This window comes from Vagococcus changpingensis, assembly GCF_058211775.1.
Genome location: NZ_JBYVZB010000001.1, coordinates 587,809 through 645,479, shown reverse-complemented (window position 1 = coordinate 645,479; position 57,671 = coordinate 587,809). Strand labels below are relative to the sequence as shown.

The following is a 57,671-nucleotide window of genomic DNA, read 5'->3' as shown; positions in this document are numbered from 1 at the left end:
TGTCAATTAATTCTGTTAAAGCAGTTGGCAAAAGATCGTTTAAAACAAGAAATGTTAACATTAGATCAGCCACTAGCTCATGTTGATTTGTTAGTTGAATTGACTAATTCAATGCAAGAAGCAATTGAATTAGCAAACGATGAGTGGTTTAACAGTACAAGGGATTTATTGTCTAAGTGGTTGGATTATTTTGAAAAAAATGATGCAAGAGCCTTTCTTTTTGTTCAACAATATTTGATAAAACAAGCACAAGATAAAATGCAGCAACGACAATTATTAGATATGTTAGTTGCGATGATGAAGATAAAGATGCGTAAACAAATTAATACACAGTTTTCTAATAGTATCGACTATGTTAGAATGATTATGAATGCTACACAAGCAAAACAAAAACTAGCATCAAATGTTAGTTTTCAAAATACATGTGAACAACTAGCTTTGAGAATTATGACATCTCATTAGGAGGAATACACTGTGATAGAAGTAGTTGGTGTAAGATTTAAATCATCTGGACGTATTTATTACTATTTACCTCAAAAAGGTGAACAGTATTCATATAAGCAAAAAGTTGTAGTGGAGTCACAAAAAGTAAAAAATGTGGCAGAAGTTGCTTTACCTAATAAACAAGTCGCCAAAAAAGATTTACCTGACGATTTAAATATGATAATTCAACTAGCTGATGAGACGCAATTGGAACAAGTTAAAGAAAATAAAATAGATGCATTAAATGCTTTTGATGTGGCTAATAAAAAAATACGTGAACATCAGTTAGAGATGAAATTAGTTGATGTTGAGTACACACTAGATAGAAGTAAAATGATGTTTAGTTTTACAGCTGATGGGCGTATTGATTTTCGCGAGCTGGTACGAGATTTAGCCTCGATTTTTAAAACACGAATTGAATTAAAACAAATTGGTGTTCGGGATGAGGCAAAAAAATTAGGCGGTATTGGTCCATGTGGTAGACCTTTGTGTTGTAGCACGTTTTTGGGCGATTTTGTTCCTGTTTCTATTAAAATGGCAAAAGACCAAAATTTATCATTAAATCCAACCAAAATTTCTGGATTGTGTGGTCGATTGATGTGTTGTTTGAACTACGAAAATGATGAATATGAAAGACTTCGTAAAATGATGCCAGATTTTGGTGAGAAAGTTCAAACGCCAGATGGTATAGGAAAAGTAATTGGATTAAATCTTTTAAATGAAGTGATTAAGGTAAAATTAGTTTCAAGGGAAACCCCAGTTGAATATCAGTATGATGAGTTGATAAATGGTGGAAAAGAAAATGGTTAAAGGAAGAATAGCATGGATAAAATGAAATTATATGATGAGTTGGTCAATGTTGAACGTCAATTAGAAACCATGTTATTTCAAGTCAAAGAGATGAAACCGATTGTTGATAATTTAGTAGAAGAAAACTTAAACTTAAAATTAGAAAATCAGCATCTCCATGATAAGTTGGATAAATTAGAAAAACAAGAAATAGTAGACGACGGAAGACAGGAATTATCAAAATCAAGATTAAATTTAGAAAAACTATATGAGCAAGGATTCCATGTTTGTAAAGATTTTTATGGTTCGAGACGTGAAAATCAAGAAGAATGTGTCTTTTGTTCTAGTATGATTTATGGTAAATAAGCTGGATGGGAGTTTCTCCCACCAGCTTTTTTAAGGAGGGAAAAGATGAATTGTCAAAAAAGTTTTGCCATACAAGATGATAAAGGAAAGCTCTATCTAGTTCCGACTCCAATTGGTAATTTAGAGGATATGACGTTTCGTGCTGTAAGGCTGTTGCAGGAAGTATCTTTCATTGCAAGTGAAGATACAAGAAACACTCAAAAATTATTAAATCATTTTGATATAAAAACAAAGCAAATTAGTCTACATGAGCATAACTCACATGATAAAATTCCAACATTAATCAAGTTATTGCAAGAAGGACAAGATATCGCACAAGTAAGTGATGCAGGTATGCCTTCTATTAGTGATCCAGGACATGATTTGGTTGTGGCGTGTATTAAAGAAGGTATATCAGTTGTATCTATACCAGGAGCGACAGCAGGGATGACCGCTCTTATTGCTAGTGGACTATCCCCACAACCGTTTTATTTTCATGGTTTTTTACCACGAAAAAAGAAAGAACAGGTGGCTGAATTAACAAAATTAAAAGGGGTTAATGCGACTATCATTTTTTATGAATCGCCTTATAGAGTAGAAAAAACACTGGCAACAATGGAACAAGTGTTTTCAGAAGAAACACAAGTTGTTCTTTGCCGAGAACTGACTAAATTACATGAAGAATATATCAGAGGAAGTGTTCAAGAAGTTATTAATTATCTATCGAACCATCCTATAAAAGGTGAGTGTTGCTTGCTAATAGAAAATGTCGTTGAAGAAGAAACGATATCTTATGATAGTGATATGTCTATTGCCGAACATGTTAATTTAGTCTCTGAACAAGAAGACATGACAGTAAAGGAAGCAATTAAAGAAGTCGCTAAAATAAGAGGGTTAAAAAAACAAGAAGTGTACAAAGAGTATCATCAATGACATAGATTTATAAAGAATTAACATGAAAAGACATACCCCGAAAAATCTTGCATAATAATGACTGTGTGATATAATTTCATTATATATGTACAATTTCTATAATTACCTTTTTGCTTACTTATAGAACATTGTGACGATTAGATAGGGAAATATAGTGAGGTGAAAGTTGGTTGTTTAGTAAATGGCTAAGAAGACAAAACGATAATCCAGAAAAAGATTATGAAGAAGATTATGAGTCAGAAAATTTGCCGCAAACAACAGAAGAGTTGTTTTATGACAGTGAAGACGATGATGATTATTACTATTATTATTACTATGAAGACGATAATGAGGGTGTTAAGCCTAGTATTCCTGTTTTAGAGGATAGTAATTCAGATAATGTAGATGATTTATATAGTGAATCTAATCAGTTTTACACTAATTCTGCTTTTGAAGAAGAAAACTTTTCAGTACCAACAGAAGTTGTAGAAAGCGAAAATACTAGTATTTCAGATAATAATACTAGTATATCATCTAATCAGGTTGATTTGGTTGCGTTAGAGAATGAAAATGACCAATTAAAAGCTCAAATAGATCAACTATTACTTGAAAAAGACACGTATGAACAAGAATTGGAAGAAGCTGAAAAAGTAAAAGAATACAATGACTTGTTAGGAAGCCAAATTGTTGAATTAGAGACAAAATTAAACGAACAGCAACAATTGGAAAGTGATTTATCTGATTACAGTAAAATAAAAGAAGAAAATAATAATTTAGTCGATGAAAAAACACAATTAACGCTAGAATTAGATAATCTAAAAGAGCAATTCTTATCATTACAGTCTGATAGGCAAACTAAAGATGATCAAATCACTCAGTTTGCAAGTAATATGACGTCATTAGATCAAGAATTGGTGCAAGCATCACAAGAAATTGAGACTAAAAATACTAAAATTGAGGAATTGACGCTAGCCTTATCTAATAAAGAATCAGCATTAGAGGAAATGACAACACTTTTAGAAATAAAAGAAGAAGATGTATTAAGATTAGCAAATGAATCAAATGAAAAAGACGATGAAGTTCAAGAATTGAAAAATAAAATTAATACTATGGACGAAACGATTTCATCATTACAAACTGAATTAACAAAAGCTAAGAGCCAAGAGGGTTCTTTTGTAAATAAAGAAGTTGTGGAAAACTTAGAAAAAGAATTACAAGATAAAGCAAATCAAATAATCGAACATCAAAAACAAATTAATGAATTATCTGAAGAAAATAATCGGTTAATATCAAGTCTAAAAGAGGTTGAAGAAGAGTTAAATAAAACAACGGTTGAATTGCTAGAATTAAAAGATATTCAGCGAGTATTAACTGAATTGCAAGATGAACTCCAACAATCAAAAGAATTAGAAAATATTCTGACTAATCAATATGAAGAAGAAAAAATATTGGCTAAAGAAGCTAATGAAAAACGTGAGAAAATGGAACAGGAGTTAACAACAATGACTGAAAATCTTGAAAATCAATTAAGCAAAACTGAAAAATTAGAAAAAGAGCTAGCTGAATTACGTGAAAATCAACGTATTATTGATGAGCTTGAACAAGAAATTAATGGTATGAAAACACAGCAAGAACGTTTAACAGCTAGTTTAACTGACTTAAGCGGTGAGCGAAGTCGCGCACAAGAACTTGAAGAAGAAGTACAAAAATTACGCTCTGAGTCTTCACCAGAAATTGAAGTGTTACAAGAAGAATTAAGACAAACAAAAGAACAATTAAGACGTGCTAAATCACAACAACAAATTGGTATGAATCAATCTGATATAGCTCAAGTTATGATAGAAGCTCAATCAAAAGCAAGAGAAATCGTTGAAACAGCTAATCAGGAAGCAAAACGTAGAATAGTTGATGCCGAGTCTGAATTAAGTACCATTAGTCAAGAGGCTCGTAATTATTATCGTAAGTTAGAATCTATTAAATATGAATCTGAAAGCGTCTTTTCAGAATTATTAAGAAAATTAGAAAAAATTGGAGATATTGACCGTATTTAATAGGGGGAGGGGAATATAATGAGGAAAGAAAAGAAAAATTTGTCTAAAAAACTTATTGCCAATACCATTATAGGCGTTAGTATGTCTGTTATGTCAGTTTGTTTGCCTATCTTAGAGGTCGTATCTATTGCAGAATCAGATAAAATATCCTCATCCCCTAAACCTTTATATAGTCTAAATGTTAATGAGAATATTCTAAAGAGTAATGTAAAAGAAAGTAGCAATTCTGAAGATACTATAGAAGAGTCATCTGGTTCAACAGCTGACTCTTCTTCGAGTACGTCATCTGAAGAAACTTCTAGTTCAAGTAGTACACAGGAAAGTAGTAGTAATTCATCAACAAGTAGTTCAACAGAACCGACAAAACCATCAACTAATGAAACAAGTTCCTCGAGCTCATCAAGCTCGACAACAGACGCTTCTTCTAGTAGAAACGAGGATAGTAGTATTAGACCAGATAAAAATTCTAATACATCAATGTCTAAACCAAGCTCGTCAAATAGCGCAATTTCTAGTAGCGCCTCACCTTCCAATGCAAGTAATGTAAAAAATGAAAAGTCACTTATTAATTATTCACGAAACCAAACAACTGCGGAGTTTATCGAAGAAATAGGTGAAGATGCAAGAGAAATTGGTCAAAAAAATAATCTTTATGCGTCTATTATGATAGCACAAGCAATACTCGAAAGTGGTTCTGGCAATAGTAGTTTATCTAGGACACCAAATCATAATTTATTTGGTATTAAAGGCTCTTATAAAAATGAGTCTGTTGAGATGGCTACACTAGAAGAAAACAGTGACGGCGGTTTATATACTATTAATGCTAAATTTAGAAAATACCCAAGTTATAAAGAATCATTGGAAGATTACGCTATGCTGATGTCTGGTGGAATATCTGGCCGTTCGACTTTTTATCAAGGAGCTTGGAAATCTAATACATCTAACTATCAAGAAGCAACAAAATATTTAACTGGAAGATATGCAACTGATTCGAGATATCATGAAAAATTAAATGGATTAATTGAGGCATATGATTTAACACAATATGATTCAAAAAAAGCTAAAAAAGAGACTATTGATAAAACAAAAGAAACAGAAAATTTTATTAAAGAGATTGCTCCTAAAATTGAAGATGTAGCAGATAAAAATGATTTATATGCTTCTGTTTTAATTGCTGAAGCAATTATTAAAAGTAATTCAGGAAACAATGAATTGATGGAAAAACATAATATTTATCAAGTGACTGGTCATTCTAATAATCAGACTGTTAAAGTTGAAACATTAAAAACAGATATTGAAACAAAAAAAACAACGCTTGATTTAAAAGAATACAAAGTGTATTCAGATAACAATGAGGCTATTGATGATTATGTTGCAGAGCTGAAGAAAGATAAAACGAGTTATCAAGAAATGACGCGTTCTAAAAAAGATACACCTAGAAAAGTAACAGCTTACCTAACTGCACAAAATAAAGAAGATAGACGTTATCATAAACGTTTAAATGGTTTAATTGATACATATAATTTAAAACAATATGATAAAGTAGCTAAAAATAGTGATAAAAAAGAAAAAAAATCAACTAAGTCTGTCGATGTTGTCAATGAACTAGGTATCAATATGGTTACTCAGTTAGCAGAAAGTTTTGCCCCAACAAAATTATCATCACTAACAACAACAAAATAATCACTTATATATGACTTTAATATGGTAAGTCGTTTCTACCTGATACCGAAAATATCAGTCTATGAGTAAATAAAAGGACAAAAAACCCCTTATTTACTTATGTAAAAGGGGTTTTTTATCTTATATATCATTGGAGGAGAAAAATTGGAATTATTAAAACAAACAATTGTTAAACAAGGTAGAGTTTTGGATGAAAATATTTTGAAAGTTGATAGCTTTTTAACTCATCAAATTGATCCAAATTTAATGAATAAAATTGGTCAACATGTGGCACAAACTTACAAAGATAAAGGTGTAACAAAAATTGTAACCATTGAGTCATCAGGTATTGCTCCGGCAGTATTTATTGGATTACATATGGGACTTCCAGTTGTGTTTGCTAGAAAACAAAAAAGTTTAACAATGAATAGTGAGCTTTTAACATCTGAAGTGTATTCATTTACCAAACAGGTGACAAATACCATTGCCATTTCTAATAAATATCTTGAAGAAGGTGACAATGTATTAGTTGTTGATGACTTTCTAGCTAATGGACAGGCAGCATTAGGATTAATTGAGTTATGTAAACAAGCTGGGGCGACTATTGAAGCTGTATCGATTGTCATTGAAAAATCTTTTCAAGATGGTAGACAATTATTAGAAGAGCAAGGCTACACTGTAGATTCATTAGCTCGTGTGATTTCTCTAAAAAATAACGAAATCGAGTTTATTGATTAATCGAGATACTGTATAATTTGATATAGGTAAAAAAAGTTGTTTTTAAGTCAATAATTAGAGTGTCAATAAAATAGGAAGAGCAAGTGATAGATGACAATCTATCCTTGCTTTTTTTCGTGTTTTAACCTTTACACATACCCGATAGATTGATACTATTAAAGTGTTTTAAAAGAAAAGGCGAAGGTAGTGAAAGATTTGTCGGAAAGAATTTTACCTGGTAGCACAATAGGTATAATTGGCGGAGGCATTGTATCCTATCAATTAGTATTGTCTGCTAAAAAAATGAGGTATAAAGTAGCTGTTTTATCAGAGTCTCAAAATTGTATAGCAGGAAAAACAGCCGACATACATTTCGTTTGTAATATAAACGATGAAGTTAGTTTATTGAAATTAGCTGAAGTATCTGATGTCGTAACGGTTATTACAGAAACATTAGATAAAAATACTTATAAATATTTAGCAGAAAAAACTTTTTTTTCTCAAAATATGTATGCTCATTCTATTGTTAAAAATCGTTATTTACAAAAGCAATTTTTAGATAGTCATTCAATTAATATAACACCATATGAATCGGCTGTTGTCGTCTCTGATGTTTATGATGCAGCAGAAAGGATAGGGTACCCTTGTATTATTAAACAAGAAAATCGTCAATTATATGGTTGGGATAATAATTTGATTATTCATAGTGCTTTTGAAATTAATCAAACCGTACCTTTGATTCAACAGGGTCTCTGTGTTGTGGAATCCTATATTGAAAAGCAAAGTGAATGGGAAATTACGCTATGCCTAAATGACGAGGGATATTACACTATATTTCCTCCTATTAGGATAGAAGCGACAAACATTGGTGAATTACCTTATATTGAATCGTTTGAAGAATGGGAAGATTTAAAGAAGGATACAGTAAACCAAATGGAATTAATTACTAAAGTAATTGCTTCTGAATTAGGCGTATCTGGCACGGTTAAAGTGTCTTATTTTTTAACGAATGAAGACAATTTATATGTTAATAATATCTATACGTTTCCAAGAGAACATGATATTTTGACGATTCATTCATGTAGCTTATCTGTATTTGATTTACATATAAAAAGTATTTGTAATTTTTCTCTGCCTGCTGTGAGGCAATTAGCGCCAACCTATTTATTACCGTTATATAAGGGAGAAAAAGAAGCGCTCTATAATTTAATGGAAAAGAAAAATAAATGGCAATTTTTTCTTAATGATGGTTTTAGACATACTCAACAAGAAGGCTTTGCTCAAGTTTTTCCAATTAATAAGCAAGAAAGTTTACAAGAAATAAAATATGCAGGATTGATAAGTGATTCTGTTGAGATTCAGGATGGTCAGAGTGAAAAAAGGTAAAACGCAAAAATTAGTTTATGATTATGTCAAAAAGCAAATTGAAACTGATACGTGGTTGAATGGATATCATATTATTGAGCAAGATTTAGCCAATGATTTAAAAGTTAGTCGAACGCCGATTCGATCGGCAATTGATCAATTAATTGATGAAAACTATTTAAAAAAAGAAGCCAATCGGGGTGTCATAGTAAAAAAAGAAAGAATAAGCAATAAAGAATTTACGGAACGAACCCAATTGATTGAGTTGCTTTGTTCCCATTATCTGTTTCAGTTACAAATTAAAGAATATTTAATCGATGATCAGTCATTTTTATCTATGGAAGAATTAAATAAACCATCATCAAATAAAGAATATTATTATGATTTATTTTGGCAACAATTTTTATCACCCTTAAATAATGAGTTAATGAAATCGACTATTTTAACACAGATAACTTCTATAAAATTAGTCGAATTTCCCAATGTTTCCATTAATTTTTTGTATGATGAAACACATAAATTAAGTAAAAAATTATCAAGGTTATTATTAGAAAAAAATTATGAAGTAGCTAGAAAAGAAATTCGTGTTTATATCAATCGTTTGAATTTAGAGCTAATCGATCAACAAATATAAGGAGGTTGTATTATGAAAAAAATTCAAATTGGAACGTCATCAATCGAGGCGTCCCAACTTGCACTAGGATGTATGAGAATGGCAGGTTTATCAACCGAAAAAGCAAAAGAAGTGGTAACAGCATCAATGGAAGTTGGAATAAACTTTTTTGATCATGCAGATATTTACGGTGATGGAGAGTCTGAACGTCTTTTTGGTGAAGTCATCAGGGGCTTAAATGTATCAAGAGACCAATTTTATCTTCAATCAAAATGCGGTATTAGAAAAGGGTACTATGATTTTTCAAAAGAGCACATTATCTCATCAGTTGAAGGAAGTTTGCAACGTTTACAGACAGATTACCTTGACGTATTAGCACTACATCGTCCAGATGCGTTGATGGAACCTGATGAGATTTCTGAAGCTTTTTATGAATTAAAAAAATCGGGTAAAGTCCGTTTCTTTGGGGTGAGCAACTTTGCACCAAGCACGGTAGAATTGTTACAACAATCATTATCGGATAAATTGATAGTGAATCAATTACAATTTGGTTTACAACATGCTGGGATGGTGTCAACCAATATGAATGTTAATATGGAAAATGAAACAGGCATTAATCGTGATGGCTCAGTATTAGATTATATGAGACTAAAACAACTAACTGTACAAGCTTGGTCTCCTTATCAGTTTGGTTACTTCGAAGGAGTATTTATTAATCATCCAGACTTTAAAGAGTTAAATAACTGTTTACAAAATATTGCTAATCGCTATCAAGTGACACCAACTGTGATTGCCACTTCATGGATTAATCGACACCCAGCTAATATTCAAACAATCGTTGGTAGTATGAATCCAGAAAGAATTAAGGAAATATCGCAATCAACTGGTGTTGAATTAACACGTCAAGAATGGTATGAATTATATCAAGCATCAGGCTTTAAATTATTATAGATGATAAAGGGGAAAATCAATCAATTAGTAAAAAAAATACGGATCTCTTGGAGTATTATTTGTTGATTAATTGGTATTTGAAAGTGGAAAAACTTATGGTGTAATAGGTCCAAATGGAGCTGGAAAGATCACCTTATTTAAGTGTATGACTAGACTAATATTGTTACAGATTATTAGGGAGACGTTAAAATCAATGAGATATCCGTAAGAGGAGATAATAGTGCCTTAACTAATTTAGGTATTGTATTAGATGGTGTATCTGTCTATAAAGAAAGAATATCTTGGAAATAAGGTAAAAACTTACTCTTATGGAATGGTTAAAAAACTTATCCTATTGATAGCGTGTGTTATACGATCCCAATATTTTAATTTTAGATGAGCCATTTAGAGGATTAGATAGTGAAACAGTGGATTGGTTTAAATTTTATTTAAAAAAGATGACATCACAAGGTATGGGTATGACATTAATTATGTCATCACACGTCAAAAATGACATTGAAATGTTATGTGAGGAAGTCATCATTATTAGAAAAGGACATCCGGTTCGACAAATATCATTACGGGATATAGAAGATGCCAAAATACGAGATATAGATACCTCTAATCAAGAAATATTTTTAATTATATTGGAAATTTAAACTATTATTCAAAGGTACTTCCTAATGGTTGTATCCGAGTAGACATTAAAGATGAACGATAGTCAGAAGTAACACAGCTATTAAATGATCAAAATATTAATATCTATGAAATAAAAAAAGTCACAGTATTAGATGATTATTTGAATGGGGTGAGTAATTAGTATGACAGGTACACAAATTTTTAACATGGAATGATTTAAATATATATGAGATAAAAATTATATTATTTCGACAAGTATTTTAGCTATCATTAATATTTTTGTAACGATTTATTTTACTCATATTATTGATAATTACTTCTTTGGCTTTATGGTAGTATTTTTAGTGTTAACCATTTTTGCCAATATGATTTTTATGTTTCTTTATCCTTTTCATTTGGTGTCAATGGATTATAAGAATCATGTTATGAGTATGTTAGTATCATCTGATATTAATTGCACACAGTAGTTTTTTGCAAAAATTGGAGCCATCTTTTTATGGAATGTATTGTTAACGTTGGTGTTGATATTCATCTCGTTTTCGTTAATTTTATTTAAATTATTACAAGTAGTCGATATTCAATCACTCATAACAGGGATTAATCAAGGAATTAATATGGCTGGTTCTTCTTTTGGAGAGTGTTTATTTCTAGTTTTATTTCTTATATTAATAGTTTGGTCATTATAGCAACAGCAACAATCATGTTAAGAGAGAATAGTTTGACTTTTTTCTGTTCATAGGATTAGGAATGATACAATCTGCTGTTTCTAGTATGCTGTCATTTATCCCATTAGTATTAAAATTTTTCTATAACAGGGGTTTTGATCATGAATAACTTAATTATAGTTATAATGACAGGTATTTTGATTTTGATGTCGCTTCGATTTATGAAGACTCAAAATTTGTAATATTTATAAAAGACGAACAATAATATTATAAAAAGCAAGAACTTTAATGAAAGTTCTTGCTTTTTTTTAAAATATGGTGTAGATTATCAAAGGAATAAGAAACGATATATTATTATTTTTAAATAATTATTCGTCTTTTTATTCCAAATATCACATTTTGACTCTCTAGGAGGATGGAAATGAAGATTTTTGATTATGAAGACGTTCAATTAGTGCCAAACAAGTGTATTGTTAACAGTCGTTCGGAATGTGACACGACAGTCACTCTGGGTGGAAGACAATTTAAGATGCCAGTTGTACCAGCTAATATGCAGACTATTATTGATGAGTCAATTGCTGAATATTTAGCTTCAAATGGATATTTCTATATTATGCATCGTTTCAATGAACAAGCGAGAAAACAATTTATTAAAGATATGCATGATAAAGACTTATTTGCCTCAATTAGTGTAGGGGTTAAAGCAACTGAGTATGATTTTGTTAATGAATTAAAAGAAGAAAATGTAGTCCCTGAATATGTTACCATTGACATTGCGCATGGTCATTCTGATTCAGTAATTAATATGATTAAACACTTAAAGAAACAATTACCAGAAACATTTGTCATTGCGGGAAATGTTGGAACGCCTGAAGCAGTGAGAGAATTAGAAAATGCTGGAGCTGATGCCACAAAAGTTGGGATTGGACCTGGCAAAGTGTGTATTACTAAATTAAAAACAGGATTTGGTACTGGTGGTTGGCAACTTTCAGCATTAAGACGATGCAGTAAAGCTGCTAGAAAACCATTGATCGCAGATGGTGGTATTAGAACACATGGTGATATTGCGAAGTCTATTCGCTTTGGAGCAACTATGGTTATGATAGGTTCATTATTTGCTGGACATGAAGAGTCACCAGGTGAGATGAAAGAAGAAGATGGTGTATTGTATAAAGAATATTTCGGAAGTGCTTCTGAATTTCAAAAAGGTGAACATAAAAATGTTGAAGGCAAAAAAATCTGGACACCATTTAAGGGAAAATTAGAAGATACATTAAACGAAATGCAGCAAGATTTGCAATCGTCTATTTCTTACGCTGGTGGAAAAGATGTTGAAGCCATTCGCAAAGTAGATTATGTGATTGTTAAGAATTCTATTTTTAACGGTGATATATTCTAAACTATTTATTAAATAGAAAAACTACTAAGCATAAATGAATTGGCTTGGTAGTTTTTATTTTATGGCAGTAAATAAAACATAATAGTAGCTGTCATCTTTTTATTGATGTATGATAAGTTCTGAAAGTAAAGAGGAGGGACAATATGGGGATTTTAATAACGAAATTAAAACAAAATAAATCTCTTGTCGGATTGTCTTTATTTATGACTGTAATCATGGTGGCATCGCAATTGTGGCAACCAAAATTATTACAGAAAATAATGAATTCAATTATGACTGAAGATCAAGGGGAGTTAAAAAAAGTTGGAACAATGTTGATTATTGTCGCGCTACTTGGTCTAGTTGCCGGGATACTTAATACGATTTTTTCAGCAAGACTCTCTCAAGAAGTTGCATCTGATATTCGTTCAGATGGGTTTAAAAAAGTACAAGAGTTCTCATTTGAAAATATTGAAACATTTTCTACGAGTAATTTGGTTATTCGTTTAACCAATGACATTACTCAAATTCAAAATGTCGTTATGATGATGTTTCAAAGTATCTTTAGAATTCCTATTATGTTTATAGGAAGTTTTATTTTAGCTATGATGACTCTACCTAAATTATGGTGGGTGATTATTTTACTTGTTGTATTAGTGGTATTGACGGTTATGATTGTGTTTAGCATGATGGGAAAACATTTTGCTAAAATCCAACATTATCTTGAAAAAAGTAACGGGATAGCAAAAGAGAACTTAGCAGGAATGAGAGTGGTTAAGTCTTTTGTACAAGAAAAAAATCAAATTAGCAAGTTTTCAGCCGTATCAGAAAAATTAACCAAACACACCATATCTGTTGGAAATTTATTTTCCATTATGATTCCAAGTTTTATGTTAATTTCAAACTTAGCGATTGTGATGTCGATTTATTTTACAGCGAATATTGCTAAAACAGATATTGAGGCAATTAGTGCCGTGGTATCCTTTATGAATTATTTAATGCAAATCATGATGAGTATCATTATAGGTGGAATGATGTTGATGATGGCAAGTCGTGGGATGGTATCCATTAAACGATTAAACGACATATTGGAAACAAAACCAACTTTGACTTACTTACCTGAAAATGAATCAACGCCCATTCAATCAGGGTCAGTTGTTTTTGATGATGTAAGCTTTACTTATGCAGGAGACGATTCACCTACGTTAAAAAATGTATCGTTTCATGTGGATAATGGCATGTCAGTTGGGGTTGTTGGCGCAACAGGTTCTGGAAAATCAACACTCGCACAACTGATTGCCAGAATGTATGATCCAACAAACGGTGTCATTGATGTTGGTGGGGCAAATCTTAAAGACGTTAGTAAAGAAGAGTTAAGAAAATCCATCGCAATTGTGTTGCAACGTGCTATTTTATTTTCTGGAACAATAGGAGATAATATTCGTCACGGGGCAAAGAATGCTGATGAAAAAGAGTTATACCGTGCTTCGTCAATCGCTCAAGCGTATGAATTTATTGAACGACAAATGGATGGATTTGATAGTCGCGTGGAAGAACGAGGCTCAAATTTTTCAGGTGGTCAGAAACAACGTTTGTCGATTTCTAGAGGAGTAATTGGTGATCCTAAAGTCTTGATTTTAGACGACAGCACCAGTGCACTAGATGCTAAAAGTGAAAAACTCGTAAAAGAAGCGTTAGCTAATGAATTAAACGACACGACTGTTTTTATCATTGCTCAAAAAATTTCATCTGTTGTGCAAGCTGATACTATTTTAGTGCTAGATGAAGGAAAACTAGTTGCCAAAGGAACGCATCAAGAGTTATTAAAAACCAGTGTTGTGTACCAAGAAATTTATGAGACGCAAAAATCAAAGGAGGTCGAGGAATTTGACTAAGGAAAATCCAAGTGTATTGAGTTTCTTTTGGAATTATCTAAAAGTGTATAAAGTGAAATTTTTTATTATTATTGTCGCCATCATTTTCTCGACTTACTTGCAAGTAAAAGCACCACAGTATACTGGTAAAGCAATTGAAGAATTAGCCAAGTATGCTGGAGCGTACCTATCTGTTGGACATGCTGATAAATCACCTTTTACTAGTGTGATCAAGTTATTGGTTGGATTGTATGTATTAAATGCTATTTCCATGTTTATCCAAAACATTTTAATGTCACGAGTAACTGGACAGTCTACAAATAAAATGAGAATTGGCTTATTTAGAAAACTACAAACGATGACTATTCGTTTTTTTGATACACATCAGCATGGGGATATATTGAGTCGTTTTACGAGTGATTTGGATAATATTTCAAACACAATGAACCAAGCGTTGATTCAAGTATTAACCAATGTATCCATGCTAATTGGTGTGACATTTATGATGTTTCGTGAAAATGTGACAATGTCATGGGTTACACTAGCCATGTCTCCTATTGCCATTATTTTTGCGATGGTTATTATTAAACAAGCCGAGAAAAAAGTTGGAATTCAACAAGAAAGTATCGGGCGTTTGAATGGCTACATTGACGAAAAAATTTCTGGTCAAAAAGTGATTATCACAAACGGACTAGAAGAAGAAACCATTGAAGGATTTGAAAAAGTGAATAATGAAGTGAAGGAAGCAACCTTTAAAGGTCAAGTTTATTCAGGGTTACTGTTTCCAACGATGCAAGGTATTTCTTTATTAAACACTGCGATTGTTATTTTTGTCGGTGGATGGTTAGTGAATAGTGGGAGTATTGAAAAAGCAGCAGGTTTGGGTTTGATTGTCACATTCATCCAGTATTCACAACAATTTTATATGCCACTAACACAAATATCATCTCAATTTAGTATGCTACAATTAGCTTTTACAGGAGCGAAACGATTGAATCAAGTCTTTGCTCAACCAGATGAACCAGATGATAAAAATTTAGAAAAATTAACAGGATTAGAGAAGAACGTCACACTGTCTCATGTTGATTTTTCTTATGAAGAGGATCGACCTATATTAAAAGATATTTCGATTGAAGCCAAAAAAGGACAAATGGTCGCTTTAGTTGGCCCAACAGGTTCTGGTAAAACAACTGTCATGAATTTATTAAATCGATTTTATGATGTCAATTCAGGTAATATCACGATTGATGGTAGAGATATTAGAGCTGTGACGTTAGATAGTTTGCGTTCTCATATTGGGATTGTATTACAGGATTCTATTCTTTTTTCTGGAACAATTCGTGAAAATATTGTTTTTGGAAAGCCAGATGCGACAGATGAAGAAGTTGTTTCAGCTGCTAAGCAAGCGAATATTCATGATTTCATTGTATCACTTGAAGATGGATATAATACAATTGTTAGTGATGAAAATAGTATTTTCAGTGTTGGTCAGAAGCAATTAATCAGTATTGCTAGAACAATTATTACCAATCCAGATTTATTAATATTAGATGAGGCAACAAGTAATGTTGATACTGTGACAGAAAGTCGTATTCAACAAGCAATGGAAACAATTATTAGTGGTAGAACAAGTTTTGTCATTGCTCATCGCTTAAAGACAATTCTTGATGCAGATTTTATCGTGGTATTAAATCAAGGAGAAATCATTGAATCGGGTACACATGATTCTTTAATAGCTCAAAAAGGATTTTATGCAGAATTATATCAAAATCAATTTGTTTTCGAGTGAAAAACAAAGAGGTTGTCTATGACAATCCTCTTTTTTATTTGATTTCTAGTTCAATTAACATATTAATTTTGTTAAATTAAATTATAATAAGACCCGTCTATCCTGTAAAGATAAGACTTTAAGTAAATTTTTGAAATAATTATAATAGATTTTTAATTAAAATATCGTTATAATAATTAAGACTGTGAAGAAATCTATTAGTTTAATGAGAAAGGCATGTGTATTTATGTCAAATAAAATATTAATTATTGAAGATGAAAAAAACTTGGCTCGTTTTGTAGAGTTAGAGTTAAAGCATGAAAAATATGAGACAGAGGTCCATTATAATGGTCGTACTGGTTTAGAAGCAGCATTATCACAAGAGTGGGATGCGATTCTACTTGATTTAATGTTACCTGAATTAAATGGTTTAGAGGTGTGTCGTCGTATTCGTCAAGTAAAAAATACGCCTATTATTATGATGACAGCAAGAGATTCAGTGATTGATCGTGTGTCTGGTTTAGACCATGGAGCAGATGATTATATTGTAAAACCGTTTGCTATTGAAGAACTGCTCGCACGATTACGTGCATTACTTCGCCGAATTGATATTGAGGGAGATAAAAATGTCGCGAAACAAACGACTTTATCTTATCGGAATTTAACCATTGAAAAGGAAAATCGCGTAGTTCGCCGTGGTGATGAAATTATTGAGTTAACTAAACGTGAATATGAGTTATTACTTATTTTGATGGAAAATGTTAATGTCGTGCTTTCTAGAGATGTACTATTAAATAAAGTATGGGGCTATGAAATAGAAGTTGAAACAAATGTTGTTGATGTGTATATTCGTTATTTACGTAATAAAATTGATGTTCCAGGAGAAGATAGTTATATCCAAACGGTTCGTGGAACTGGGTATGTAATGAGATCGTGATGAATCAATTTAAAAGTAAGATGAATTGGCCTCAAAAATTTTCTTGGAAATCTATCACATTAAAATGGACGATACTAACATCGTTGGTCATCTCTATTTTGTTTACGCTTTTTGCCATTATCTCTTATCAAATTAGTACACGATTAATGGTCGAACAAGAAGAGGTGACGTTTAATCGAACGTTATCTGAAGTTACCACTCGTTTATCAAGAGGAGTAGAATCGCTAAGTTTTAATAGCTCTGTTTTTTATTTAAAAGAATCAACTGGCGAATATGTGGGAGACAGTTACTATGGTGTTAATACACTAGAATCCAGTATGATGAATTTAAATAGTTTTATGTCAGAACTATCTAGACCTGAAATGGATTTAAAAGTATACAACGTTGAGGGTGATTTGGTTTTTGAAACAAAAAATCGCTTTGTTCCATTTGATAAAGAATCACAATCAGAAACGGTTATAAAAACTTATGAGTATGTGACTGGATTAGTTCTATTAAAACCAGTTCATTCTGATCAAACTGGTAAGCTGATTGGTTACGCACAAGGTTTTTATGACTTAGGATTTTATTATAAGTTTAGAAAAGAACTATTACAGAATTTAATTATGATAGGTATATGTGGATTACTTGTTAGTGTCATTGTGAGTTTTCTCTTATCAACTTACTTTACAAGTCCTTTAAGAAAAATGGTAAAAACATTAAATAATATTGAAACAGCTCATAAAACAGGTCTTAGAATGCCTGTTCCTAAATCAAATGATGAGATTTATGATCTAGCTATGGCATTTAACGACATGATTGAGCGTATGGAGCGTTTTATTACCCAACAGCAACAGTTTGTTGAAGATGTATCGCATGAGCTGAGAACGCCTGTTGCGGTCATTGAAGGGCATATGAATTTATTGAATCGTTGGGGAAAAGATGATCCAGAAGTGTTAGAAGAATCTTTAAGTGCTTCGTTGCAAGAAATCACACGTATGAAAAGCTTGGTTCAAGAGATGCTTGATTTATCTCGTGCAGAACAATCGGACTTTCATTATAAAAATGAAACATGTATGGCAAAAGAAACCATTCAAACAACAGTTAGTAACTTTCAAATGTTATATCCAGATTTTGTATTTAATTTAGATGACGATGATTTAGATCACTCGGTTGAAATTAAAATGTATCGTAATCACTTTGAACAAATTTTAATTATTTTAATGGACAATGCCGTAAAGTATTCTAGAGATAGAAAAGAAGTGATTATTTCAGCATCGAAGTCTTATCAATCGGTTGATGTGATGATTCAGGATTTTGGTGAAGGTATTTCAGAAGAGGAGATTGAAAAAGTATTTAATCGATTTTACCGGGTAGATAAAGCAAGAGCTCGTCATACTGGTGGTAATGGATTAGGGCTGTCTATTGCACAACAATTAATCGAAAATTATCATGGTACGATAAATGTAAAAAGTCATGTAGATTTAGGAACAGCTTTTTATGTGTCTATTCCTTATGTGACAGAAGAAACGACTAATTAATTGAATCAAAAATATAATAGAATAAAAAAACGTATCAAGCGTAGAGTTAGATGACTCGTGCTTGATACGTTTTTTTAATTGAATAACGCTAAAAAATCATCATTTGAAATCTTTTGGTCAAAATCAATATCGCCCATAATTAAAGTAGGAACAAAACGAATAGAGGCTTGTTCTGCTTCTTTTACAATACTATCTAACACTACATCATTTGATTGCTTTACAAGTCCTAAAGTTTCTTCAGCAAAATGAGTTACCTCTTCAGCAGAATATAAACGACCCCACTCATTTTGAGTATCATATATCTTTGTAATAATCTCAAGAGCTCGTTCATCCATTGGGACGTACTGATGCATAACATTACCCAGTATTAGACTAGGCGATGTTTTATTAAAAAGTTTGATGACATAATGAAGATTATGTTTAGATACCTCATCTGTTATTAAGTCTAACTTTTCATTCCACCATTGACGGCAGTATGGACAACGAAGATTAACAAATTCAATTAATGTATATGGTGCTTCCTTTTGCCCAATCTTTATTCCGTTTGTAGTGGTGACTTTTGATGTGTCGATTTGTGTCATAGGTAGGATTCATCTCCTTATTTTAAAGCGGCACTGTTTACCATTACTTCATCAATGAGGCCATATTTTTTAGCATCTTCAGCTGACATGAAATTATCTCGATCAGTATCTTGTTCGATAATTTCAATTGGTTGACCAGTATTTTCAGCTAAAATTTTATTTAATCTTTCTCTTGTATTCAGAATATGGCGAGCTGCAATTTCAATTTCTGTTGCTTGACCTTGTGCTCCTCCAAGCGGCTGATGAATCATAATTTCAGCATTTGGTAAAGCAAATCGTTTTCCTTTTGTTCCAGATGATAATAAGAAACTTCCCATTGATGCAGCCATACCTAATACGATAGTTTGAATATCAGACTTAACGAAATTCATTGTGTCATAAATGGCAAGACCTGCTGAAACACTTCCACCTGGCGAGTTGATGTAAAGATAAATATCTTTTTCAGGATCTTGGGCATCTAAAAATAATAATTGTGCAATGACACTATTTGCAACGTTATCGTCAATAGGGCCACTTAACATAATGATACGATCTTTAAGTAAACGTGAATAAATATCATAGGCACGTTCCCCTCTAGCAGATTGTTCGATAACTGTTGGTATTAAATTCATATAAATTCCTCCTAATAGTAACGCTACTAGCCATATTTTAACATATTCTTTTTATTCTACCTAGAATTTAGCGTCATTTTAGTCAAAAAAGGTCAAAAGAATAAAAAGTAAATAAAAAGGACCTACGTCCTTCAAAATAGTATGATAAAATATGATATACTTCTTTTAAAAAGAAAGTAACACGCCCTAAGGGAATCGAACCCCCGTCTCAAGAACCGGAATCTTGCGTGATATCCACTACACTAAGGGCGCATCTACTTTTATTAGTTTACCAAAAAAAACATAAATAGCAAGATGAAAAGGAGGAAAAGCTGATGAAAATGTCGCAACATGTTAGACAGGGTCAAAGCCAAGTTCAGACTCAAAAATTAGCCATGACCCAACAATTACAACAATCCATTAAGATACTGCAGTATGGTACAGAAGACTTACTTTCTTTTTTAAATGACAAAATGTTAGAGAATCCGCTGATTGATGTATCCGTTTTCGAGATGGATGATCAATACTTAGTGCCTAAAGATTATGATGTGTCAAAAAGTGATAGAAAAACGGATTGGATAAATCAGATTCCAGAAACGACCCAATCATTGTTCCATTATTTGATTGAACAAATCCATTTGAATTATCGAGATACAGCGTTGAGAAGTCTTAGTTTATTTCTTGTTGAGTTTATTGATACAAATGGGTATTTAACAATTTCAATAGAGGAAGCGATGAAGTTAAAGCAAGTGACTTATATAGAAGTGCTAGATGCATTGACACTTATTCAGATGCTTGAACCCGCTGGTGTTGGTGCTAGAAATCTACAAGAATGTCTTATGTTACAAATAGAAAGAGATGACAATGCTCCTAACCAAGCTTACTTAGTATTGGAAGAATATTTTGATGAATTAGCCAATAGAAAATGGCAAAAGATTGAAAAAAAGTTAGGGATTTCATTAGTGGAGATTCAAGAAATTTTTGACTATATTCAAAAATTACATCCAAATCCAGGATCACTGTTTCATTCAGACGAAGATAATATTATTTACCCAGATTTAGAAGTCAAAGTAGATAGAACAGATAATTCCATTTCTATTGTATCTACTAAAGTAGGAAAGCCAAATATTAGCTTTCAAACAACGTATTTTGAAAAAATGTCTCATCAAGGTGGAGACGAAGTCAAAAAATATTTAAATGATAAAAAAAGTGAATTTGAATGGTTAAAAAAATCATTGGAGCAACGTGGAAATACAATTTTACGAGTAGGAGAAGAAATTGTTAAAAAACAATCAGCGTTCTTTATAGAATCTGACCACCCACTTACTCCCATGAAGTTGAAAAGTGTGGCAGAGGAACTATCGCTTCATGAATCAACTATTAGTCGAGCTGTTAATGGAAAATATTTAACAACAGATTTTGGTGTATTTGAACTAAGAAGTTTTTTTTCAACAGGATTAGAACAAAAAAATTCAAACGAAGTGATTGGTACAAATAATGTTAAACAGTTAATTGAAATAATTATTAAAGAAGAAAATAAAGCCAAACCATTATCTGATCAAAAAATTGTTGATTTATTAAAAGAAAAAAATATTCAAATTTCTCGAAGAACAGTCGCTAAATACCGTGAGGAATTAGGAATTCAGTCATCTTCTATGCGAAAAAGATTTGATAATTAAGAGAAAGTTTGAGTATCAGACTTGTATTATTCACCAAGACTTGTTATTATAAGCGTGTAAGGGTTGGACAAAATAAAAGTTATTTTGACTCAACCCTATCAAAATACAATACGTGGGTCAAAAAAAGTCTATGTTGGACTGAAATTGTCCCTTGAGTTGAGGAGTATTATCTATGAGCAATGATTTTGATATTATTGAACAGATTGCTCCTGACATGATTCAAGTGATTGAACAACGATTTCGTATTATGCGAAACATTTATTGGAATCAACCAGTTGGACGTAGAAAATTATCTGAAAAGGTAAATTTAACTGAACGAATACTTCGAAGTGAAACAGAAGTATTAAAACAATTGAATTTGATTGATGTGTCTAAAATTGGAATGTCGCTTAGTGAAAAAGGATTAAGTCTTTATAGTGATTTAGAAATAGTCATGGCAGAGCAAACGGGCAATCGCGTCCTTGAAAAAAAATTAGCAAGTAAGCTTGGTATTGAGAGGTGTTTGATTACGCCTGGCGATAGTGATGCTGAAAGCAAAGTGTTAGAAAAGTTTGGCGAGGTTATCTCTGATATTCTTTCAACACGTTTACCTGATGGTGAAAATATTATTGCCGTTATGGGTGGGACAACAATGGCAACAGTTAGTCGATGCATGTACAAATTAGAGACACCAGAAAGACATAATATTTTTGTTCCAGCAAGAGGAGGAATTGGTGAAACCATTCAAACTCAAGCTAATTCAATAAGTGCCACAATGGCAGAACAAACTGGTGGTGAGTTTAAAGTATTGTATGTTCCAGAGCAAGTTAGTTCGGAAACATATGAGTTATTACTTCACGAGCCTACCGTCCAACGAGTATTAGAGTTGATATCTAGATCAAATGTTGTGATTCACAGTATTGGACGAGCACTGCATATGGCAAAACGTCGTAATATGAGTGCAAGTGATTTAGCAATGCTTTCTAACAATGGAGCTGTTGCTGAGTCATTCGGGTATTTCTTTGATAAAGACGGAGAGGTCGTCTATAAAATACCTCGAATCGGTCTTCAAATGAAAGATCTTCAAAAAATACCGTATGTTATTGCTGTAGCAGGTGGTAAAACAAAAGCTAAGGCAATAGAGGCATACATCAAAAATGCCCCTAAGCAGACGTGGTTACTCACAGATGAGGGAGCAGCAAAACAGATTTTAAAAGAGGAGACTCTTTAAAATAAATAAATTTTTTCGATTTTCTAAAGGAGGAAATCTCACATGACAGTTAAAGTAGGTATTAATGGTTTTGGACGTATCGGACGCTTAGCATTCCGCCGTATTCAAGAAGTTGAAGGATTAGAAGTTGTAGCAATCAATGACTTGACAGATGCACAAATGTTAGCTCATTTATTAAAATATGATACAACTCAAGGACGTTTCAATGGTGACGTTGAAGTTCATGATGGATTTTTCAAAGTAAACGGAAAAGAAGTTAAAGTAACTGCTAACGCTAACCCAGCTGAATTACCATGGGGAGAATTAGGCGTAGACATCGTTTTAGAATGTACTGGATTCTTTACATCTAAAGAAAAAGCAGAATTACATTTACAAGCTGGTGCTAAACGTGTTGTTATCTCTGCTCCTGGTGGAAATGACGTTCCAACAATCGTTTATAACACTAACCATGAAATCTTAACTGGTAAAGAAACAGTTATTTCTGGAGCTTCATGTACAACAAACTGTCTTGCTCCAATGGCAGACGCTTTAAACAAAAACTTTGGTATTGTTGAAGGATTAATGACAACAATTCACGCATACACTGGTGACCAAATGACATTAGATGGACCACATCCAAAAGGTGATTTCCGTCGTGCTCGTGCAGCTGCTGAAAACATCGTACCTAATACAACTGGTGCTGCTAAAGCAATTGGTTTAGTTATTCCAGAATTAAATGGAAAATTAGACGGAGCTGCTCAACGTGTTCCTGTTGCAACTGGTTCTTTAACTGAATTAGTAACAGTTTTAGACAAACAAGTTACTGTTGAAGAAGTTAACGAAGCAATGGAAAAAGCTGCTAACGAATCTTACGGTTACACAATCGACCCAATCGTATCTTCTGATATCGTTGGTATGACTTACGGATCATTATTTGATGCAACTCAAACTAAAGTAATGACAGTTGGCGACAAACAATTAGTTAAAACTGTTTCTTGGTATGATAACGAAATGTCATACACTGCTCAATTAGTTCGTACTTTACAATACTTTGCATCATTAGCTTAATTTAATACACCCTATCAAGATTATCGAAGCGGGGAAGCTATCGCGCTTTCTCGCTTTTTTTGTTAATTCATAAGGAGGCGTCAACAAGCATGGCAAAAAGAACAGTTGAAGATTTAGAATTAAATGGTAAAAAAGTCTTAATACGTGTTGATTTTAATGTCCCTATTAAAGATGGAGAAATTACAAATGATAACCGTATAATTGCTGCTTTACCAACAATTAATTATGTTATTGAACATGGTGGAAAAGCAATTCTTTTCTCTCATTTAGGTCGTGTAAAAACTGAAGAGGATAAAGAAGGTAAATCATTACAACCAGTTGCTGCTCGCCTATCAGAATTACTAGACAAACCAGTTTCTTTCGTTCCCCAAACACGTGGAGCTGAACTTGAAAAAGCTATCAGTGAAATGAAAGATGGAGATGTGTTGGTTGTTGAAAACACTCGCTTTGAAGATATTGATGGTAAAAAAGAAAGCAAAAATGATCCAGAATTAGGTAAATATTGGGCTTCTTTAGGTGATGTTTATGTAAATGATGCATTTGGTACAGCTCATAGAGCTCATGCTTCAAATGTTGGTATTGCATCTAACTTACCTTCAGCTGCAGGTTACTTAATGGAAAAAGAAATCAAATTTATCGGTGGTGCTGTTGATGAACCTAAACGTCCATTTGTGGCTATTTTAGGTGGAGCAAAAGTGTCTGATAAAATTGGTGTTATCGAAAATTTAATTGAGAAAGCTGATAAAATTTTAATTGGTGGTGGGATGACTTATACATTCTACAAAGCTCAAGGCAAAAATATCGGTAAATCAATTTGTGAACCAGATAAAGTTGATTTAGCTAAAGAATTACTTAAAAAAGCAGCTGGAAAAATTATTTTACCAGTGGATACAGTCTGTGCAGCAGACTTCGATAATGATGCGCCAACTGAAATTCATGAAAATAATATTCCAGATAACTTAGAAGGATTAGATATTGGTCCAAAAACAATTAAATTATTCACTAAAGAATTACAAGGTGCTAAAACAGTTGTATGGAATGGTCCAATGGGAGTCTTTGAATTACCTACATTTGCTAAAGGGACAATTGGTGTCTGTGAAGCTATCGCAAACTTAAAAGATGCTACTACTATTATTGGTGGTGGAGATTCAGCTGCTGCTGCAATCCAATTAGGTTTTGCTGATAAATTTACACATATCTCAACAGGTGGTGGAGCATCACTTGAATACCTTGAAGGTAAAAAATTACCAGGTGTAGAATCTATTTCAGATAAATAAGACTAATAAGGAGTCGAGAACATGCGTAAACCAATTATTGCAGGAAACTGGAAAATGAATAAAACTGTTTCAGAAGCACGTGAGTTCGCTGAAGCAGTAAAAAATAAAATTCCAAGTAACGATGTGGTGGATTCAGTTATTGGCGCACCAACTTTATTCTTAACAGATTTAGTTGATATTGCTAAAGGAACTGATTTAAAAATTGCTGCACAAAACTGTTACTTTGAAGACAATGGAGCATTTACTGGTGAAACATCTCCAGCAGCTCTAGAAGATTTAGGTGTTGACTATGTGATTATTGGTCACTCTGAACGTCGTGAGTATTTCCACGAAACAGACGAAGATATCAATAAAAAAGCAAAAGCAATCATCGCACACAACATGACACCAATCGTATGTTGTGGTGAATCTTTAGAAACTTATGAAGCAGGTAAAACTGCTGAATGGATTAAAGGACAAATTACAGCAGCATTAGAAGGGTTAACAGCGGACCAAGTATCTAACTTAGTTATTGCTTATGAACCAATCTGGGCTATTGGAACTGGTAAATCTGCTGACGCAACGATCGCCGATGATATCTGTGGCGTTGTTCGTCAAACAGTGGCAGATCTTTATTCAGATGACGTAGCTGGAAAAGTTCGTATTCAATATGGTGGATCAGTTAAACCTGAAAATATCGCTGAATACATGGCTAAAGAAAACGTTGACGGCGCACTTGTAGGTGGCGCAAGCTTACAACCTGATTCATTCTTGGCATTATTGGAGGCATTAAACTAATATGGAAAAAGCACCAGTAGCAATTATTATATTAGATGGTTATGGTAAACGTGATGAAGTTACAGGTAATGCTGTTGCACAAGCGAACACACCTAACTTTGATCGTTATTGGAATAACTATCCTCACAACACACTAAAAGCATCTGGTTTAGATGTAGGATTACCTGATGGTCAAATGGGAAACTCTGAAGTTGGACACACTAATATTGGTGCGGGCCGTATAGTTTATCAAAGTTTAACTCGTATCGACAAAGCAATCGAAGACAAAGAGTTTCAAACAAATGTTGCCCTAAATAACGGGATTCAACATGCGTTAGACAATGATTCTGCGCTTCATTTATTTGGTCTATTATCTGATGGTGGGGTTCATAGTCATCAAAACCATTTATATGCCCTTTTAAAAATGGCAAAAGATAGCGGCGTAAAAGAAACTTACGTACATGCTTTCTTAGATGGTCGTGACGTAGCACCGACTTCAGCTTATGGCTATATGGAAGAATTGCTTAAAGTGATGAAAGAATTAGATTACGGAAAAGTTGCGACAGTTTCTGGACGTTTCTATGCAATGGATAGAGATAAACGTTGGGAACGTGTAGCAAAAGCTTATGAAGCGATTGTTGATGGTATCGGCGTGAAAGCGACTGATCCATTACAAGCTATCCAAGAATCTTATGATAATAAAGTAAATGATGAGTTCTTAGTGCCAGTTGTGATTGAAGAAAACGGCAAACCAGTCGGACAAGTAAAAGACAATGACTCTGTTATTTTCTTTAACTTTAGACCAGACCGTGCGATTCAATTATCAAATGCTTTCACTGATAAAGAGTGGAAACACTTTGAACGTAAAAATCATCCTGAAAATGTTAAATTTGTGACAATGACTTTATATAATCCAAGCATTGTAGCAGAAGTAGCATTTCCACCAATTGAAATGAAAAATGTGATTGGTGAAGTATTATCAGATGCAGGCTTAAAACAATTAAGAATTGCTGAAACTGAAAAATACCCTCATGTAACATTCTTCATGAATGGTGGACGTAACGAAGAATTTCCAGGTGAAAGTCGTATTTTAATTAACTCACCTAAAGTTGAAACATATGACTTGAAACCTGAAATGAGTGCTTATGAAGTCACAGATGCTTTATTAGCTGATATTAAAGCAGACAAACATGATGCGATTATCTTAAACTTTGCTAACCCTGACATGGTAGGTCATTCAGGTATTTTAGAAGCAGCAATCAAAGCAATTGAAGCTGTGGATGAATGTTTAGGTAAAGTCGTAGATGCGATTATCGCTAAAGGTGGCGCAGCAATCATTTTTGCTGACCATGGTAACTCAGAAACAATGACAACACCAGAAGGAAACCCACATACAGCTCATACAACTGTTCCAGTTCCTGTCATTGTGACAAAAGCTGGCGTAACTCTTAGAGATGGTGGCCGTTTGGCAGATGTGGCTCCTACAATGTTAGACTTATTAGGTATTGAAAAACCTGAAGAGATGACAGGTGAGTCATTAATTAAATAATTCACGTGCTTTTATTTGAAAGTAGTCGTGAAAATGGTACAATGTTTATGGAAGATTCCTTCCGTAGCTATAAAAACGATATTCCTAAAGGAGAGAAATGTTAATGTCAATTATTACAGATATTTATGCTCGCGAAGTCTTAGATTCACGTGGTAACCCAACTATTGAAGTAGAAGTTTACACAGAAAGTGGTGCTTTTGGTCGCGGTATGGTGCCTTCTGGTGCATCAACTGGTGAACACGAAGCTGTTGAATTACGTGATGGAGATAAATCTCGTTATTTAGGTAAAGGTGTTTTAAAAGCTGTTGATAACGTAAATAACATCATCGCAGAAGAATTAATTGGATATGACGTAAGAGACCAAATGGCTATTGACCGTCGTATGATCGAATTAGATGGAACTCCAAACAAAGGTAAATTAGGAGCTAACGCTATTTTAGGTGTATCAATTGCATGTGCTCGCGCTGCAGCTGATTACTTAGAAGTACCTTTATACCATTACTTAGGAGGATTTAATACTAAAGTATTACCTACTCCAATGATGAACATCATTAATGGTGGTTCTCACTCTGATGCACCAATCGCTTTCCAAGAATTTATGATTGTTCCTGTAGGAGCTCCTACATTTAAAGAAGCTTTACGTTGGGGTGCTGAAGTATTCCACGCATTAGCTAAAATCTTAAAATCTCGTGGATTAGAAACTTCTGTTGGTGATGAAGGTGGATTTGCACCTCGTTTTGAAGGAACTGAAGACGGTGTTGAAACAATCTTAGAAGCAATTAAAGCTGCTGGATTTGTACCAGGAAAAGACATCATGATTGGATTTGACTGTGCTTCATCAGAATTCTACGAAAATGGCGTATATGACTATACTAAATTTGAAGGCGAAGGTGCTGCAAAACGTACTGCTGCTGAACAAGTAGATTACTTAGAAGAATTAGTTAACAAATACCCAATCATTACTATTGAAGATGGTATGGATGAAAACGATTGGGATGGTTGGAAACTATTGACTGAACGCTTAGGCGAAAAAGTTCAATTAGTTGGTGACGATTTATTCGTTACAAACACTGAAATCCTTTCTCGTGGTATTGAAATGGGCGTAAGTAACTCAATCTTAATCAAAGTTAACCAAATTGGTACATTAACAGAAACATTTGATGCTATCGAAATGGCTAAAGAAGCTGGATTTACAGCTGTTGTATCTCACCGTTCTGGTGAAACTGAAGATTCAACAATTGCTGACATCGCAGTTGCAACAAACGCTGGACAAATCAAAACTGGTTCTCTTTCTCGTACTGACCGTATTGCTAAATACAACCAATTATTACGTATTGAAGACCAATTAGGCGAAGTTGCTGAATACAAAGGTTTGAAATCTTTCTACAACTTAAAAAACAAATAATTAACGATTAAATATAGCTTATTCTAATGGAATTAAAACTGTTCGGACGTAGAGCACCCTCTAGGAAACTGGAGGGTGCTTTTTTGTGTAACAAGTTATATAATAAAGAAAACGTTTTTTAATATGGTTATCATACAGGAGGTAAAAAATTGGAAAATCATAGTCATATGAAAATAAAGTTACAGTCATTAGTTGAAGACCTCGACTTCATTGAAGATGAATTATCTAAGTGGATTAATCCCACTAATATTTTTAGCATATTGAAACTATCTAGAAATGAAATACGGCATAGTAATTTTTTATCTTTTTTATTTGATCCAAAAGAAAATCACGGATATGCTGACGATTTTATAAAAGATTTTTTGAAAACATCTTTAACTAGTGAAACGATAGAACGCACGGATATTTCCTATTTTGATGTGGCATTATCTAATTATAACGATACGTTAATCTATAGAGAGAAGGGAAATATTGATCTTTTGTTAGTATCAGATAGCAATAAGTTAGTAGTGTGTATTGAAAATAAAATAGATGCTTCAGAATCAACAAACCAATTAAAAAAATATCAAAATTATGTAGAGAAAAACTATCCTGATTATAAGAATATATTTATATTTTTGACTCCAAATGGTATTGAACCATCCAATGCTCAATGGAAGATTGTTTCTTATTTAGATGTATTGAGAATTTTAGAAAGAAGACAGTTTTTAAAACGAAGTGAATCGAAAGTAGATATCATAATCAATGATTATATCGATATGTTAAGGAGAGATATATTAATGGATGAAGAACTACAAAAAATTTGTCAGAGGATTTATTCAGAACATAAAGAGGCGTTAGATTTAATTTTTGAAAATAGACCTGATAATTTAACGATAATGAATGAACTATATGTTGAGGCTTTGACTGAGCTTGCTAAAGAAGGAAAAGTATTATTTGACCCATCTTTCTCTGGAAAAACCCTGATTCGTTTTGAATTAGAAGAACTAACTAACGTTTTTCCTAAATTACCAGAAGATCAACCGGGAGGATGGGGTTGTCATAAACCTTACACATTTGAGATTAATAATAAAAGTGAACAAACATCAGGTAAGATTAAATTAGCTTTTACAGGAGATGTAGATTTAGAGAGAAGAAAAGAGTTAGAAGATTTTTTTAAAAAACAAGGAATCGAAAACTTAAAACCAAATTGGCGATGGAAGAGTATTGGAGGTTGGAAAATAAAATCGGTTAGTAAAAAATTTATTGAGAATTTGACTATTGAGGAAGAAAATAGAGATAACCTAATTAAAGATTTAAAGGCAAGTATTAGTAAGACATTAGATGATATATATAAAGATGTATCTACATATATTGAATTAAAAAATAGTTAGGAATGATGAGGTGGTAAAATCTCATCATTTTTTTAATATACTCTATTGAGGAAATTTTATTATAAGTGAATGAATGATTGATGCAGTGCTCTATTAAGCGAAGTAAGTTAGAATTAAATAAACAGAGAACATCATGTGTTTTTAAAGATGCATGATCTTCTTTTATCCTTTCAAATCCCGTCTATCATTGATAAAATAAACATAAGTATGGCTTATTAAAGCCTATACGTGAAAGAGTATTACTAGGAGGATGTAAATGGCATCAGCAGAGTTAAAAATAGAAGAAAAATTATGGCAAACAGCCGATAAATTAAGAGGAAGTATGGATGCCTCTGAATATAAAAACGTGGTTTTAGGATTGATATTTTTAAAATATGTTTCTGATAGTTTTGAAGAAAAATATGAAGAACTAGTTAAAGACGAATACGCAGATGAAGAAGATAGAGATGAGTATCTAGCTGAAAATGTTTTTTGGATACCCAAAGAAGCGAGATGGAACTATGTTAGTGGTTTGTCTAAATCACCTGAGATTGGACAAGTCATTGATCATGCTATGTTGGAAATTGAAAAGGCTAACCCAACTTTAAAAAATGTATTGCCTAAAAACTATGCTAGACCACAATTAGATAAAATTCGCTTAGGCGAAACGGTGGATTTGATTTCTAATATAAAAGTTGGCGATACAGAGGGACAAAAAAATGATGTGTTAGGTAGAACATATGAATATTTTTTAGGAAAATTTGCCAGTGCAGAAGGTAAAGGGGGAGGAGAGTTTTTTACTCCTCGTTCAGTTGTAAAATTATTAGTTGAAATGTTAGAGCCTTATCAAGGCAGAATTTATGACCCATGTTGTGGTTCTGGTGGGATGTTTGTTCAATCAGAAAAGTTTGTTGAAGAACACCAAGGGAAAATTGGAGATATCTCAGTTTATGGACAAGAATTTAATCCAACCACTTGGCAACTTTGTAAGATGAACTTGGCTATTAGAGGAATTGATGGCAATATTGGCGAACAGAATGCCGATACCTTTCATAAAGATTTACATAAAGGATTACGTGCCGACTATATCCTAGCTAATCCGCCATTTAATATTAGTGATTGGGGACAAGAAAAGATTGTTGATGATGCACGTTGGCAATATGGTACACCTCCAAAAGGAAATGCTAACTATGCTTGGATTCAACACATGGTATCAAAACTTTCACCTGAAGGTACAGCTGGTTTTGTTTTAGCTAATGGGAGTATGTCAACGAGCCAAAGCAATGAATTAGAAATCAGAAAAAATTTGGTTGATTCAGATATTGTGGAGTGCATTGTCACATTACCAGGACAAATGTTTTATTCAACCCAGATTCCAGTATGTATATGGTTTACAACAAAATCAAAACATAAGAAAAATGAACGAAATCATCAAAATGAGATTTTGTTTATTGATGCAAGAAATGAAGGACATATGGTTGACCGTACAACCAAAGAATTTAGTGCCGAAGATATTAAAAAAATTGCTGATACTTATCATGCTTGGAAAGGCACAAATGATATGTCTTATGAAGATATTGCAGGTTTTTGCCATTCAAGTACGATAGAAGAGGTACAAAAACAAGAGTATATTTTAACACCAGGACGTTACGTTGGACTTGCTGAAGCAGAGGAAGATAGTGAACCATTTGAAGAAAAAATGACACGTCTAACAACGACTTTATCAGAACAATTTACAAAATCTCATGAGTTAGAAGAAGAAATACGAAAAGCCCTAGGAGGAATAGGGTATGAATTATAAATTAAGTGAAGTAATTGAAATAATTGGAGGAGGAACACCTAAGAGAACTGAAAAGACATATTGGAATGGTAACATACCTTGGATATCTATTAAAGATTTTAATAATTCAAGATGGATTACAGAAACTGATGAAAAAATTTCAGAATTAGGATTAAAAAAAAGTTCGACGAAATTGTTAAAGCCAGGAGACATTGTGATATCAGCTAGAGGTACAGTAGGCTTGGTAGCTCAAATAAAAAAAGAAATGGCTTTTAATCAATCGTGTTATGGTTTGAGATCAAATGATAAAATCTTGCATAGTGATTATTTATACTATTGGCTAAAACAAAACATAATATACTTAAAATCAAATGTTCATGGATCGGTTTTTGATACTATTACTAAGCGGACATTCGATAATCTAGAAATTGAAATTCCAACATTATCCAAACAATTAAAAATAATTGAAATTTTAGATAGTTTTGATTCCAAGATAGATTTAAACAACCAAATGATTGATACGTTAGAAGAGATATCATCCACTCTATTTAAGAGATGGTTTGTTGATTTTGAATTTCCAGATGAGAATGGTAATCCCTATAAATCAAGTGGTGGAAAGATGATGGATAGTGAGTTAGGAGAGATACCTGAGGGATGGGAAGTTGGTAAACTGTCTGATTATGGAACAATTGTTGGTGGTGGTACACCTTCAAAAAAAATTGAAAAATATTATGAAAATGGTGTAATTCCGTGGATAACTCCTAAAGATTTATCTGAATTAAGAACACACTTTATTTCAAAAGGGAAATTGAATATCACTGATGAAGCACTAAAAAAAAGTAGTGCGAAATTATTGCCAAAAGGGACAGTACTTTTTAGTTCAAGAGCTCCAATTGGATACATGGCGATTGCTAAAAATGAATTATCCACAAATCAAGGTTTTAAATCAGTTGTACCAAATGAAAATATGTCTTCATATTTTATATTTTTATGGTTAAAAGAAAATCTTGAGTTAATTAAAAATTTTGGAACTGGTTCAACATTTAAGGAAGTCTCAGGTGGAACTATGAAAAATATTGATGTAGTAATTCCAAATCAAAGTTTTATTACACAATTTAACTCTTTAATTAAGCCTTTCTTTAAACTAGTTGAAACTGCTGAAACAGAAAATAGTAAGTTGATTAGTATTAGAGATATCTTACTACCAAAACTATTATCAGGAGAAATTGAAGTATAGATAAAAACAAGGAGGTGTAAATATGTCAGAGTTTCGTTTCACAGAAGCAGAACTTGAAGAAACAGCGTTAGAGTGGTTGGAAGAAGTTGGTTACGAAGTTGTATCAGGTAGTCAGTTTGAGCCTAATCAAGAGTTATCATCAAGAGAGAGTTATGCTGATGTGGTGTTGGTTAATCATTTAAGAATGTCTTTAATAAACATTAACCCTGAATTAAAACTTGATATGATAGAGGATGCCATTAGGCAAGTTTTAACATTATCACATCCTGATTTGATGACAATGAATCGCTCGTTTCACCAATTTGTCACAGATGGGATAGATGTTGAAACACGTGAAGGCACTGAAAACGTCACAAAGAAAGTATGGTTGTTTGATTTTAAACATCCTGAAAACAATGAGTTTTTAGCTGTCAATCAATTTGTTATTAGAGAAGGTGACACAGAAAAAAGACCTGATGTGATTTTATTTGTGAATGGCTTGCCATTAGTGGTGATAGAGTTGAAGAACGCGACTAATGAAAATGTCGGTACAAGTGATGCTTTTAATCAACTTCAAACATATAAATCAAGTATTTCTAGTTTATTTAAGTTCAATGAAATGATGATTATTAGTGATGGGTTTAATGCGAAAGCAGGAACCATTTCGAGCAATGAAGAGCGTTTTATGGTTTGGCGAACGATAGATGGGAAAAATGAAACAGATACTTTTAATACACAACTTGAAGTGATGATTAAAGGGATGTTGAATCCTAAAGTATTGCTTGATTTAATGAAACATTTTATTTTGTTTAAAGATGATGGAAAAGATACCATTAAAATTTTAGCGGCTTATCACCAGTATCATGCAGTTAATCGTGCTGTGGAAGAAACGATTAGAGCATCAGCGACAGATGGTGACCAAAAAATTGGGGTTGTATGGCATACCCAAGGGTCAGGGAAAAGTCTATCGATGGTTTTTTATTCAGGTAAGTTGATTCAACGATTAAATAATCCGACAATTGTCGTGTTGACAGACCGAAATGACTTAGATGACCAATTATTTTTAACATTCAGTCAGTCTAATGAGTTACTTAGACAAACGCCAAAACAAGCAGAGAGTCGCGATGATTTAAAAGAGCTATTATCCGTTCAATCTGGTGGGATTGTATTTACGACAATGCAAAAATTCTCAGCTGATGAGGGAACAACGATGACGACTTTAACAGACCGTCGAAATGTGATTGTCATGGCAGATGAAGCACATAGAAGTCAGTATGGTTTTTCTGGAAAGTTAGCACAACAAGGTGATGACGACTATGTGATGAAATACGGCTACGCAAAATATTTAAGAGATGCGTTACCTAATGCGTCATATATTGGGTTTACAGGAACACCAATTGCTAGTACAGATAAATCAACGAAAGCAGTATTTGGGAATTATGTTGATGTGTATGATATGACACAAGCTGTACAAGATGGCTCAACTGTTAAGATTTTTTACGAGAGTCGTATTATTCCACTTGAATTATCTGAAGGGTTAAGTTTAGATGACCAAGTGTCTGAGATTATGGAGAACCAAGAGGAGTATGTGGTCTCAAAATCAAAAAGTAAGTGGACGAGATTAGAAGCAGTATCAGGGTCACAATCACGACTTGAAACATTGGCGAAAGATTTTGTGGAGCACTTTGAAACACGTCAAGAAGCATCATTTGGTAAATCAATGATTGTTTCAATGTCTCGAAGAATTGCGATTGATTTATATAAAGAGATTATCAAAATTCGTCCTGAATGGCATTCAGATAATGATGATAAAGGAAAAATAAAAATCGTCATGACTGGTTCATCAAGTGACCCAGAAAGTTGGCAACCATTTATCGGGAATAAAGCAAGACGTGAAAAATTGGCAAATCGTATGAAAGACAATGATGACCCACTACAAATCGTGATTGTAAGAGATATGTGGTTAACTGGTTTTGATGTGCCATCTATGAATACAATGTACATTGATAAGCCAATGAGAGGGCATAACTTGATGCAAGCCATCGCTCGAGTGAATCGTGTGTTTAAGGATAAAGAAGGTGGCTTAATTGTCGATTACATTGGAATTGCGGATTCATTAAAAGAAGCCTTACAGGAATATACACCAAGTGATCAAGAGCAAGCGGGAGTCGATGTGGCAGAAGCAGTTAATGTGATGATGGAGAAGTACGATCTTATCACAGAATTGTTGTATGGTGTGGATTATGATGATTTCAATAGTGAGAAAGCATCTATCAAAATGAAAACCTTAAACAATACAATGGACTATGTATTAGGTTTAGGTGAAACGGAGACGAAACGATTTAAAGATTTAGTGACTGAAATATCTAAAGCGTATGCGCTCTGTGCAACAGAAGAAGAAGCTCAAAGTATTAATGCTGAGATAGCTTTTTTCAAAGCAGTTAAAGTTGCTTTGATGAAATTAGATATTACAGGAACCAAACCAACACAACAACAAGTAGACGAACAACTAAAACAGTTGATTTCTAAATCGATTGTGGCTGAAAAAGAAGTGGTGGATATCTATGCGTCTCTTGGCATAGAAAAACCTGATTTGTCTATTTTATCTGATGAATTTTTAGCTGAAGTGAGAGCTTTACCACAAAAAAATGTGGCAGTGACATTATTAGACCGATTGTTGCGTGGTAAGGTGAAATCAATTCAACGGACAAATTTAGTTCAGTCCAAAAAATTTAGTGAGATGTTAGATGCATCAATTAATAAATACAATAAACGGACAATTGAAACGTCTAAAGTCATTGAAGAGTTAATTGATATGGCAAAAGAGATGAATGAAGCCATGAAACGTGGTGAGGACTTAGGATTAAGTCGAGATGAAATTGCCTTTTATGATGCCTTAGCAGATCACGAAACAGCGAAAGAAGTGCTAGGTGATGATGAGTTAAAAGCGATTGCTCATGAATTGACTAAGACAATTAAAGAAAATATGAGTGTGGATTGGAATGTCAAAGATAGTACACGTGCACAAATGAGAGTTGCTGTGAGACGATTATTGAAGAAGTATGGCTATCCACCTGATTTACAAAAAATAGCTGTTGAACGAATTGTTGAACAAGCAGAATTAATGGCAAGTGGGTTGAGCTGATAAGAAAAGGAAGTGTGTCATGGAAAAGAATGAAGAAGCCAATAAAGGAGTACAAATTTTAGATAGTTTATACACTAAATGCTTGAATGGTGTCCCAAAAGTTTCAAAACCAGTGGAAGAGTTAGCTAGAGATTACACAAAAAAGTATGGCTATACAGACAAAGCAATCGATAAATTAATACAAAATCAATTGAGCAAAAATACCTTTAATGGATTTGTTACAAGCTTTGGTGGGTTCATTACTATGCCAGTGACACTTCCAGCGAATATTACGTCAGTATTGTATGTTCAAATGCGAATGGTTGCAGCAATTGCGATTATAAGAGGATATGACTTAAATGATGATGAGGTTCAGACATTCGTTTATGGTTGTATGGTAAAAAAAGCTATGACAGATGTATTAAAACAAGGTAGCGTTCAAGTAGCAAATAAAGTTAGTCTTAATGTGATTAACAAAATACCAGGGAAAACATTAACAGCGATTAACCAGAAAATAGGCTATCGGTTTATTACAAAAGCCGGAACAAAAGGAACTATTAACTTAACTAAGGCAGTTCCAGTAGTAGGAGCAGGAGTTGGTGGTACCATCGATTATGTCACAACCAAGGCTATTGCTAATCGAGCAAAGAAAGTATTTATAGGAGATAATATCATTGATTTATCTGGATTTGAAAAGTAACCTTTAGGAATCTATTTTAAATAGGTTATAGTGATGTTTATTGTTAAATCATGTGATTAGGAGTAATCTTTTAATTGCATCATCTTTTTTATGCTTTATAAGAGTATTATTTCCTCTTACTTTTATTAATAATAAATAACTAAATAATAAACACTTTTGCAATTATTTGAATAACATAATTTGTCTTTATGTTATCCTTTTTATAGGATTATTTAGTTTTGGAGGATGACATGGTAAACAATAAAGAAGAATTAAATCATTTGTTGGAAGAATTAAGTCAACAGAATAATAAAAATAAAAAATATATGATTCAATTTGAAATAGCGAATACAACGGATGAAACGGTAAAATCAGTATTACAAGAGATGCTTATTGATTTAGAAAAAGCAGAGATAAGGAAAAAAAGATTATTATCTATTGTTGGATTGCTAGTAATCATGATTGTAGGTATGATAATTGGTATTAAAAAAAATGAATCTAAAAAAACAATACCATCATCTAATGTAGCAGCTATACAAACGTCTCAAAGTACATCAGAAGTAGACTCAACAAAAATAGAAACAACAACGGAATCGAGTATGCTTGATGAAACGAATTTAACAATGGATCAGATGAAACGGTGGGTAGGTGCTGTATGGGAAAAACGTTTCGAAAATTTTCCTGACTTACAAGATTATCGTTTAACCATACGTAGTGATGAAAAGGATCGGCTAGTGTACATTGATGTGTTGCCACCAGAAAATAAGCAAGTGGATAAGTACTGCGTGTTTAGGACTAACGAAAATGGGCAACTAGAAATATCTGGTTATTATTTAGGAAAAGGTGATGTCACTGGTTGGGAAGTGATATCAGATAAATATATGGACACAACTAATGTTGAATTAAAACCCAAAATATCTAAGCAAACTCAACAAATAACAACTAGTGAAGCAGAGACTTGGGTGAAAGATTATCTTTCTTCATTAGCTACTGAGCCAATAAATTTTGAAGATATTGGACTTCAGTCAGAAACGGATAATGAAGGGATAATTCGAGTATCTCTTTATACTTGGAATCCAGCACATACCTATAAAACATTATCTTCAGTTTTTCGTGTAACAAAAGATGGAAAATTAGAACAAGGATCACCATACTCAGAAAATGAATGGCAGGTGGTGAGTGATGAATTTATAAGATAAATGTTTAGCAGACAAAGGCTAAGTTTTAGTTTTTAGGTATGGCAATAATTAATTTAAAACTTTTTAGTATATAAAATGGATAGATCAATAAATATTAAAAGCAACAGTTTTTTATAGTCATTATAAAAAACTGTTGCTTTTTGTCCGTAATAAATTGCTTTATTATAATATTTAGATTAAAAAGAAAGGGTTTTATAAATTAAAAGTACTTTAAAATATAAAATATCTATTTAAGTGTTATAATATATATATATTAAATAATTATTTAATTTTTTATGAATTTTAATTAAGTTTTTTTATAACAAAAGAAACTTAATAGCACACTACGTAGTAGTTATTGTTCTAATTGGTCAAGAATACTAAGCGCACTTTTCTCATTTAGAAACATATGGGTAAAGAAGTTTCCTCTTAATGCGCCAATTAGAGCACCAGTTTTAAATCTATTATTGTTAACACAGACTCTTTTTGGTATTTTGAATATTTGTTCAAGTGACAGACCAAATGTTTTATCATTTTCTAAATTTAGAATATTTCCGTACCCGTCAAAAGGTCTACCATAAGCGAATCCACATGTTTGATTAAAAGAGTCACCAAAAAGTAAATGTTTATTTTGGTTCCATGAATCAACACTCGTGATAGAAGCAGGTGTTGCGACAGCAGTTAAAATGACATCGGATTTTTCTGCCGTAACTAACGTTTTTTGCAGTAAAGGCTCCAGTGCAAGAAGTTCTCTTGCTTGGTTATTAATGATATAAAGTGGGGCTGTGAGTGTTAAGTAATTTGCTTCAAATTTTGAAGCAGCTTTTTGAACTAATCTCATAGAGCCTGCTAAAGAATGGTATTTTCCTATCTCACCAACAAATTGTGTGAAAACTAAATTTTCGGTAATAGCGGGTTTAAATTGTTCAATAATTTGATAGATGGAATCACCCCAGGATAGAGAGACAACATTTGCTTGGACGATGTAATCTTCGATAATTTCAGCTGAAAATTTCCAAAAATAGTAATTGGAGTTTGTCAGATCTTCACTTTCTTTGAGGATAAAAAAAGAAGTATCAAACATAGAACCTAATAATCTCTCTAGTTCATAATTTCGCTCATAAGGAGCTTGTATGTTGATGGTAATGATTCCTTGCTCTTTGGCATCATTTAGATATTTTAATATTTTGTATCGACTTAATTCATATTTATTGGTCAGAGTTGTGATGGGAATATCTTCAATATAGTAGTCTTTTGCTAAATTAATCATGAGTTGATTGATATCATTTTTTTCCATAGTAAAGCTCCTTGACTTATTATTTCTTTTATTATACCAAATTTTTCAAGTGTATTCTTTCTGAAAAATGAAAGTATATGACTATTTTTTTTGAAAATATTAAAAAAACAAACAAAACTATTTACATTTTTTTAAAACGATAATAATTATTTACAATTTTTAAAATAAAATGTATAATGTGTTTATAAAAATATAAAAAGGAGCTGAGAATTTTGAATAATGAAATTCTAGAATTGCATCATGAACATATTGGTGTTTTAAGTGTACAATCAGAATTACCTGTAAAAAACGGCATAGATTTAGCTAAGGCTTATACGCCAGGTGTGGCTGAACTGAGTAAACTCATTGAAAAACACAATGAATTGGCTAGAGAATACACAATCAGTGGAAAGTTGGTTGCAGTCATTTCTGATGGTTCTGCTGTATTAGGTCTTGGAAATGTTGGGCCACAAGCTGGATTGCCCATTGTTGAAGGTAAATCTCTTTTATATAAAACGTTTGCTAATGTTGATGCTATTCCAATGGCAATTGATCAGGTAGAAATTGATGTATTTGTTGAAACAATTAAAAATATGTCTCATAGTTTTGCGGGAATACATTTAGAAGATATTCAAGCTCCAAGATGTTTTGAAATAGAAGACAAGTTAAAGGAGCTATTAGATATACCTGTCTATCATGATGATCAAGAAGGAACAGCCATTGTTGTATTAGCTGGACTGATTAACGCGGCAAAAGCCAGTCACCGAAAATTATCTGATTTAAAGATTGTGTTAAATGGTGTTGGGGCATCAGGTGTTGCAACAGCTAAGTTACTTGCAGCAGCTGGCGTGACTCATGTGACATTAGTGGATAAAGAAGGCATCTTAACAAAATCATCAGCTCAATTGAACCCTTATCAGAAGCATTTATTATCATTATTTAACAAAAGAGAATCTGGTGATTTATCAGAGGCAATTGTGGATCAAGATGTGTTTATTGGGTTATCAACGGGGAACCTCTTAACAAAAGAGATGATTCGTACGATGAATGATAATCCGATTATTTTTGCATTAGCTAACCCTGTTCCAGAGGTGACTCCTGAAGAAGCCAAGGAAGGAGGAGCGAAACTAGTTGCGACTGGAAGTTCAGACTACCCTAATCAAGTGAATAATGTATTAGCCTTTCCTGGGTTATTTGCAGGACTTTTAGAAGCGAAAGCTAAATCTGTTGACGAACAGTTACAATTACACGTTGCTAAGACATTAGCTGATTTAGTAGAAAATCCAACTGAGGATTATTTTATTCCAAATGTATTTGAAACAAGAGTTGTTCCAGCCATTAAACGAGCTGTCGTTAATTTTTTTAATTAAAAAGAGAAGAGGAATAAAAAATGGAAGAAAAACAACAACAACCTTTTTTTGAAAAAGTGACAAAATTAAAAATTGGATTTATCCCATTACCAATCTACCTTATTTTAGTTGTCGTTTATTTATTACTAACAGTGAATAAAATTATGCCAAATGACATGATGGGTGCCATTGGTGTGATGACATTATTTTCTTTTATCTTAGAAGAAGTTGGAAAGCATATCCCTATTTTAAACTCATTAGGGGGGAAAGTATTAGTTGTAACGTTCTTGCCATCCTTTTTAGTATATAAATCTTGGCTTCCTGAATCTTCTGTCGAAACAGTAACAGCATTTATGAAAAATAATAACTTTTTATCTTTCTTTATCGCTTTATTAATCGTCGGTAGTATTTGTTCAATGAATCGTAAGACATTATTAAAGGCTAGTTCTAGAATTATTTTAATCTTGATTATTTGTGATATTGTTGGTGCATTGGTTGGAACAGGAGTTGGTATGTTACTAGGTTTATCAGCGTTTGAAGCATTTTTCTTTGTAGTAGCACCAATCATGGCTGGTGGAGTTGGTGAGGGAGCATTACCTTTATCAATTGGATACGCAGGACTTATTGCAACACAACAAGCAGATATTTTTGCTTCAATTTTACCATGTGTCATGTTAGGTAGTTTAGTGGCGGTTATTTTTGCTGGATTATTAAAAAAACTTGGTGAAAAACGTCCAGAATTAACTGGTAATGGACAATTGATTGATGGTGATGATGAACACTTAGATAACTTAAAAGGTGGAAAAGTCGACGTTGATATTGAAAAAATGTTAGTCACAGGTGTTCTTGCTATTACATTATATCTATTAGGTGTTTGGGTTAATCATGTGATTCATTTACCTGCTCCAATTGTATTATTAGTCGCTGTTATGGTTGCTAAAATGTTAGGATGGATTCCAAAGGATATTGAAAATGGTGGGCATTCACTTTACTCTCTTACTGTTAAAGGCATTACTCCTCCACTACTATTTGGTGTTGGGGTTGCAATGACTCCTTGGGGTTCTTTAGTTAAAGTCTTTACACATGTTCCTATGTTAATTACCATTTTTGCCACAGTTCTTTCAATCGTATTAACTGCTTACTTTGTTGGAAAAGCGTTAGGTATGTATCCTGTTGATACAGCCATTGCTGTTTCTTGTTGTAGTGGACAAGGTGGTACAGGAGCTTTAGCTATTTTAGCAGCAGGTGATCGTATGGAATTGATGCCATTTGCTCAAGTTTCAGTACGTTTAGGTGGGGCTATGATGGTAACAGCCGCCATATTTTTAATGAGTTTATTCGTTTAGATAGTTAGTATAAGGAGAGATTATCATGAGTGATGCATTAAAAATTACGACTCTATTTTTAAAAGATAAAAAGACACGTCAACAGTGGGAAAGTCTGTTATATCACCATGATATCTTTTCTATTACAGATAAAGATGTTTTACTTCTTGATCAGACTTTTGGAATTTATGATAATCAAGGATTAATTGCGACAATTTCTATTGCATCAAATGTATTGAAATATTTAGTCATTGATGAAAGGTATCGTGAAAATGGAAAGTTGTTTAATATGTTGGTTTCTCATGCTATTAACGTATTAGCTAGTCAAGGGGTGTTTCATGTATTGGTTTTTACAAAATTAGATTATGCTAAATCTTTTCAATATTTAGGTTTTTCTAACATCATGACGACTGAATATGGAGTTTTCTTAGAAAAAGGAGATCAATCGATTAATATCTTTTTATCACAACTACCTTTGGTAAAGGGCGATTATACGATTTCAGCAATAGTGATGAATGCCAATCCATTTACTAAGGGACATCTTTATCTGGTAGAAGAAGCACTGAAGAAGAGTGACTATGTTTATGTTTTTGTCGTAAGTGCAAATCAGTCGCTGTTTACATCAGAAGAAAGATATCAGTTGGTGTGTCAGGGGGTTGAACACTTGAAACGCGTTATTGTATGTCAAGGCGGAGAATATATGGTTAGTTTAGCTACTTTTCCTTCTTATTTTTTAAAAAATCAAGAAGAGGTAATTTCTTATCAAACACAGTTAGATGCCTTATTGTTTAAGGAATATATCGCGAAAACTTTACATATTACCAAACGATTTTTAGGAGAAGAGCCATTATCTGATATAACTAAGCGCTATAATAACGCGTTACTAACTTATTTGCCACCAGAAATAGAAGTAGAGATTATTCCAAGAAAAGCGATTGATCATCATCAAGTTATCTCGGCAACAAAAGTTAGAGAGTGTATTCGATTTGGAGACTTAGAGTTAATTAGACAACTGGTCCCCATAACAACATATCGTTTTATTAGCGAACATTTAACCGAATTACAGAAACGGTTGGATAATAATTAAAGAAAAGGAAGAGAATTATGGATATTAAAAAAACAGCAATTGCTGGAACACTTGAATCTAGTGATATTCAAATTATGGTATCAACTGGTGAAAATGGCATTGAACTTGATTTAGAAAGTCAAGTTATTGAACAATTTGGTAAACAAATTAAAACTGTTATTTTAGAAACATTTGACAAATATGGTATAAAAAATGCGACAGTTAAAGCAGTTGATAAAGGAGCGTTGGATTGTACCATTAAAGCACGCACAGAAGCAGCCATTCAACGTGCTATTGAAAAAGATCATGAGCTAAATTGGGAGGCGCTAATCTAATGGAAAGATTAAGAAGAACAATGATGTTTGTGCCAGGAAATAATCCTAGCATGATTAAAGATGCCGGGATTTATGGAGCCGATTCGATTATGTTTGACTTAGAAGATGCTGTATCTATGACAGAAAAGGATGTTGCAAGATTACTTGTGTTTGAAGCGTTACAAACAGTCGATTATGGTGATACTGAATTAGTAGTTCGTATCAATGATTTACATTCAGAATTTGGTCGAGCAGATATTTTTGCTGTAGTGAAAGCCGGAGTAGATGTTATTAGACTTCCTAAAACAGAAACCGTAGAAGATATTGTTGAAGTAGAAAACGTCATTGAAGAAGCAGAAAACTTTTTTGGCATTCCAGTGGGAACAACTAAAATGATGGCAGCAATTGAAGGAGCTAAAGGGGTATTGAATGCACCGGCTATTGCTGTTGCAAGCAATCGTCTAATTGGTATCGCAATTGGGGCAGAAGATTATGTGACAAATATGAAAACCAGACGTTATCCAGATGGAAAAGAGTTATTTTTTGCTCGTAGTATGATTTTACATGCAGCAAGAGCGGCTGGCATTGCCGCGTTTGATACTGTGTACTCTGATGTTAATAATGAAGAAGGGTTATTAAATGAAGTGAGATTGATTCATCAATTAGGCTTTGATGGCAAATCAGTTATTAACCCAAGACAAATTCCTATTGTAAACAGTGTGTATCAACCGACTGAAAAAGAAATTAAACATGCTAAAGACGTGGTTTATGCGATTGAAGAAGCGAAGAAAAAAGGGTCTGGTGTTATCTCGTTAAACGGTAAAATGATTGATAAACCAATTGTTGAACGTGCTGAACGTGTCATTATGCTAGCAAAAGCATCAGGACTTTTGGATGAAGGAGAGTTTTAAATGAAAAACAAAGTGAACCGTGACATACCAGATGAATTTTTAACAGATTATTCTGTTTTTGAAACAACCGTAATTGATCATCAAAACATTGATTATAAAGCCCCAACTGTCAAAGTGGTTTCTCAAAAAGATACAAAATTAGTTCATAGTATTAAAGACGTCATTGAAAAAGTTGGATTAGAAAATGGCATGACTATTTCATTTCATCATCATTTTAGAGAAGGTGATTACGTCTTCAATCAAGTGATGTCCGTTATTAAAGAAATGGGATTTAAAGACTTAACTCTAGCGCCTAGTTCTTTAACTAATGTAATGAATGACATGGTTGTTGAGTGTATAAAATCAGGTGTTATTACACATATCACTTCTAGTGGTATGCGTGGATCGTTAGGAGAGTTTATTTCTCATGGTGGATTGGATAATCCAGTTATCTTACGTTCACATGGTGGTCGTGCAAGAGCAGTCGAACAAGGTGAAATAAAAATAGATGTCGCCTTTTTAGGTGTACCAAATGCAGATGAATACGGAAATGCAAACGCGATTCATGGAAAAGCAGTCTTTGGTTCTCTAGGTTATGCGATGGTCGATGCAAAATATGCGGATAACGTGGTCTTGATTACGGATACATTAGTGCCATATCCATGTACACCAATCAGTATTCCACAAACACAAGTTGACTATGTGGTGGAGGTTGATGAAATTGGTAATCCTGAAAAAATTGGGGCTGGTGCGACACGTTTCACTAAAGATCCTAAGGAATTAAAAATTGCTCAACTCACTAATGATGTGATTACACAATCACCTTATTTTAAAAATGGCTTTTCTTTCCAAACAGGTACTGGTGGTGCGGCTTTAGCTGTTAGTCGTTACTTAAAAGAAAGTATGGAAAAAGAAAATATAAAAGCTTCTTTTGCTTTAGGTGGTATCACTAAACCAACAGTTGACTTATTAAGTGAAGGATTTATTGAAAAAGTGTTGGATGTGCAAGATTTTGATAAAGGTGCTGCTTTAGGGATGGCAGAGTATGAAAATCAACAAGAAATTGATGCATCATTTTATGCTGATCCCTTTAATAAAGGTGCGGTAGTCAATCAATTAGATATTGTGATTTTATCTGCACTAGAAATTGATACAAAATTTAACGTAAATGTTATGACAGGCTCTGATGGTGTGTTAAGAGGAGCAATTGGTGGTCATCAAGATGCGGCTAACGCTAAATTAACAATTATTACAGCACCACTTGTTCGTGGCAGAATACCAACAGTTGTAAACGATGTAACAACGGTGATTACCCCAGGAGATAGCATTGATATTTTAGTTACTGAGGTAGGGATTGCTATTAATCCTAAACGTGAAGATTTAAAAGAAATTTTTGCCAATTCTAAAGTTCCAGTCTTTACAATTGAAGAACTACAACAACGTGCTGAAAAAATTGTCGGTATTCCTGAAAATTTAGAATTTACTGATCGTGTTGTAGCACTAGTTGAATATCGTGATGGAACACTAATTGATGTTGTAAAACAAATAAAAGAATAGGTGTGACTCTTAATGAAAAATGTATTTGAAAAAGGACAAGAAATATCTTTAATAGATGCGTTAGATAATCGAGAAAAACGTGTAGCTTTACAACAAAAATTATTAGCGCGTCACCCTAAAAGTACATTAATTTCTTTAAAGATGAACATACCCGGACCAATTAAAGCCAATGATGCTATTAATAAGGTATTTCACTCCGCGAGTAATATGCTTCAACACTATTTATTAGCAAGTAGTGTAACGTTACTTGCGGAAACCTATCGTGATCTACCAACCGGGCCAGAAGGGTACTTTGTTATCGAAATGAGTGGCATTGATGCAAAAAAATTATGTATTAAGTTAGAAAATAATTTTTCGTTAAGCTCTATGATTGATTTGGATGTTTATGTTACAGTTGGTAGCAACATTCAGGATATTTCTAGACAATCCTTAAGCCTCTCCCCCAGAAAGTGTTTTGTTTGTCAAAATGAAGCTAAGGTTTGTGCTAGAAGTAAACAACATACTCTAAAAGAAATTCAACGTGAGTTAGTGACGCTATACACTGATTATTATCTTTCTGATACTAAAAAAGCAGTATCTCAATGTGCCCAAAAAGCATTATTATATGAAGTGACGTGTACCCCGAAGCCTGGCTTGGTAGATGCGATTGATTCTGGGGCTCATGAAGACATGACTATTTATACTTTTATAAATAGTAGTTGTGTATTAACTCCATTTTTTGATTCTTTTTTTGAAGAAGGATTTTATTATTCTAAAGATCAACCATTAAGTGGTTTATTTAATAAAATACGTCCAATCGGGATAGAAGCAGAAAAGTCTATGAATGAAGCGACTCAACAAGTAAATACGCATAAAGGTGCCATTTTTTCTTTAGGTGTATTAATAACTGCTTTAGGATATTCCTTTGCTCAATCTGGTAATTTAGATTTAATTGATATTCAAGAAATCATAAAAGAGATGTTAAGGTATTTGATGGCTGATTTTGATGGATTGGAAAATAAAGACCCGAAAGATTTGACAATTGGAGAAAAATTATTTTTAGATTACGGTATTTCAGGCATTCGTGGAGAAGCAAGCAGCGGTTATTCAATCGTATTTAATCACTCACTACCATATTTGGTTAATCAAACAACGGGCGATATTAATGATCGAATGATTGATACGTTATTGTTTTTATTAAAACATTCTAAAGATACTAATCTTATAAAACGGGCAGGTACTGTAGAAATATTGGATGAAGCAAGACAAAGCGCAACGGATATTCTAGCTGCTGGTGGAGTAAAGTCAAATCTAGGGAGACAATTATATCTTGATATGATTTGTGAGTATAAAGAAAGAAATTTAAGCATTGGTGGAACGGCTGATTTATTAATTATGACGTTATGTCTTTATTTTATCGAACAATTACCTTAAAAGACTACCTATAAAATAGGTAGTCTTTTTTATTTTCAGATGACATTAATTATGATGATAAGGCTTAACGTGGTTAAGACACTTAATTACAGCAACACATCATCATCAAGTTGAAATAGCAAAACTGTTAGTTGATGTAGAAGCGGATGTTAATAAACAAGATAACATTCAAGGTAAAACAGAGATTTTAGCGTATATTTTAGAAAATAGTACTCTAAATCAAGAGAGTTATAATCCGATTTGGCGGAAATGCTGTTATCCAGCTGCTGAAAAAGGGCATTTAGAAACTGTTAAATTATTAATTGAAGATGGAAAGGTAGAGATTAATCATCAAAATAATTCTGGCTATACTGCCTTAATAGAAGCTGTTGCTTTAAGAGATGGTTCAAAAGTTTATCAAGATATTGCGGCTGAATTACTAAAAGTTGGAGTGACTAAATCTCTAAGGGATTATTCAGGTCGTACAGCTGAAGATTATGCTAAGCAATCAGCGTAGTAACTACCAATTATATGGGGGATTAACATAAGAGGCGTGACAGTTAGGTAAAACTTAACTTTTCACATCCTTTTTGTACTAGAGTTAGAATCTCTAATAGGAAATATCCCTTAATCGTCCCTTTTTTTTCTTAAAGAGTTTTATTTTTCATAAACAAATGATAGAATGTATAAGATGACCTTATGATGTAAGATATCAATACTTCTAGGATAATAAGGATGAGAGGGTAGGAAAAATTTCATGGCTAATTTTTTAAAACAATTAATCGAAAATGATAAAAAAGATTTAAAACGCTTAGGGCATATGGCTGATAAAATTGATAAACTAGCACCACAAATGTCAGAGTTATCAGATGAAGAATTAAAACAAAAAACTGAGGAATTTAAAGCACGTTATGCTAAAGGTGAAACATTAGATGATTTACTTTTTGAAGCATTTGCAGTTGTGAGAGAAGCAGCTAAACGCGTTCTGGGATTATTTCCATATAAAGTGCAAATGATGGGTGGAATCGTACTACATGAAGGTGGCATTCCAGAGATGAAAACTGGTGAAGGTAAAACCTTGACTGCTACTATGCCGGTTTATCTAAATGCGTTATCAGGTGAAGGGGTACACGTTGTAACCGTCAATGAGTACTTATCAACGCGTGATGCAAGTGAGATGGGTGAGTTATATAACTTTTTGGGTCTAACAGTTGGATTAAATATTAATTCAAAATCTTCGGATGAAAAACGTTTAGCTTACTCATGTGATATTACTTATTCAACAAATAATGAATTAGGATTTGATTATTTAAGAGATAACATGGTTGTCTATAAAGAACAAATGGTTCAACGTCCATTAAATTTTGCTGTAGTGGATGAGGTCGATTCAATTTTAATCGATGAAGCTAGAACACCATTGATTATTTCTGGTCAAGCTGAAAAATCAACTGCTTACTATACAAGAGTTGATAATTTTATCAAAACATTAACGGAAGAAGAAGATTATAAAATTGATGTTCAGTCAAAGACAATTAGCTTGACTGAACAAGGTATTACGAAAGCTGAAAAATATTTTGATGTTGACAACCTTTATGATATTGAAAATACGTCTTTAACACATTATGTGGATCAATCATTACGTGCTAACTATATTATGTTACGTGATATTGACTATGTCGTTCAAGAAGGTAAAGTATTAATCGTTGATCAATTTACTGGTCGTATCATGGATGGTCGACGTTATTCAGATGGTCTTCATCAAGCGATTGAAGCCAAAGAAGGCGTAGACATTGAAGATGAAACAAAAACAATGGCAAATATTACATTCCAGAACTATTTCCGTATGTATAAAAAATTATCTGGTATGACTGGTACAGCGAAAACAGAAGAAGAAGAGTTTAGAGAAATTTATAACATGCAAGTTATTCAAATTCCGACAAACAAACCAATCATTCGTGATGATCGTGCGGATTTATTATACCCAACACTATCAAGTAAGTTCCATGCAGTAGTGAAAGATATTAAAGAGCGTCATGAAAAGGGCCAACCAGTATTAGTGGGGACAGTTGCCGTTGAAACCTCAGAGTTATTATCTGATTTACTGAATAAGGCAAAAGTACCGCATCAAATTTTAAATGCGAAAAATCACTTTAAAGAAGCAGAAATTATCATGAATGCTGGACAAAAAGGTGCTGTGACGATTGCAACAAATATGGCTGGTCGTGGTACAGATATTCGTTTAGGCGCTGGTGTACGTGAAGTCGGTGGATTAGCTGTTATCGGGACTGAACGTCATGAGTCTCGCCGTATTGATAATCAGTTACGTGGACGTGCGGGTCGTCAAGGAGATCCAGGTATGTCACAATTCTATCTATCTCTTGAGGATGATTTAATGAAACGTTTTGGTTCTGAAAGAATCAAAATGTTCTTAGATCGAATGAAGTTAGAAGAAGAAGATGCTGTCATTCAAAGTAAAATGTTATCTAGACAAGTTGAATCGGCCCAAAAACGTGTCGAAGGAAATAACTATGATACACGTAAAAATGTCTTACAATATGATGATGTGATGCGTGAACAACGTGAAGTTATCTATAAACAACGTCGTGAAGTAATCATGTCAGATATTGATTTAGAGCCTGTTTTATTAGGAATGGTTGAGAGAACTGTGGATCGCTATGTTGATGGACATACTCAAGGTGAGAAAAAAGATTGGAACCTTGAAGGATTAGTAGACTTTGTTGGTTCAGCTATTACGCATGAAGATGCCATTAGTTTATCTGATTTTGAAGGTAAAACACCTGAGGAAATGAAAACATTCATTTATGACAAAGCAAAAGCTATCTATAATGAAAAAGCAGAAATTTTAAGTAGTGAAGAACAGTTATTAGAATTCCAAAAAGTGGTTATCTTAAGAGTAGTCGATACAAAATGGACAGACCATATTGATGCGATGGATCAATTAAGAGAATCTATTGGATTACGTGCTTATGGACAAAATAATCCATTGGTTGATTATCAAACTGAAGGATATGATATGTTTAATAATATGGTTGGTGCGATCGAATATGAAGTCACTCGCTTATTCATGAAATCTGAAATCAGACAAAACGTTCAACGTGAGCAAGTGGCTCAAGGTGATGCTGTTAAGCCAACTTTAGAGCAAGGACAAGTATCTAATGATGAGAAAAAACAACCGATTCGTGTTGACGAAAAAATCGGACGCAATGATTTATGTCCATGTGGCAGTGGCAAGAAATATAAAAATTGTCATGGTAAACCATCATAATAAATCAAGAAGCGACTTAGTTTAACTGAGTCGCTTCCCTTATTTAAAGAAAGGGAGATAATTAATGGAAATTAGCGATATAAAAAATGAATTAGGTAAAATCGAAACAAAAATAACAAATTTTAGGGGGTCTCTTTGACTTAGAGTCGCTAGAAGAACAAATTGCTGAAGGTGAATACGAAATGGCTACGCCTGGCTTTTGGGATGATAATGAAGCTGCTCAGATAGTGATTGATAAAGTGAATCAATTAAAATCGCAATATGATACTTTTAAAAAAACTGAGGAAGCTTATGAGGAATTAGAAATCTTACTGGAAATGGCTGAAGAAGGTGATGAAGAGTCACAAAAAGAATTAGAAGAAAAGTTAGTAAAAACGATTCAAATTGTAGAAGAGTATGAATTAGCTCAACTACTTAATGGTGAGTATGATCAAAATAATGCAGTTTTAGAACTTCATCCTGGAGCAGGTGGAACAGAGTCACAAGATTGGGGAAGTATGCTTCTTAGAATGTATACTAGATGGGCCGAATCAAAGGGATTTCAAGTTGAAACAGTTGATTATCAAGCTGGAGATGAAGCAGGGATTAAAAGTGTCACACTTTTAATCAAAGGATACAATGCCTATGGTTATTTGAAGTCTGAAAAAGGCGTTCACCGATTGGTTCGTATTTCGCCATTTGATTCCAACTCGAGACGTCATACATCCTTTTGTTCAGTTGATGTGATGCCAGAGTTAACAAATGATATTAATATTGAAGTCAAACCAGATGATATTAAAGTTGACACATTCCGTGCTAGTGGAGCTGGTGGTCAGCATATTAATAAAACAGACTCAGCTGTCAGAATCACCCATATCCCAACAGGATTTGTGGTATCTAGTCAGGCTCAGCGTTCTCAATTAAAAAATAGAGAGCAAGCGATGAGCATGTTAAAAGCAAAGTTATATCAATTAGAAATTGAAAAACAAGAACAAGAAGCAGCTGCGATTAAAGGTGAGCAGTTAGAAATAGGCTGGGGTTCACAAATACGATCTTATGTGTTTCATCCGTACTCGATGGTTAAAGACCATCGAACAAATTACGAAGTGGGAAATACTCAACCAGTAATGGATGGAGACTTAGATGGTTTTATTGACGCTTATTTAAGATGGAAGTTGTAATACTTTATTTGACAGTTAATAAGTAATTGATATATATTTGTAATCAAATCCTAAAGAAGACATGTTATACTGTATTCGGATTGATTATTATATATTAGTCAAAATAACAATAACAAGTTGGAGAGATAAACTTATGATAGAGATGAAGAAAGTAACAAAGAAATACTCCAATGGGACAACAGCGATTCGTAATTTATCCATTACAATTAATCAAGGTGAGTTTGTTTATGTCGTTGGCCCAAGTGGGGCAGGTAAATCAACTTTCATCAAATTAATGTACCGTGAAGAAGCCGCAACTAAAGGAACATTAAATGTTTGTGGATATGATTTATTAACGATAAAAAATCGTAATGTTCCTTATTTACGTCGTGAAATAGGTATTGTATTTCAAGACTACAAGCTTTTGGCACATAAAACAGTGTATGAAAATGTTGCCTATGCCATGCAAGTAATCGGAAAAAAACCACGTGAAATCAAACGTCGTGTACTAGAAGTACTTGATTTAGTTGGGTTAAAACATAAAGTTCGTGTTTTTCCTGATGAATTATCAGGTGGGGAACAACAACGTGTGGCAATTGCAAGAGCCATCGTGAACACACCAAAAGTACTTATCGCAGATGAACCAACAGGAAATTTAGACCCAGAAAATTCATGGGAAATTATGGAGCTATTAGAGCGAATTAATAATCAAGGAACAACGGTTGTTATGGCCACACATAATAGCACAATTGTAAATAAAATTCGTCATCGCGTATTAGCTATTGAAAATGGCCGTATCACAAGAGACCAAGACGAGGGGGATTATGGCTACGATGATTAGTAATTTTTTTAGACACATAGGTAGTGCATTGAAGAATTTAAAAAGAAATGGATGGATGACTTTAGCATCTATTAGTGCTGTAACCGTGACATTAACGCTTGTTGGAATTTTTCTAGGTGTTATTTTAAATGTTGCAAAAATTGCAGATGATATAAAAGATAATGTGGATGTTTCCGTTTTCATTGATATTGGAACACCTGAAAAGGAAGTAAAAGAATTAGGTGAAAAGTTAAAAGATATTGATGGGGTCAAAGACGTTACTTTTTCTAGTAAACAAAACGAATACAAAAAGTTAGTAGATAAGTTGGGGGATACATGGAAACTTTTCGGTGAAGATGAGAATCCATTGTATGATGTTTATGTTTTAACAGCTTCTAACGCAGAGGATATACCAGATATACAAAAGGCAGCATCTAACTTACCAAGTGTGCAAAAGGCTGATTACGGTGGACGAAATTCCGATAAGTTATTCAAGATTTCTAAAGATGTAAGATTATGGGGGACCATTGCAGCCGTCTTCTTACTAGGAGTAGCAGTATTTTTAATTTCTAACACAATTCGTATCACGATTATTTCAAGAAAACGTGAGATTCAAATTATGCGTCTTGTAGGAGCTAAAAATGGTTTTATTAAAGGACCATTCTTCTTAGAAGGAGCATTTATTGGTCTACTGGGATCTGTGATACCTGTTTTGCTTGTAACGTTTGCTTATCCGAGAGTATATGTTATTTTTACAAAGAGTATGATTGCTAATGCATCTTATGATTTGATTGCTCCAGGTAATTTAATGTGGCAATTAAATACATTACTCATCGTCGTAGGTGTTGTGATTGGTTCAATAGGTTCTGTGATGTCTATGAGGCGATTCTTAAAAATATAATGTATAAAAAAGAAATAAGACAGTTGTCTTATTTTTTTTTATCTATTTTTTCACAGATGATACACCAGGTATGTTATAATTGAGAGCAGAGAGTATGGAGAAGGAGTGATGTAAATGACTGAAAATCAGATTGATAGTTTACAATTAGTCGTCATTACTGGAATGAGTGGTGCTGGTAAGACAGTTGCAGTACAAAGTTTTGAAGATATGGGATATTTTTGTATTGATAATTTACCACCAACATTAATCCCAAAGTTTTGGGAACTAATTAAAGAGTCAGGTAAAATCACTAAAATTGCATTAGTTATTGACTTAAGATCACGTGCATTTTTTGAAGAAATTCAAAGTATGCTAATTGAAATAGAAAATACTAAATTAGTGGATACCACTGTCATGTTTTTAGATGCCTCGGATCAAGAATTGGTTTCACGTTATAAAGAGACAAGGCGAGCTCATCCACTTGCCATGGATGGACTAGTTACAGAGGGAATTAAGAAAGAAAGAGCTTTGCTTGAAGAATTAAAAGGAGAGGCACAGTTAGTGATTGATACAACTGAACTAGCTCCTAGGGAATTAAGAGAACAAATCATGGAAAATTTTAAAAATCATGATACAGATACTTTCCGTGTCGAAATGGTTTCTTTTGGTTTTAAATATGGATTACCAATTGATGCAGATATTGTGATGGATGTAAGGTTTTTACCTAATCCACATTATATTGATGAATTGCGTCCATTAAATGGAAAAGACAAGCCAGTATATGATTATGTTGTGAACTCTGAAATGACGGAATCGTTCTATCAGAAATATGAAGAGTTGATTTTAGATATTTTACCAGGCTATATAAAAGAAGGAAAAATGAGTTTGACTATCGCGATTGGTTGTACTGGAGGACAACATCGTTCAGTAGCATTGACTGAGAGATTAGGAAAAAAAATCTCTGAAGACTATAAAACAAATATTACCCACAGAGATATGATGAAACGTAAGGAATCAGTTAATCGTTCATGAAAACATATCGTATAAGGAAGCCTAAAATTGTTGTGATTGGTGGCGGAACAGGCTTACCAGTCATATTACATGGTTTGAGAGATCAAAGTGCTGATATTACAGCGATTGTAACAGTAGCAGATGATGGTGGGAGTAGTGGGCTTCTTCGTCAGAGTATTAATATGAGTCCTCCAGGAGATTTAAGAAATGTTTTAGTGGCGTTATCTGATATGCCACAAATGTATGAAGATATTTTTCAATATCGTTTTAAAAAAGAAGATAACTTCTTAGCTAATCATACGATTGGTAATTTGATTATTGCAGCAATGTCTGAAATGAAAAATAGTACTTATGAAGCAATCCAGTTATTAAGTAAGTTTATGCATGTGGATGGACATATTTATCCAGCAAGCGAGCAATCCATGACATTACATGCTAAATTTGTTGATGGAACAGAGGCAACAGGTGAAAGTACTATTGCCAAAGAACGAAAGAAAATTGATTACGTTTATGTCACTAACTCAATAGATGGCACACCAGTCAAGCCTGCTAGAAAGGTTATTTCAAGTATTCGCGATGCAGATATGATTGTGTTAGGACCTGGTAGTTTATTTACTAGTATTTTACCTAATTTGATGATTAAAGAGCTAGGTGAAGCGGTTTGTAAATCAGAGGCTGAAGTAGTATATATTTGTAACATTATGACACAAAAAGGCGAGACTGAGTATTTTTCTGATGCCGATCATGTACGGGTATTGCATCATCATTTAGGTAAACAATTTATTGATACCGTATTGGTCAATACAGAGTCAGTACCTGAAAATTACATTGATCCAGCTGTTTATGATGAGTATTTATTACAAGTTAAACACGATTTTCAAGGCTTACGTGATGAAGGATGTCGTGTGATATCGACCGACTTTTTAGAGTTAAAAAATGGTGGAGTTTTCCATGATCGAACCAAAGTAGTTGAAGAGCTGTTTCGTTTGGTTTTTGGAGTAAAATATTAAAAGAATGGGGTGCTTAGAGTGTCTTTTGCATCGGATGTTAAAAAAGAACTGACTACTTTGGAAGTTCATAAAGAACATGCAAAGGCTGAATTGGCAGCTTTAATTCGAATGAACGGGTCTGTAACATTAGCTAATAGACAATTTGTATTAAATGTTCAAACTGAGAATGCTGCAATAGCTAGACGTATCTATACACTATTAAAAGATCATTATGAAGTAAATAGTGAGTTGTTAGTGCGACGAAAAATGAAATTAAAAAAAAATAATGTTTATATCGTTCGTTTGAAACAAGGAACAAAAGAAATATTAAATGATTTAGAAATCATGGATGGTGCGATGTTTAATCCCCATGTTTCAGATAGTATCATGGGGAACGAACAAAAAATGCGTTCTTATTTACGAGGGGCATTTCTAGCAGGTGGTTCAGTTAATAATCCTGAGACAAGTCGTTATCACTTAGAAATTTATTCAATGTATGAAGATCAGTGCGTTGATCTATGTGACATGTTAAAATTTTATGGATTAAACGGACGAGTGGTTGAAAGGCGTACAGGATTTATCACTTATCTCAAAGGTGCAGAAGAAATTGCCGATTTTTTAGTGTTAGTTGGGGCGACAAATGCTATGTTAAAATTTGAAGATGTTCGAATTGTACGAGATTTACGTAATTCAGTTAACCGACTAATGAATTGTGAAAATGCCAATATGAATAAAACGGCAGATGCTGCAAAACGTCAAATTGAGAATATCCGTTTAATCAAAGCAACCGTTGGATTGGAGCAATTACCTGAAAAATTGAGGGAAGTCGCAGAAATACGTCTGGAAAATCCAGAAATTAGTTTAAAAGAGCTAGGGGAAATGATCCCTTCTGGTCCAATAACAAAATCAGGTATTAATCATCGCATCCGAAAAATTAATGAATTTGCTAATAATTTAGCTCAAATAAAGTAAAAAATGTTAACTATTTACCTTATCTGTTAAAAAGAGTTGTTTGTTTAGCTGGTAAGGTTTTTATGTATTTTTCCTCTAAATATCTTGATACAAGTATGATATAATGTGAAAGTAATTATAACCAAGATAGTTAAGTTAAAGGAGGGAAAAAATGGAAATTGAAAAAACAAATCGAATGAATGCTTTATTTGAATTTTATTCAACTCTTTTAACAGAAAAACAAATGAATTATATTGAACTTTATTATGCAGATGACTTTTCTTTAGGTGAAATAGCTGAGGAATATGATGTGAGTCGTCAAGCTGTGTATGATAATATAAAACGTACTGAAAAATTACTAGAAACTTATGAAAAAAAACTACATTTGTATTCAAATTATGTGGTACGACAAGAGATGATTGATGAAATCAAATCATTGCTAAAAGAATCTTATCCAGAAACAGAAATGATTTATGATTTATTAGATAAAATTCAAGAAATAGAAGAAGAGTAGGGGTTTAAAAATATGGCTTTTGAAAGTTTAACAGATCGCTTACAAGTAGCGATGAGTAAATTAAAGAAAAAAGGGACGGTAAAAGAAGAAGACGTAAAGGACATGATGCGTGAGATTCGTCTAGCCTTACTTGAAGCCGACGTTAACTTACAAGTCGTTCGTGGCTTTGTCAAAAGTGTTGGAGAACGCGCAGTCGGTGTTGAAATTCTGGAATCGTTAAATCCAACCCAACAAATTGTTAAAGTAGTGGATGAGGAACTAACTAAAGTATTAGGTTCTGAGGCAGTTGGGTTAAATAAATCACCTAAGATACCGACAATTGTCATGATGGTCGGTTTACAAGGGGCTGGTAAAACAACCTTTACAGGTAAGATATCTAACTTTTTAAAACAAAATGAGAAAGCTAGACCCTTATTGATTGCAGCCGACGTGTATCGTCCTGCTGCGGTGGATCAATTGAAAGTCATTGGTCAACAACTAGATATTCCAGTTTTTGATATGGGAACAGATGTTGATCCAGTTGAAATTGTTCGCCAGGGGTTAGAACAAGCTAAAGCAAATAAAAATGATTATGTGTTTATTGATACGGCAGGTCGTTTGCATATCGACGAAACCTTAATGGATGAGTTAAAACGTATTAAAGATTTTGCTCAACCTAATGATATTCTACTAACAGTTGATGCGATGACAGGTCAAGATGCGGTGACAGTAGCTCAAAGTTTTGATGAACAACTAGATGTGACGGGAGTTGTGTTAACAAAACTTGATGGTGATACTCGTGGTGGGGCAGCCCTTTCTATTCGTGCGATTACTGGAAAACCAATCAAATTCATTGGTACTG

At 33.3% G+C, this 57,671-nt stretch carries 50 protein-coding genes, 1 tRNA gene and 1 riboswitch (2 of these 52 only partly in view); of the genes, 47 read left to right on the top strand and 4 right to left on the bottom strand.

The genetic code is table 11. The annotated features are described in order from the left end of the window. The 17 genes from AC37UB_RS03175 to AC37UB_RS03095 all read left to right on the top strand — a co-directional run. Nucleotides 1-462: the 3' portion of a DNA polymerase III delta subunit-related protein gene (locus AC37UB_RS03175; protein ID WP_490685321.1), read on the top strand. Its footprint begins 459 nt before the window's first position; the window shows 462 of its 921 coding nt (coding positions 460-921); its start codon lies off the left edge, out of view; its stop codon occupies nucleotides 460-462. 12 nt (nucleotides 463-474) lie between these two features. Continuing rightward, nucleotides 475-1,293 (top strand): PSP1 domain-containing protein, encoded by an 819-nt coding sequence (locus tag AC37UB_RS03170; protein ID WP_117972972.1) that lies wholly within the window; start codon nucleotides 475-477, stop codon nucleotides 1,291-1,293. 12 nt (nucleotides 1,294-1,305) lie between these two features. After that, nucleotides 1,306-1,638 (top strand): initiation-control protein YabA, encoded by a 333-nt coding sequence (locus tag AC37UB_RS03165; protein WP_117972971.1) that lies wholly within the window; start codon nucleotides 1,306-1,308, stop codon nucleotides 1,636-1,638. Between the two features lie 45 nt (nucleotides 1,639-1,683). Next, entirely contained in the window at nucleotides 1,684-2,550 is an 867-nt protein-coding gene (gene rsmI / locus AC37UB_RS03160; protein ID WP_117972970.1) for a 16S rRNA (cytidine(1402)-2'-O)-methyltransferase, read from the top strand. Between the two features lie 170 nt (nucleotides 2,551-2,720). Next, a complete protein-coding gene (locus tag AC37UB_RS03155; RefSeq protein WP_241699141.1) occupies nucleotides 2,721-4,580 on the top strand; it encodes a hypothetical protein in 1,860 nt (619 codons plus the stop codon). 18 nt (nucleotides 4,581-4,598) lie between these two features. After that, nucleotides 4,599-6,263, top strand: a complete 1,665-nt coding sequence (locus tag AC37UB_RS03150) for a glucosaminidase domain-containing protein (protein ID WP_241699140.1) — start codon at nucleotides 4,599-4,601, stop codon at nucleotides 6,261-6,263. Continuing rightward, a riboswitch (purine riboswitch) is annotated at nucleotides 6,248-6,345 on the top strand. (Overlaps the previous gene by 16 nt.) A gap of 62 nt (nucleotides 6,346-6,407) precedes the next feature. Further along, a complete protein-coding gene (locus AC37UB_RS03145; RefSeq protein ID WP_117972968.1) occupies nucleotides 6,408-6,980 on the top strand; it encodes a xanthine phosphoribosyltransferase in 573 nt (190 codons plus the stop codon). Nucleotides 6,981-7,175: 195 nt separating this feature from the next. After that, nucleotides 7,176-8,345 carry an ATP-grasp domain-containing protein gene (locus AC37UB_RS03140; RefSeq protein WP_147340777.1) on the top strand — a complete coding sequence of 390 codons (1,170 nt, stop codon included), beginning with the start codon at nucleotides 7,176-7,178 and terminating at the stop codon, nucleotides 8,343-8,345. After that, on the top strand, nucleotides 8,332-8,958 hold the full coding sequence (locus AC37UB_RS03135) for a GntR family transcriptional regulator (protein ID WP_158559434.1): 627 nt from the start codon (nucleotides 8,332-8,334) through the stop codon (nucleotides 8,956-8,958). Before AC37UB_RS03140 ends, AC37UB_RS03135 begins: the two co-directional genes overlap by 14 nt. A gap of 12 nt (nucleotides 8,959-8,970) precedes the next feature. Further along, nucleotides 8,971-9,888 carry an aldo/keto reductase gene (locus AC37UB_RS03130; RefSeq protein ID WP_117972965.1) on the top strand — a complete coding sequence of 306 codons (918 nt, stop codon included), beginning with the start codon at nucleotides 8,971-8,973 and terminating at the stop codon, nucleotides 9,886-9,888. A 70-nt stretch (nucleotides 9,889-9,958) separates the two neighbouring features. Then, nucleotides 9,959-10,096, top strand: a complete 138-nt coding sequence (locus tag AC37UB_RS03125) for an ATP-binding cassette domain-containing protein (protein WP_347247399.1) — start codon at nucleotides 9,959-9,961, stop codon at nucleotides 10,094-10,096. A gap of 136 nt (nucleotides 10,097-10,232) precedes the next feature. Then, nucleotides 10,233-10,526, top strand: a complete 294-nt coding sequence (locus AC37UB_RS03120; RefSeq protein WP_490685320.1) for a P-loop NTPase family protein — start codon at nucleotides 10,233-10,235, stop codon at nucleotides 10,524-10,526. Between the two features lie 1,066 nt (nucleotides 10,527-11,592). Then, the gene (gene guaC, locus AC37UB_RS03115) at nucleotides 11,593-12,570 is read left to right on the top strand and encodes a GMP reductase (protein ID WP_117972963.1); all 978 of its coding nucleotides are present in this window, start codon (nucleotides 11,593-11,595) and stop codon (nucleotides 12,568-12,570) included. 143 nt (nucleotides 12,571-12,713) lie between these two features. After that, entirely contained in the window at nucleotides 12,714-14,444 is a 1,731-nt protein-coding gene (locus AC37UB_RS03110) for an ABC transporter ATP-binding protein (RefSeq protein WP_490685319.1), read from the top strand. After that, a complete protein-coding gene (locus tag AC37UB_RS03105) occupies nucleotides 14,437-16,212 on the top strand; it encodes an ABC transporter ATP-binding protein (protein WP_490685318.1) in 1,776 nt (591 codons plus the stop codon). Before AC37UB_RS03110 ends, AC37UB_RS03105 begins: the two co-directional genes overlap by 8 nt. Before the next feature lie 226 nt (nucleotides 16,213-16,438). After that, nucleotides 16,439-17,128: a response regulator transcription factor gene (locus AC37UB_RS03100; protein WP_117972960.1), complete on the top strand. Its 690-nt coding sequence runs from the start codon at nucleotides 16,439-16,441 to the stop codon at nucleotides 17,126-17,128. Continuing rightward, on the top strand, nucleotides 17,128-18,648 hold the full coding sequence (locus tag AC37UB_RS03095) for a HAMP domain-containing sensor histidine kinase (protein WP_117972959.1): 1,521 nt from the start codon (nucleotides 17,128-17,130) through the stop codon (nucleotides 18,646-18,648). The genes AC37UB_RS03100 and AC37UB_RS03095 overlap by 1 nt, the downstream gene beginning before the upstream one ends. 74 nt (nucleotides 18,649-18,722) lie before the next feature. Here AC37UB_RS03095 and AC37UB_RS03090 read toward each other — a convergent pair whose 3' ends face one another. The 3 genes from AC37UB_RS03090 to AC37UB_RS03080 form a co-directional block, all read right to left on the bottom strand. Next, nucleotides 18,723-19,229, bottom strand: coding sequence for a thioredoxin domain-containing protein (locus AC37UB_RS03090; RefSeq protein WP_117972958.1), 507 nt, complete (start codon nucleotides 19,227-19,229; stop codon nucleotides 18,723-18,725). Between the two features lie 17 nt (nucleotides 19,230-19,246). Continuing rightward, a complete protein-coding gene (gene clpP, locus AC37UB_RS03085) occupies nucleotides 19,247-19,840 on the bottom strand; it encodes an ATP-dependent Clp endopeptidase proteolytic subunit ClpP (protein WP_117972957.1) in 594 nt (197 codons plus the stop codon). Nucleotides 19,841-20,020: 180 nt separating this feature from the next. Then, nucleotides 20,021-20,092, bottom strand: a tRNA-Arg gene (locus AC37UB_RS03080). 62 nt (nucleotides 20,093-20,154) lie between these two features. On the opposite strand from AC37UB_RS03080, the gene rpoN reads away from it, so the two are divergent. The 13 genes from rpoN (at nucleotide 20,155) to AC37UB_RS03015 (ending at nucleotide 38,092) form a co-directional block, all read left to right on the top strand. After that, complete coding sequence (gene rpoN / locus AC37UB_RS03075; protein ID WP_117972956.1) at nucleotides 20,155-21,498, top strand: RNA polymerase factor sigma-54; 1,344 nt, start codon at nucleotides 20,155-20,157, stop codon at nucleotides 21,496-21,498. Nucleotides 21,499-21,670: 172 nt separating this feature from the next. Beyond that, a complete protein-coding gene (locus AC37UB_RS03070; RefSeq protein WP_117972955.1) occupies nucleotides 21,671-22,708 on the top strand; it encodes a sugar-binding transcriptional regulator in 1,038 nt (345 codons plus the stop codon). A gap of 42 nt (nucleotides 22,709-22,750) precedes the next feature. Next, nucleotides 22,751-23,755: a type I glyceraldehyde-3-phosphate dehydrogenase gene (gap, locus tag AC37UB_RS03065; RefSeq protein WP_079348009.1), complete on the top strand. Its 1,005-nt coding sequence runs from the start codon at nucleotides 22,751-22,753 to the stop codon at nucleotides 23,753-23,755. A gap of 89 nt (nucleotides 23,756-23,844) precedes the next feature. Further along, entirely contained in the window at nucleotides 23,845-25,032 is a 1,188-nt protein-coding gene (locus tag AC37UB_RS03060; RefSeq protein WP_117972954.1) for a phosphoglycerate kinase, read from the top strand. A 21-nt stretch (nucleotides 25,033-25,053) separates the two neighbouring features. After that, nucleotides 25,054-25,809 carry a triose-phosphate isomerase gene (gene tpiA / locus AC37UB_RS03055; RefSeq protein ID WP_117972953.1) on the top strand — a complete coding sequence of 252 codons (756 nt, stop codon included), beginning with the start codon at nucleotides 25,054-25,056 and terminating at the stop codon, nucleotides 25,807-25,809. A 1-nt stretch (nucleotide 25,810) separates the two neighbouring features. After that, nucleotides 25,811-27,337, top strand: a complete 1,527-nt coding sequence (gpmI, locus tag AC37UB_RS03050; RefSeq protein ID WP_241699137.1) for a 2,3-bisphosphoglycerate-independent phosphoglycerate mutase — start codon at nucleotides 25,811-25,813, stop codon at nucleotides 27,335-27,337. A 103-nt stretch (nucleotides 27,338-27,440) separates the two neighbouring features. After that, entirely contained in the window at nucleotides 27,441-28,742 is a 1,302-nt protein-coding gene (eno, locus tag AC37UB_RS03045) for a surface-displayed alpha-enolase (RefSeq protein WP_125956685.1), read from the top strand. Between the two features lie 149 nt (nucleotides 28,743-28,891). Beyond that, complete coding sequence (locus AC37UB_RS03040; RefSeq protein ID WP_490685317.1) at nucleotides 28,892-30,115, top strand: PDDEXK-like family protein; 1,224 nt, start codon at nucleotides 28,892-28,894, stop codon at nucleotides 30,113-30,115. Nucleotides 30,116-30,371: 256 nt separating this feature from the next. Continuing rightward, nucleotides 30,372-31,895: a class I SAM-dependent DNA methyltransferase gene (locus AC37UB_RS03035; protein WP_490685316.1), complete on the top strand. Its 1,524-nt coding sequence runs from the start codon at nucleotides 30,372-30,374 to the stop codon at nucleotides 31,893-31,895. Further along, a complete protein-coding gene (locus tag AC37UB_RS03030) occupies nucleotides 31,885-33,111 on the top strand; it encodes a restriction endonuclease subunit S (protein ID WP_490685315.1) in 1,227 nt (408 codons plus the stop codon). The genes AC37UB_RS03035 and AC37UB_RS03030 overlap by 11 nt, the downstream gene beginning before the upstream one ends. Nucleotides 33,112-33,133: 22 nt before the next feature. Next, entirely contained in the window at nucleotides 33,134-36,235 is a 3,102-nt protein-coding gene (locus AC37UB_RS03025; RefSeq protein WP_490685314.1) for a type I restriction endonuclease subunit R, read from the top strand. A 19-nt stretch (nucleotides 36,236-36,254) separates the two neighbouring features. Next, complete coding sequence (locus AC37UB_RS03020) at nucleotides 36,255-36,914, top strand: EcsC family protein (RefSeq protein ID WP_117972946.1); 660 nt, start codon at nucleotides 36,255-36,257, stop codon at nucleotides 36,912-36,914. 230 nt (nucleotides 36,915-37,144) lie between these two features. Then, nucleotides 37,145-38,092, top strand: a complete 948-nt coding sequence (locus AC37UB_RS03015; protein WP_490685313.1) for a hypothetical protein — start codon at nucleotides 37,145-37,147, stop codon at nucleotides 38,090-38,092. Between the two features lie 334 nt (nucleotides 38,093-38,426). Here the strand turns inward: AC37UB_RS03015 and AC37UB_RS03010 are convergent, their stop codons facing one another. Then, nucleotides 38,427-39,368, bottom strand: coding sequence for a sugar-binding domain-containing protein (locus tag AC37UB_RS03010; RefSeq protein WP_117972944.1), 942 nt, complete (start codon nucleotides 39,366-39,368; stop codon nucleotides 38,427-38,429). A 212-nt stretch (nucleotides 39,369-39,580) separates the two neighbouring features. Here AC37UB_RS03010 and AC37UB_RS03005 point away from each other — a divergent pair, with 212 nt between their 5' ends. The 17 genes from AC37UB_RS03005 to ffh all read left to right on the top strand — a co-directional run. Next, complete coding sequence (locus AC37UB_RS03005) at nucleotides 39,581-40,717, top strand: NAD(P)-dependent malic enzyme (protein ID WP_117972943.1); 1,137 nt, start codon at nucleotides 39,581-39,583, stop codon at nucleotides 40,715-40,717. A gap of 20 nt (nucleotides 40,718-40,737) precedes the next feature. Beyond that, nucleotides 40,738-42,042, top strand: coding sequence for a 2-hydroxycarboxylate transporter family protein (locus AC37UB_RS03000; RefSeq protein ID WP_117972942.1), 1,305 nt, complete (start codon nucleotides 40,738-40,740; stop codon nucleotides 42,040-42,042). Nucleotides 42,043-42,067: 25 nt separating this feature from the next. Continuing rightward, the gene (gene citC, locus AC37UB_RS02995; protein ID WP_117972941.1) at nucleotides 42,068-43,108 is read left to right on the top strand and encodes a [citrate (pro-3S)-lyase] ligase; all 1,041 of its coding nucleotides are present in this window, start codon (nucleotides 42,068-42,070) and stop codon (nucleotides 43,106-43,108) included. A 17-nt stretch (nucleotides 43,109-43,125) separates the two neighbouring features. Then, the gene (gene citD, locus AC37UB_RS02990; protein WP_117972940.1) at nucleotides 43,126-43,422 is read left to right on the top strand and encodes a citrate lyase acyl carrier protein; all 297 of its coding nucleotides are present in this window, start codon (nucleotides 43,126-43,128) and stop codon (nucleotides 43,420-43,422) included. Beyond that, entirely contained in the window at nucleotides 43,422-44,312 is an 891-nt protein-coding gene (citE, locus tag AC37UB_RS02985) for a citrate (pro-3S)-lyase subunit beta (RefSeq protein ID WP_117972939.1), read from the top strand. The genes citD and citE overlap by 1 nt, the downstream gene beginning before the upstream one ends. Next, nucleotides 44,313-45,848 carry a citrate lyase subunit alpha gene (gene citF, locus AC37UB_RS02980; RefSeq protein ID WP_117972938.1) on the top strand — a complete coding sequence of 512 codons (1,536 nt, stop codon included), beginning with the start codon at nucleotides 44,313-44,315 and terminating at the stop codon, nucleotides 45,846-45,848. It begins immediately after the preceding gene. Nucleotides 45,849-45,860: 12 nt separating this feature from the next. Continuing rightward, the gene (gene citG, locus AC37UB_RS02975; RefSeq protein WP_490685312.1) at nucleotides 45,861-47,261 is read left to right on the top strand and encodes a triphosphoribosyl-dephospho-CoA synthase CitG; all 1,401 of its coding nucleotides are present in this window, start codon (nucleotides 45,861-45,863) and stop codon (nucleotides 47,259-47,261) included. 85 nt (nucleotides 47,262-47,346) lie between these two features. After that, a complete protein-coding gene (locus AC37UB_RS02970; RefSeq protein ID WP_347247401.1) occupies nucleotides 47,347-47,757 on the top strand; it encodes an ankyrin repeat domain-containing protein in 411 nt (136 codons plus the stop codon). A gap of 240 nt (nucleotides 47,758-47,997) precedes the next feature. After that, the gene (secA, locus tag AC37UB_RS02965) at nucleotides 47,998-50,526 is read left to right on the top strand and encodes a preprotein translocase subunit SecA (protein WP_241699103.1); all 2,529 of its coding nucleotides are present in this window, start codon (nucleotides 47,998-48,000) and stop codon (nucleotides 50,524-50,526) included. Between the two features lie 64 nt (nucleotides 50,527-50,590). Further along, nucleotides 50,591-51,686, top strand: a protein-coding gene (gene prfB, locus AC37UB_RS02960) for a peptide chain release factor 2 (RefSeq protein WP_117972935.1) whose coding sequence is annotated in 2 segments (ribosomal slippage) — nucleotides 50,591-50,662 and nucleotides 50,664-51,686 — 1,095 coding nt in all. Because the reading frame shifts where the segments join, the coding sequence is not laid out codon by codon here. A gap of 133 nt (nucleotides 51,687-51,819) precedes the next feature. Beyond that, nucleotides 51,820-52,506, top strand: a complete 687-nt coding sequence (gene ftsE, locus AC37UB_RS02955; protein WP_117972934.1) for a cell division ATP-binding protein FtsE — start codon at nucleotides 51,820-51,822, stop codon at nucleotides 52,504-52,506. Further along, nucleotides 52,499-53,386, top strand: a complete 888-nt coding sequence (gene ftsX / locus AC37UB_RS02950; protein WP_117972933.1) for a permease-like cell division protein FtsX — start codon at nucleotides 52,499-52,501, stop codon at nucleotides 53,384-53,386. The genes ftsE and ftsX overlap by 8 nt, the downstream gene beginning before the upstream one ends. A 114-nt stretch (nucleotides 53,387-53,500) precedes the next feature. Further along, nucleotides 53,501-54,397: an RNase adapter RapZ gene (gene rapZ / locus AC37UB_RS02945; protein WP_490685311.1), complete on the top strand. Its 897-nt coding sequence runs from the start codon at nucleotides 53,501-53,503 to the stop codon at nucleotides 54,395-54,397. Further along, on the top strand, nucleotides 54,394-55,386 hold the full coding sequence (locus tag AC37UB_RS02940; RefSeq protein ID WP_241699101.1) for a gluconeogenesis morphogenetic factor MgfK: 993 nt from the start codon (nucleotides 54,394-54,396) through the stop codon (nucleotides 55,384-55,386). Before rapZ ends, AC37UB_RS02940 begins: the two co-directional genes overlap by 4 nt. An 18-nt stretch (nucleotides 55,387-55,404) precedes the next feature. After that, a complete protein-coding gene (whiA, locus tag AC37UB_RS02935) occupies nucleotides 55,405-56,337 on the top strand; it encodes a DNA-binding protein WhiA (protein ID WP_117972930.1) in 933 nt (310 codons plus the stop codon). A gap of 151 nt (nucleotides 56,338-56,488) precedes the next feature. Further along, a complete protein-coding gene (locus AC37UB_RS02930; protein WP_117972929.1) occupies nucleotides 56,489-56,830 on the top strand; it encodes a putative DNA-binding protein in 342 nt (113 codons plus the stop codon). Between the two features lie 12 nt (nucleotides 56,831-56,842). Further along, nucleotides 56,843-57,671, top strand: partial view of a signal recognition particle protein gene (ffh, locus tag AC37UB_RS02925; RefSeq protein ID WP_117972928.1) — the 5' portion only. 605 nt of this gene lie beyond the right edge of the window; the window shows 829 of its 1,434 coding nt (coding positions 1-829); it begins with the start codon at nucleotides 56,843-56,845; its stop codon lies off the right edge, out of view.

Coding starts and splice junctions, on each gene's coding strand:
- AC37UB_RS03165 (WP_117972971.1), top strand. CDS start 1,306: ATGGATAAAATGAAATTATATGATGAGTTGGTCAATGTTGAACGTCAA.
- rsmI (WP_117972970.1), top strand. CDS start 1,684: ATGAATTGTCAAAAAAGTTTTGCCATACAAGATGATAAAGGAAAGCTC.
- AC37UB_RS03150 (WP_241699140.1), top strand. CDS start 4,599: ATGAGGAAAGAAAAGAAAAATTTGTCTAAAAAACTTATTGCCAATACC.
- AC37UB_RS03130 (WP_117972965.1), top strand. CDS start 8,971: ATGAAAAAAATTCAAATTGGAACGTCATCAATCGAGGCGTCCCAACTT.
- guaC (WP_117972963.1), top strand. CDS start 11,593: ATGAAGATTTTTGATTATGAAGACGTTCAATTAGTGCCAAACAAGTGT.
- AC37UB_RS03110 (WP_490685319.1), top strand. CDS start 12,714: ATGGGGATTTTAATAACGAAATTAAAACAAAATAAATCTCTTGTCGGA.
- AC37UB_RS03100 (WP_117972960.1), top strand. CDS start 16,439: ATGTCAAATAAAATATTAATTATTGAAGATGAAAAAAACTTGGCTCGT.
- AC37UB_RS03095 (WP_117972959.1), top strand. CDS start 17,128: ATGAATCAATTTAAAAGTAAGATGAATTGGCCTCAAAAATTTTCTTGG.
- AC37UB_RS03090 (WP_117972958.1), bottom strand. CDS start 19,229: ATGACACAAATCGACACATCAAAAGTCACCACTACAAACGGAATAAAG.
- clpP (WP_117972957.1), bottom strand. CDS start 19,840: ATGAATTTAATACCAACAGTTATCGAACAATCTGCTAGAGGGGAACGT.
- rpoN (WP_117972956.1), top strand. CDS start 20,155: ATGAAAATGTCGCAACATGTTAGACAGGGTCAAAGCCAAGTTCAGACT.
- AC37UB_RS03070 (WP_117972955.1), top strand. CDS start 21,671: ATGAGCAATGATTTTGATATTATTGAACAGATTGCTCCTGACATGATT.
- gap (WP_079348009.1), top strand. CDS start 22,751: ATGACAGTTAAAGTAGGTATTAATGGTTTTGGACGTATCGGACGCTTA.
- AC37UB_RS03060 (WP_117972954.1), top strand. CDS start 23,845: ATGGCAAAAAGAACAGTTGAAGATTTAGAATTAAATGGTAAAAAAGTC.
- tpiA (WP_117972953.1), top strand. CDS start 25,054: ATGCGTAAACCAATTATTGCAGGAAACTGGAAAATGAATAAAACTGTT.
- gpmI (WP_241699137.1), top strand. CDS start 25,811: ATGGAAAAAGCACCAGTAGCAATTATTATATTAGATGGTTATGGTAAA.
- eno (WP_125956685.1), top strand. CDS start 27,441: ATGTCAATTATTACAGATATTTATGCTCGCGAAGTCTTAGATTCACGT.
- AC37UB_RS03035 (WP_490685316.1), top strand. CDS start 30,372: ATGGCATCAGCAGAGTTAAAAATAGAAGAAAAATTATGGCAAACAGCC.
- AC37UB_RS03030 (WP_490685315.1), top strand. CDS start 31,885: ATGAATTATAAATTAAGTGAAGTAATTGAAATAATTGGAGGAGGAACA.
- AC37UB_RS03025 (WP_490685314.1), top strand. CDS start 33,134: ATGTCAGAGTTTCGTTTCACAGAAGCAGAACTTGAAGAAACAGCGTTA.
- AC37UB_RS03020 (WP_117972946.1), top strand. CDS start 36,255: ATGGAAAAGAATGAAGAAGCCAATAAAGGAGTACAAATTTTAGATAGT.
- AC37UB_RS03015 (WP_490685313.1), top strand. CDS start 37,145: ATGGTAAACAATAAAGAAGAATTAAATCATTTGTTGGAAGAATTAAGT.
- AC37UB_RS03010 (WP_117972944.1), bottom strand. CDS start 39,368: ATGGAAAAAAATGATATCAATCAACTCATGATTAATTTAGCAAAAGAC.
- AC37UB_RS03000 (WP_117972942.1), top strand. CDS start 40,738: ATGGAAGAAAAACAACAACAACCTTTTTTTGAAAAAGTGACAAAATTA.
- citC (WP_117972941.1), top strand. CDS start 42,068: ATGAGTGATGCATTAAAAATTACGACTCTATTTTTAAAAGATAAAAAG.
- citD (WP_117972940.1), top strand. CDS start 43,126: ATGGATATTAAAAAAACAGCAATTGCTGGAACACTTGAATCTAGTGAT.
- citE (WP_117972939.1), top strand. CDS start 43,422: ATGGAAAGATTAAGAAGAACAATGATGTTTGTGCCAGGAAATAATCCT.
- citF (WP_117972938.1), top strand. CDS start 44,313: ATGAAAAACAAAGTGAACCGTGACATACCAGATGAATTTTTAACAGAT.
- citG (WP_490685312.1), top strand. CDS start 45,861: ATGAAAAATGTATTTGAAAAAGGACAAGAAATATCTTTAATAGATGCG.
- secA (WP_241699103.1), top strand. CDS start 47,998: ATGGCTAATTTTTTAAAACAATTAATCGAAAATGATAAAAAAGATTTA.
- ftsE (WP_117972934.1), top strand. CDS start 51,820: ATGATAGAGATGAAGAAAGTAACAAAGAAATACTCCAATGGGACAACA.
- ftsX (WP_117972933.1), top strand. CDS start 52,499: ATGATTAGTAATTTTTTTAGACACATAGGTAGTGCATTGAAGAATTTA.
- rapZ (WP_490685311.1), top strand. CDS start 53,501: ATGACTGAAAATCAGATTGATAGTTTACAATTAGTCGTCATTACTGGA.
- AC37UB_RS02940 (WP_241699101.1), top strand. CDS start 54,394: ATGAAAACATATCGTATAAGGAAGCCTAAAATTGTTGTGATTGGTGGC.
- AC37UB_RS02930 (WP_117972929.1), top strand. CDS start 56,489: ATGGAAATTGAAAAAACAAATCGAATGAATGCTTTATTTGAATTTTAT.